44 protein-coding genes and 1 pseudogene (2 of these 45 running past the window's edge) are annotated in these 57,671 nt (G+C 64.8%); 16 read left to right on the plus strand and 29 right to left on the minus strand.

Going from position 1 to position 57,671, the window contains the following annotated elements:
* Both CHB96_RS17500 and CHB96_RS17505 read right to left on the minus strand, forming a co-directional pair.
* On the minus strand, positions 1 to 414 hold the 5' portion of the coding sequence (locus tag CHB96_RS17500; RefSeq protein WP_089248755.1) for an SDR family oxidoreductase. The gene continues 258 nt to the left of window position 1, outside the view; 414 of the gene's 672 nt are visible here — the first part of the coding sequence; the start codon lies at positions 412 to 414; its stop codon lies off the left edge, out of view.
* A gap of 10 nt (positions 415 to 424) precedes the next feature.
* Complete coding sequence (locus CHB96_RS17505; protein WP_089248530.1) at positions 425 to 949, minus strand: DinB family protein; 525 nt, start codon at positions 947 to 949, stop codon at positions 425 to 427.
* Positions 950 to 1,067: 118 nt separating this feature from the next.
* On the opposite strand from CHB96_RS17505, the gene ggh reads away from it, so the two are divergent.
* Together ggh and CHB96_RS17515 are read left to right on the plus strand one after the other, a co-directional pair.
* A complete protein-coding gene (gene ggh / locus CHB96_RS17510; RefSeq protein ID WP_089248757.1) occupies positions 1,068 to 2,405 on the plus strand; it encodes a glucosylglycerate hydrolase in 1,338 nt (445 codons plus the stop codon).
* 161 nt (positions 2,406 to 2,566) lie between these two features.
* Positions 2,567 to 3,211 (plus strand): glycoside hydrolase family 25 protein, encoded by a 645-nt coding sequence (locus CHB96_RS17515; RefSeq protein ID WP_176444356.1) that lies wholly within the window; start codon positions 2,567 to 2,569, stop codon positions 3,209 to 3,211.
* Positions 3,212 to 3,270: 59 nt separating this feature from the next.
* Here CHB96_RS17515 and CHB96_RS17520 read toward each other — a convergent pair whose 3' ends face one another.
* The 4 genes from CHB96_RS17520 to CHB96_RS17535 all read right to left on the minus strand — a co-directional run bounded on the left by CHB96_RS17520 (position 3,271) and on the right by CHB96_RS17535 (position 22,478).
* Positions 3,271 to 4,230 (minus strand): alpha/beta hydrolase, encoded by a 960-nt coding sequence (locus CHB96_RS17520; protein ID WP_089248761.1) that lies wholly within the window; start codon positions 4,228 to 4,230, stop codon positions 3,271 to 3,273.
* Between the two features lie 20 nt (positions 4,231 to 4,250).
* Positions 4,251 to 18,674, minus strand: coding sequence for a non-ribosomal peptide synthetase (locus CHB96_RS17525; RefSeq protein WP_089248532.1), 14,424 nt, complete (start codon positions 18,672 to 18,674; stop codon positions 4,251 to 4,253).
* 294 nt (positions 18,675 to 18,968) lie between these two features.
* A complete protein-coding gene (locus CHB96_RS17530) occupies positions 18,969 to 21,014 on the minus strand; it encodes a PhoX family protein (RefSeq protein ID WP_089248534.1) in 2,046 nt (681 codons plus the stop codon).
* A 117-nt stretch (positions 21,015 to 21,131) separates the two neighbouring features.
* Positions 21,132 to 22,478: a helix-turn-helix transcriptional regulator gene (locus CHB96_RS17535; protein WP_176444348.1), complete on the minus strand. Its 1,347-nt coding sequence runs from the start codon at positions 22,476 to 22,478 to the stop codon at positions 21,132 to 21,134.
* A gap of 161 nt (positions 22,479 to 22,639) precedes the next feature.
* Here CHB96_RS17535 and CHB96_RS17540 point away from each other — a divergent pair, with 161 nt between their 5' ends.
* Positions 22,640 to 23,005 carry a hypothetical protein gene (locus CHB96_RS17540; protein WP_141136501.1) on the plus strand — a complete coding sequence of 122 codons (366 nt, stop codon included), beginning with the start codon at positions 22,640 to 22,642 and terminating at the stop codon, positions 23,003 to 23,005.
* Positions 23,006 to 23,809, plus strand: a complete 804-nt coding sequence (locus CHB96_RS17545; protein ID WP_089248540.1) for a siderophore-interacting protein — start codon at positions 23,006 to 23,008, stop codon at positions 23,807 to 23,809.
* A 63-nt stretch (positions 23,810 to 23,872) separates the two neighbouring features.
* On the opposite strand, the gene CHB96_RS17550 is transcribed toward CHB96_RS17545, so the two are convergent.
* From CHB96_RS17550 to CHB96_RS17575, 5 genes and pseudogenes are all read right to left on the minus strand, one after another.
* Positions 23,873 to 24,601 carry an amino acid ABC transporter ATP-binding protein gene (locus CHB96_RS17550; protein WP_089248542.1) on the minus strand — a complete coding sequence of 243 codons (729 nt, stop codon included), beginning with the start codon at positions 24,599 to 24,601 and terminating at the stop codon, positions 23,873 to 23,875.
* Between the two features lie 2 nt (positions 24,602 to 24,603).
* Positions 24,604 to 26,322 (minus strand): annotated as a pseudogene (locus tag CHB96_RS29990) (ABC transporter substrate-binding protein/permease).
* Positions 26,323 to 26,433: 111 nt separating this feature from the next.
* Complete coding sequence (locus tag CHB96_RS17565; RefSeq protein WP_089248548.1) at positions 26,434 to 27,198, minus strand: LLM class F420-dependent oxidoreductase; 765 nt, start codon at positions 27,196 to 27,198, stop codon at positions 26,434 to 26,436.
* Between the two features lie 73 nt (positions 27,199 to 27,271).
* Positions 27,272 to 27,787: a TIGR04338 family metallohydrolase gene (locus tag CHB96_RS17570; RefSeq protein WP_089248763.1), complete on the minus strand. Its 516-nt coding sequence runs from the start codon at positions 27,785 to 27,787 to the stop codon at positions 27,272 to 27,274.
* Between the two features lie 50 nt (positions 27,788 to 27,837).
* Positions 27,838 to 28,164 (minus strand): TfoX/Sxy family protein, encoded by a 327-nt coding sequence (locus tag CHB96_RS17575; RefSeq protein ID WP_089248550.1) that lies wholly within the window; start codon positions 28,162 to 28,164, stop codon positions 27,838 to 27,840.
* A gap of 81 nt (positions 28,165 to 28,245) precedes the next feature.
* Between CHB96_RS17575 and CHB96_RS17580 the strand changes: the two genes are divergently transcribed.
* Both CHB96_RS17580 and CHB96_RS17585 read left to right on the plus strand, forming a co-directional pair.
* Positions 28,246 to 28,743 carry a hypothetical protein gene (locus CHB96_RS17580; RefSeq protein ID WP_089248552.1) on the plus strand — a complete coding sequence of 166 codons (498 nt, stop codon included), beginning with the start codon at positions 28,246 to 28,248 and terminating at the stop codon, positions 28,741 to 28,743.
* Positions 28,744 to 28,748: 5 nt separating this feature from the next.
* Positions 28,749 to 29,267, plus strand: a complete 519-nt coding sequence (locus tag CHB96_RS17585) for a hypothetical protein (RefSeq protein WP_089248554.1) — start codon at positions 28,749 to 28,751, stop codon at positions 29,265 to 29,267.
* Between the two features lie 4 nt (positions 29,268 to 29,271).
* On the opposite strand, the gene CHB96_RS17590 is transcribed toward CHB96_RS17585, so the two are convergent.
* Genes CHB96_RS17590 through CHB96_RS17600 form a run of 3 tightly spaced genes read right to left on the minus strand, consistent with a single transcriptional unit; the run spans position 29,272 to position 32,293 of the window.
* Positions 29,272 to 30,264 carry a DUF8320 family protein gene (locus tag CHB96_RS17590; protein ID WP_089248765.1) on the minus strand — a complete coding sequence of 331 codons (993 nt, stop codon included), beginning with the start codon at positions 30,262 to 30,264 and terminating at the stop codon, positions 29,272 to 29,274.
* Positions 30,261 to 31,451, minus strand: a complete 1,191-nt coding sequence (locus CHB96_RS17595; RefSeq protein WP_245865822.1) for a sensor histidine kinase — start codon at positions 31,449 to 31,451, stop codon at positions 30,261 to 30,263. Before CHB96_RS17595 ends, CHB96_RS17590 begins: the two co-directional genes overlap by 4 nt.
* A gap of 23 nt (positions 31,452 to 31,474) precedes the next feature.
* On the minus strand, positions 31,475 to 32,293 hold the full coding sequence (locus CHB96_RS17600; protein WP_089248767.1) for a DUF2786 domain-containing protein: 819 nt from the start codon (positions 32,291 to 32,293) through the stop codon (positions 31,475 to 31,477).
* A 185-nt stretch (positions 32,294 to 32,478) separates the two neighbouring features.
* Here CHB96_RS17600 and CHB96_RS17605 point away from each other — a divergent pair, with 185 nt between their 5' ends.
* The 4 genes from CHB96_RS17605 to CHB96_RS29725 are packed head-to-tail and all read left to right on the plus strand — an operon-like array spanning position 32,479 to position 35,851.
* The gene (locus CHB96_RS17605; RefSeq protein WP_089248558.1) at positions 32,479 to 33,750 is read left to right on the plus strand and encodes an ABC transporter substrate-binding protein; all 1,272 of its coding nucleotides are present in this window, start codon (positions 32,479 to 32,481) and stop codon (positions 33,748 to 33,750) included.
* Between the two features lie 27 nt (positions 33,751 to 33,777).
* The gene (locus CHB96_RS17610; RefSeq protein ID WP_176444349.1) at positions 33,778 to 34,860 is read left to right on the plus strand and encodes a carbohydrate ABC transporter permease; all 1,083 of its coding nucleotides are present in this window, start codon (positions 33,778 to 33,780) and stop codon (positions 34,858 to 34,860) included.
* Positions 34,857 to 35,678: a carbohydrate ABC transporter permease gene (locus CHB96_RS17615; protein WP_089248562.1), complete on the plus strand. Its 822-nt coding sequence runs from the start codon at positions 34,857 to 34,859 to the stop codon at positions 35,676 to 35,678. The genes CHB96_RS17610 and CHB96_RS17615 overlap by 4 nt, the downstream gene beginning before the upstream one ends.
* Positions 35,675 to 35,851, plus strand: a complete 177-nt coding sequence (locus CHB96_RS29725; RefSeq protein ID WP_176444350.1) for a hypothetical protein — start codon at positions 35,675 to 35,677, stop codon at positions 35,849 to 35,851. Before CHB96_RS17615 ends, CHB96_RS29725 begins: the two co-directional genes overlap by 4 nt.
* Before the next feature lie 99 nt (positions 35,852 to 35,950).
* On the opposite strand, the gene CHB96_RS17620 is transcribed toward CHB96_RS29725, so the two are convergent.
* Both CHB96_RS17620 and CHB96_RS17625 read right to left on the minus strand, forming a co-directional pair.
* The gene (locus CHB96_RS17620; RefSeq protein ID WP_089248564.1) at positions 35,951 to 36,367 is read right to left on the minus strand and encodes a GNAT family N-acetyltransferase; all 417 of its coding nucleotides are present in this window, start codon (positions 36,365 to 36,367) and stop codon (positions 35,951 to 35,953) included.
* A 22-nt stretch (positions 36,368 to 36,389) separates the two neighbouring features.
* The gene (locus CHB96_RS17625; protein ID WP_089248566.1) at positions 36,390 to 37,061 is read right to left on the minus strand and encodes a TetR/AcrR family transcriptional regulator; all 672 of its coding nucleotides are present in this window, start codon (positions 37,059 to 37,061) and stop codon (positions 36,390 to 36,392) included.
* 135 nt (positions 37,062 to 37,196) lie between these two features.
* On the opposite strand from CHB96_RS17625, the gene CHB96_RS17630 reads away from it, so the two are divergent.
* Genes CHB96_RS17630 through CHB96_RS17640 form a run of 3 tightly spaced genes read left to right on the plus strand, consistent with a single transcriptional unit; the run spans position 37,197 to position 40,014 of the window.
* Complete coding sequence (locus CHB96_RS17630) at positions 37,197 to 38,093, plus strand: alpha/beta fold hydrolase (protein ID WP_089248568.1); 897 nt, start codon at positions 37,197 to 37,199, stop codon at positions 38,091 to 38,093.
* On the plus strand, positions 38,090 to 38,968 hold the full coding sequence (locus CHB96_RS17635; protein ID WP_089248570.1) for a metal-dependent hydrolase: 879 nt from the start codon (positions 38,090 to 38,092) through the stop codon (positions 38,966 to 38,968). The genes CHB96_RS17630 and CHB96_RS17635 overlap by 4 nt, the downstream gene beginning before the upstream one ends.
* Positions 38,965 to 40,014 carry a PDR/VanB family oxidoreductase gene (locus CHB96_RS17640; protein ID WP_089248572.1) on the plus strand — a complete coding sequence of 350 codons (1,050 nt, stop codon included), beginning with the start codon at positions 38,965 to 38,967 and terminating at the stop codon, positions 40,012 to 40,014. Before CHB96_RS17635 ends, CHB96_RS17640 begins: the two co-directional genes overlap by 4 nt.
* A gap of 68 nt (positions 40,015 to 40,082) precedes the next feature.
* Here CHB96_RS17640 and CHB96_RS17645 read toward each other — a convergent pair whose 3' ends face one another.
* The 4 genes from CHB96_RS17645 to CHB96_RS17660 all read right to left on the minus strand — a co-directional run bounded on the left by CHB96_RS17645 (position 40,083) and on the right by CHB96_RS17660 (position 43,521).
* Entirely contained in the window at positions 40,083 to 41,159 is a 1,077-nt protein-coding gene (locus CHB96_RS17645) for an inositol-3-phosphate synthase (RefSeq protein ID WP_089248574.1), read from the minus strand.
* Positions 41,152 to 41,733: a PadR family transcriptional regulator gene (locus tag CHB96_RS17650; protein ID WP_089248769.1), complete on the minus strand. Its 582-nt coding sequence runs from the start codon at positions 41,731 to 41,733 to the stop codon at positions 41,152 to 41,154. The genes CHB96_RS17645 and CHB96_RS17650 overlap by 8 nt, the downstream gene beginning before the upstream one ends.
* A gap of 124 nt (positions 41,734 to 41,857) precedes the next feature.
* A complete protein-coding gene (locus CHB96_RS17655; RefSeq protein ID WP_089248576.1) occupies positions 41,858 to 42,697 on the minus strand; it encodes a DUF1707 SHOCT-like domain-containing protein in 840 nt (279 codons plus the stop codon).
* A gap of 8 nt (positions 42,698 to 42,705) precedes the next feature.
* Positions 42,706 to 43,521 carry a DUF1707 SHOCT-like domain-containing protein gene (locus CHB96_RS17660; protein WP_245865825.1) on the minus strand — a complete coding sequence of 272 codons (816 nt, stop codon included), beginning with the start codon at positions 43,519 to 43,521 and terminating at the stop codon, positions 42,706 to 42,708.
* A gap of 57 nt (positions 43,522 to 43,578) precedes the next feature.
* Here CHB96_RS17660 and CHB96_RS17665 point away from each other — a divergent pair, with 57 nt between their 5' ends.
* The 3 genes from CHB96_RS17665 (at position 43,579) to CHB96_RS17675 (ending at position 48,328) form a co-directional block, all read left to right on the plus strand.
* Positions 43,579 to 44,040, plus strand: coding sequence for a DUF5318 domain-containing protein (locus CHB96_RS17665; protein WP_089248578.1), 462 nt, complete (start codon positions 43,579 to 43,581; stop codon positions 44,038 to 44,040).
* 195 nt (positions 44,041 to 44,235) lie between these two features.
* The gene (locus tag CHB96_RS17670) at positions 44,236 to 46,707 is read left to right on the plus strand and encodes a transglycosylase domain-containing protein (protein WP_245865826.1); all 2,472 of its coding nucleotides are present in this window, start codon (positions 44,236 to 44,238) and stop codon (positions 46,705 to 46,707) included.
* A 160-nt stretch (positions 46,708 to 46,867) separates the two neighbouring features.
* A complete protein-coding gene (locus tag CHB96_RS17675; protein WP_089248582.1) occupies positions 46,868 to 48,328 on the plus strand; it encodes a glycosyltransferase family 87 protein in 1,461 nt (486 codons plus the stop codon).
* A 50-nt stretch (positions 48,329 to 48,378) separates the two neighbouring features.
* On the opposite strand, the gene CHB96_RS17680 is transcribed toward CHB96_RS17675, so the two are convergent.
* The 9 genes from CHB96_RS17680 to CHB96_RS17720 all read right to left on the minus strand — a co-directional run.
* Entirely contained in the window at positions 48,379 to 49,584 is a 1,206-nt protein-coding gene (locus tag CHB96_RS17680; protein WP_089248584.1) for a TerD family protein, read from the minus strand.
* Between the two features lie 101 nt (positions 49,585 to 49,685).
* Entirely contained in the window at positions 49,686 to 49,907 is a 222-nt protein-coding gene (locus tag CHB96_RS17685) for a helix-turn-helix domain-containing protein (RefSeq protein ID WP_089248586.1), read from the minus strand.
* Positions 49,907 to 50,518 (minus strand): hypothetical protein, encoded by a 612-nt coding sequence (locus CHB96_RS17690; RefSeq protein WP_089248588.1) that lies wholly within the window; start codon positions 50,516 to 50,518, stop codon positions 49,907 to 49,909. Before CHB96_RS17690 ends, CHB96_RS17685 begins: the two co-directional genes overlap by 1 nt.
* A 107-nt stretch (positions 50,519 to 50,625) precedes the next feature.
* On the minus strand, positions 50,626 to 51,372 hold the full coding sequence (locus CHB96_RS17695; RefSeq protein ID WP_089248590.1) for an ESX secretion-associated protein EspG: 747 nt from the start codon (positions 51,370 to 51,372) through the stop codon (positions 50,626 to 50,628).
* The gene (locus CHB96_RS17700; RefSeq protein ID WP_141136502.1) at positions 51,369 to 52,841 is read right to left on the minus strand and encodes a PPE domain-containing protein; all 1,473 of its coding nucleotides are present in this window, start codon (positions 52,839 to 52,841) and stop codon (positions 51,369 to 51,371) included. The genes CHB96_RS17695 and CHB96_RS17700 overlap by 4 nt, the downstream gene beginning before the upstream one ends.
* A 77-nt stretch (positions 52,842 to 52,918) precedes the next feature.
* Positions 52,919 to 53,749: an HAD family hydrolase gene (locus CHB96_RS17705; RefSeq protein WP_089248594.1), complete on the minus strand. Its 831-nt coding sequence runs from the start codon at positions 53,747 to 53,749 to the stop codon at positions 52,919 to 52,921.
* Entirely contained in the window at positions 53,746 to 56,079 is a 2,334-nt protein-coding gene (locus tag CHB96_RS17710) for a phosphoribosyltransferase (RefSeq protein WP_089248596.1), read from the minus strand. The genes CHB96_RS17705 and CHB96_RS17710 overlap by 4 nt, the downstream gene beginning before the upstream one ends.
* Positions 56,076 to 57,233, minus strand: coding sequence for an HpcH/HpaI aldolase/citrate lyase family protein (locus CHB96_RS17715; RefSeq protein WP_089248598.1), 1,158 nt, complete (start codon positions 57,231 to 57,233; stop codon positions 56,076 to 56,078). The genes CHB96_RS17710 and CHB96_RS17715 overlap by 4 nt, the downstream gene beginning before the upstream one ends.
* A gap of 34 nt (positions 57,234 to 57,267) precedes the next feature.
* Positions 57,268 to 57,671 carry the final stretch of a hypothetical protein gene (locus CHB96_RS17720; protein WP_089248599.1) on the minus strand. The gene runs 700 nt beyond the window's last position, so 404 of the gene's 1,104 nt are visible here — the last part of the coding sequence; its start codon lies beyond the right edge, outside the window — the gene reads right to left on this strand; the stop codon is at positions 57,268 to 57,270.

Raw genomic sequence — 57,671 nt, forward strand, 5'->3', positions numbered from 1 at the left:
CCACCCGGGGTTGGCGCGCAGACCGGCACCCGAATTGACCAGGACGACGTGGCCGCCTGCCCGTCGTAAAGCAGGAAGGAGCGCCTGCGTCAGCGCGACGACGGCCAGAACATTGCTTTCGTATTGCCGGCGCCAGTCGTCGATCGACGATTCGGCGACGGACCCGAGCGATGCGACGCCTGCGTTGTGGACCAGCACGTCGAGCGAATCGATCTCGAGAGCGGCCCGGACGACGGCGTCGTGATCGGTCAGATCCACGGGCCACGGCGTCGCACCGGGCAGTTCCCGAGCGATCTCTGCCAGCGACTCTTCCGTCCGTCCGCCGAGGTACACACCGTGATCGGACGCGAGTTGCCTCGCCACCGCCGCGCCGAGGCCGCGACTCGCACCCGTCACCAAAGCTGTTGGAGTCACGGGCTCCAAACTAGTCGAACTTCATCCCCGCATCGACGGCCATCTGCATCGTCGTGTTTCCACCGTCCAGTGACTCGCGGATGATGTCGGCGTGCCCCGCGTGCTGCGCGATCTCCCGCAGGATGTGGAGCAACGTGAAACGCGCCGACTGCCAGGCGCGTTCGGGAGCCCACGGCGCGGTCGGGAGTGGTACCTGGACGTCGAGGTCCAGATCGGCGACGGCCGCGTCCGTGGCTTCGGCGACGCGGGAGTACTCGGCGATCAATCCCTCGACTGTCTGATCGGCGCCCATGACGTATTCGGTGCCCATGCGGGACATGTCGAACTCGGCCGTCTCGTCCATGTCCGCGATGATCTTCATCCAACTCTTCTCGTTGCTGACGACGTGATTCAGCAATCCCCCGAGGGTCAGTTCACTGACGGTCGTGCGCTGCCTGGCCTGCTCGTCCGTGATGCCGCGGACGGTGATGAGGAAGTTCTTGCGCTGATCGGCGAACATGCGGAGGATGTCGGCCTTCTCACCGGTGAGGGTCATTGCGATTCCTTTCGGGGCTGGTGAGAACAACTCTAGAAACCATTGCGGTCACGTTCGGTCCGCAAAAGATTTTCTCCTCGATAAGCGGAAATTTGTGATCCGTCGCAAACTGGAATGCATGGGCGACCGTGGATTCACCTCGACACAACTGGCCGCGCGGGCTGCCTATCTACTCCGTGGCAACGACCTCGGCACGATGACGAGTGCGGCGCCCCGCCTCTACCCCCACATGTGGAGTTGGGATGCGGCGTTCGTCTCCGTCGGGCTCGCACCGCTGAGCGTCGAGCGAGCCGTCGTCGAGCTCGATACGTTGCTGTCGGCGCAGTGGAAGAACGGCATGATTCCGCACATCGTCTTCGCAAACGGCGTCGACGGGTACTTCCCCGGCCCAGCCCGTTGGGAGACAGGACAGCTCGCCGCGCACGCGCCGACCGAGCCACAGACGTCGGGCATCACGCAGCCGCCGGTGCACGCGATCGCCGTCCAGCGGATTCTCGACCATTCCCGACGCCACGGCCGCACGACGCGGGCCGTCGCCGAGGAGTTTCTCGATCGTCGCTGGGAGAACCTCGTCCGATGGCATCGCTGGCTCGCCGAAGCGCGCGACATCGAGGACAACGGCCGCATCGCCCTGTTCCATGGGTGGGAATCGGGCATGGACAACTCGCCGCGCTGGGATGCGTCGTACAGGAATGTCGTTGCTGGAGTCATGCCGCCATATGTGCGCGAGGACCATGCCGTCATCACGGACGCGTCGCAGCGTCCGACCAACAACGAATACGACCGGTACATCTGGCTCGTCGAAGAAATGAAACATGCGGGGTACGACGACGCGGCCCTGGCGACGAAGATGAGCTTCGCGGTCGAGGATGTCTTCGTCAGCGCAGTGTTCGCGATGGCGTGCGACGTGTTGGCGACCATCGGCGAAGAGCATTCGAAACCCAATTCCGACGTCCGGGAACTCCGAGGCTGGGCCGAGAAGTTCCGCAAGGGCGTCATCGCGACGACGGACCAGCGCTCCGGCGCTGCCCGCGACTACGACCTGCGGGCCGGTCGCTGGATCTCCACGGACACCATCGCGATGTTCGCGCCCCTGCTGTGCGGCGGATTGGCGCGGGAGCAGGAACGGACGCTGCTGCGCACGTTCGAGGGCACGAGATTCTGCGGGCATCCCGACCTGCGCTATGCGGTACCGCCGTCGACGTCTCCGGTCTCGCGGGACTTTCGGCCGCGCGAATACTGGCGCGGGCCGGTGTGGCCCGTCATCACGTGGCTGTTCTCGTGGGCGTTCTCGCGGCGCGGGTGGGCCGAACGATCGCTGAACCTGCGCGAGGAAGGGCTGCGCCAAGCGAGTGACGGAAGTTTCGCGGAGTACTACGAGCCGTTCACCGGCGAACCACTCGGGAGTATGCAGCAGTCGTGGACGGCGGCGGCGGTTCTGGACTGGTTGGGCTGAGGCGGCTCGTGAGTGAAAATGTATAGCCCACTACACATTTTCACTCACAAGGTCTGTGTAACTTCACCATTGAACCGACGCTCCCGGCTACTTATCGTCAGCCCGTGCCCATCAAACGCAGTGTTGCGACCGTCCTTCTCGCCAGTGCTTTCGTGATCGCGATGCCCGCGGCGGCGTCGGCGAACCCCGAAGGGCCCGATGTGTCGTCGTGGCAGCACATCGACGGCACCAAGATCGACTGGTTCCAGGTGCGCGAGTCCGGTCATGACTTCGCGATGGTCAAGGCCACCGAGGGGCTGAACTACGTCAACCCGTACTTCGTGCAGGACTGCCTGGTGATGCGGGCCGCAGGCGTCGCGCGCGGGGCGTATCACTACGCGGACGTCCGTGAGTCCCCCGAACTGCAGGCTGCGTTCTATTCGACCGTCGTGCTCGGCATCAACGGCCCGGGTGACCTACCACCGGTGCTGGATCTCGAACACTCCCATGGTCTTTCGTCGCAGCAGCTGATCGACTGGACACATCGATACCTGAACACCGTGCAGGCGCTGACGGGTCGTCAGCCGATCATCTACACCTACCCCAACTTCTGGCGCACGGCGATGGCCGACACTCACGAGTTCAACCGTTACCCGCTCTGGATCGCCGACTACAACGACACCCTCGGCCCCCTTCCCGGCGGCTGGAGTCAGTGGATGTTCTGGCAGTACACCGACAACGGGCGCATCCCGGGGATCGTGGGGCCGACCGACATCAACCGGTACAGCGGGTCCGGCGGGGATATCAGGCAGCTCGCGCGCTGGTAGGCGGCTTCGCCCATGTGCATAGAAATACATAGCCCTCTATGTATTTCTATGCACATGCGCTATGCGCCCAATGCCCGTGCCAGCGTCGGCCACGACGCCCGGAGCGCATCCTGCCAGTACATCCAAGAATGTGTGCCGGGAGACCCGAGGTCGAAGTCGGCGGGTATCCCCAGGTCGTCGAGGCGCTGTTGAAGCCGCATCGCGCAACTGTTGGTGACGGCCTCGATCACTCCCCCGACCACGATCTGGTTCGGCAACGGAGGTGACCCCGCAGGCCTGACGACGCCGGGCACCTCGTACGGCCCTGGCAGCCCCGTCGCGTTCGAGACGAACAGCTCCAGCCCGCGCAGCTTCTCGGCATTGACGTATGGATCGTGTTCGATCCAGCGCGGATCCGTGTCGGGCCCCCACATGTTATCGGTGTTCCCGCCGCCACGCGCCTCGACGACCAGCCGAACGAAGTTGCGTGCCATGGGATCCGACGTCTGCGCACAACCGCTGTACGACGCCACCCCGCGGTACAAGCCAGGTGCCTGAATCGCGAGATCGAGCACGGATCCCGCCGACATCGACAGACCTCCGATCGCGTTGACGCCGTTGGTATTCAGCGCGTCGTCGAGGACGGGCGGTAGTTCCTGCGTGAGGAAGGTCTGCCACTTGTTGCGTCCGAGCTTGGGGTCGTCGTGCTCCCAGTCGGTGTAGTAGGACAGATATCCGCCGACGGGAATGACGACGTTGACGTTCTTGTCGCCGAAGAAGTCGGCCATGTCGGTCTGCCGCAACCAGTTCGCGCCGTCCTCACCGCCGCCCGCGCCGTTGAGCATGTACAGCGTCGGCCGCGGTTCGGACGTGTCCGCGGGCCTGAGGACCTGCAATTGGATGACGCGGTCCATCGACGGCGAGTAGACGAAGACGTCCCAGCGCCGCTCGTCGATCTTGTCGATGTGGTCGAGCGAGCCCGACGGTTCGGCGACCGCAGCAGCAGTCGGTAGCGAAAGCAGCACAGCCAGAACGACTATCGCAATGCGAGACAACCAGTTCACTGTCCACCGACCTTCCGGGCGAGCCGCCGTGCAACGACGGGACCGTACGACGCCACCGCAGCGTCGGACATCATCTGCCAATGCGAGTGCTGCACAGAAACATTCGACAACTCACCGCGAACGTACGGGTGCCAGGTGGCCACACCGAGCCGCTCCTCGGCGCCCGCGCCGACGAACAACACATCACCGTCGTACACCCCTGGCTGGTGCCGAGCCGCCAACGAGTGATTGTGCCGCGCAGCGGCGAGTAGCCGTTCGGCATCCGCGCTGTCCACGACACCACCGACAAGTGACGGCAGTACATCGAGCGAGATCACCTGATCGTCGATGTCGGGCAACGAGATTCCCACTGCGTCGAGTAGATCCGCGGCCGGCACATCGGTGTCCCAGTCGTTCGGCGACGTGGCATGACTGTCGAGCATGATCAACGACGCCACCTCCTTCCCCGCGGCCCGCAGGTGGACGGCCATCGCATGTGCGATCGTGCCACCGAGCGACCATCCGAGGAGGTGGACGGGGCCGTCAGGCGCAATCTTTTCGATCTCCTCGATGTAGCGCCGGGCCAATCCGTCGAGCGAATCGGGTAGCTCGGAGGGGCCGGGTGTCTGCAACCCGTAGATCGGGCCGTCCGTGTAGTTCTCGAAAATGGTGTAGCACCACGACAATCCGACGATCGGATGAATGCAGAACATCGGTGCCGACGTGCCCGTGGTTCTGATGGGAAACACGATGTCGAACGACGAACTCGCCGAACCACCCGAATCCAGCAGAGCCGCAACTGCACTCGCAGTGGGGTCGGTGAGTACCGACTGCAGCGACAGCGACGTGCCGGTCTCGATCCGTAGCGCGGAGACGACGCGCATCGCGGTCAGCGACGTACCGCCGAGGGCGAAGAAGTCGTCGGCGATTCCGACCTTGTCCATGTCGAGTACCTTCGCGAATGCGCGTGTCACGATGTCTTCCGTTGCAGTGGTGGGCGGTTCGTAGACCCGAGCGGTGTGGTCGGGTGCGGGCAAAGCGGACACGTCCAACTTGCCGGTCGGTGTTCTCGGAACGGCGTCGATGGATACCACCGCTGACGGAATCATGTATCCCGGCAGCGTCTTTCGCAGGTGGCTGCGAGCGTCACCGGGTGACCCCAGCACATATGACACCAGAACGGTCTCACCGGACGGGCCAGGCCGCCCGAGGGTGACGGCGAAATCCACGTCCGGATGGGTGGACAGGGCGGCGTCGATCTCGCCCAGTTCGATACGGAAGCCGCGAATCTTGACCTGCGTGTCACCACGGCCGATGTACCGTAGGCGCCCGTCCGGCGTGCACCGCACGATGTCGCCCGTCCGGTACATCCGCCCTGTGCCGAAGGGATTGGCGACGAACCGACTGGACGTCAGCCCTGCTCGCCCGTGATACCCACGCGCCAGCGCAGGACCGGCCACGTACAACTCCCCCGGGACGCCCGTCGGTACCGGTTTCAGATGGGCGTCGAGCACGAAGACATCGAAACCTGATACAGGCGAACCGATATCGACAGGTGAGTCGCCGTCAACCACGCCCAGCGTCGAAATATCCGTCGCTTCCGTCGGCCCGTATCCGTTGAGCATCACCCGACCGGGCGCCCAGCGTGCCACCAACTCCGGGCTGCACGCCTCACCGCCGACGCAGACGACACGCAGCGTCTCCACCCTGTCGGGGTCGAGCGTGGACAGCGCGGACGGCGTCATCAACGCATGCGTGACGCCCTCTGCTCGAATCAGCTCTTCGAGTTCGTCACCACCGAGTATCTGCGTCGGCGACACGACCAACGTCGCCGACGCAGACAACGCCGACACCATCTCTCCGACCGCCATGTCGAAGCTCGGCGACGCCGCGTGCAGGAAGCGCGAGCCCGACATCACTTGGTGCAGTGTCCGTCTCGATCCGGCCAGATTCGCGAGACCCCGATGGGAGACCACGACGCCCTTCGGTCGGCCCGTCGAGCCCGAGGTGTAGATCATGTAGGCGATGTTGTCGAGGTGCGCCGGGTGCTCGGGACGAACGACCTTGCCCGACGCGTGCGCCAGGTCCCCGGCGGTCTCGGGGCCATCGAGTTCGAGCCATGTGATTCCGTCCGGGAGTCCGGCACGGTACGACGCCAGAGTGATCCCCATGGCCGCATCCGAGTCGATGATCATGTGATCCAACCGATCTCGCGGATAGGTCGGGTCGACGGGAAGGTACGCGGCCCCGGTCTTCGTCACCGCCCAGACCGCGAGTACCGACTCCCACGACCGCGGCAGACCGAGCGCGACGACGGTTTCCGGCCCGATCCCGTACCCGAGGAGAACTCGCGCGAGCCTGTTCGACGCCTCGTCCGCCTCGCGGTAGGTGTAGCCGTGTCCGTTCCATCGGACGGCGACGCCGTCGGGGTTGCGGTGGACGGCTGCAGCGATCAGATTCGACAGTGTCTGTGGCTCGGAGGGTTCGGGTCCGCGAAGAGTTCCTTCCGATCCGGAGATCAGCTCGATGTCACCGACCGCACACCCCGGATTCTCCACCGCCGCATCGAGAATGGTCCGGAACATCGACGCGAACCGTTCGGCGGTACCGACGTCGAACAGGTCGGTGCTGTACCTGAGTGATCCGTGAATGCCGTCGGCGGTGTCGGTCAGCGTCAGCGCGAGATCGAATCGTGTGACCGAGGATTCGTACGGGAACTCCGACACGGTGAGCCCGGGGAGTTCCAGTGTCGACGGACGTTCCGGCTCGTACGCGAGCAGCGTCTGGAACAGTGGTGAATGCGACGTCGACCGCGTGGGCGCCACAGTCTGAACCACCTGCTCGAACGGAATGTCGCTGTGCGCCAACGCGTCGAGGTTCGTCTCGCGGACTCGACGAAGCAACTCCTCGAAGCTCTCACCGGCGCGATACTCGGTCCGAAATACGAGCGTCCCGACGAACATTCCGACGACGTCGTCGAGAGCGCCTGCGCCGCGGCCGGAAACCGTGGTGCCGACGGCGATGTCGGACGTTCCGGACACGCGCGCAAGCAGGATCGCGTACACGGCGTTCATCACCATGAACGCAGTTGCACCGTGACTGTGCGCGAGAGACCGTACGGCTGCAGCCTGGTCGGTCGAGAGGTCGAAACCGACCTGAGCTCCACGCTGTGACGCGACCGCGGGTCGAGGTCGGTCCGTCGGTAGCTCGAGCAGATCGGGTAGACCGTCGAGACTTCGCCGCCAGTAGCCGAGCTGCTGGGATGCAACAGAATTCGGATCCTCGGGAGATCCGAGCGCAGCGCGCTGCCACACCGAGAAATCCGCGTACTGCACCGGTAGTGGATCCCACAGCGGTGGTGTCCCGAGCACGCGAGCGGAATAGGCCGCGACGACGTCTCGCGCCAGCGGGCCCATCGACATACCGTCGGCGGCGATGTGGTGAACGACGAGGACGAGCACGTGCTGGTCGATGCCGGTGTGCAGCAGAGCGCCCCGAACAGGTACCGCTGTAGTGACGTCGAATCCGCGGGAGAGGATGCCGGATACGGCGACCAGGACACCGCGGTCATCCACAGCACGAGGCCGGAGGTCGAGATCGACGTCGGTCGCACCGAGAACCACCTGCTCCGGCTCGTCGACCACGGGGTACAGCGTGCGGAGCGATTCGTGGCGTTCGAGGACATCGTGCATGGCCAGGTTCAGCGCCTCGACATCCAGTCGGCCGGTGAGCCGTACCGCGAACGCGATGTTGTACGCAGGACTGTCCGGGGCCGCCTGATTGAGCAGAAGCAATCGAGTCTGCGCTGCGGACAACGGAATTCGATCAGGTCGTGGAGCGGCGACCAACGGCGGCAACGACGACCGTTCCGCGGTGTCGACATGGGTCGCGAGACCGGCGACCGTCGGTGCCTCGAACAGTGCGCGTACTGCCAGGGTGATCCCTGCTCGTTCGTTGATCCGACCGATGACTCGGGTCGCTACGAGTGAGGTGCCGCCGAGATCGAAGAAGTCGTCGTCGGCACCGATTCTGTCGCGTTCGAACACGGCCGAGAACACCTCCGCGACGAGGATCTCGCTGTCCGTCCTGGGCGCGACATAGGCTGCGGTCGCGAAGACCGGCTGCGGCAGTGCCTTTCGGTCGATCTTGCCGGCAGTGGTGACGGGCACCGTGTCGATGACGGTAACCGCGCGCGGCACCATGTGAGACGGAAGGACCCGCCGCGCATGCTCGATCACGACGTCGGTGTCGAAGGGGCGCGCGGTGGGCACGACGTAGCTCACGACACTGTCGGAGTACACCGTCGACACAGCCTGCGCGACGCCCGGATGTCGGACGAGCACCGCGTCGATCTCACCGAGTTCGATGCGGAAGCCGCGGACTTTGACCTGGGCATCGGCGCGACCGAGGTACTCGAGCCCGGATCCAGCGATACGGACACGGTCACCTGTGCGGTACATCCGGGCACCCGACGGCGCGGCGACGAACGACGCCGCGGTCAGCTGCGGATTGCCGTGATACCCGCGGGCGAGCGCGTCACCGGCGACGTACAACTCGCCGGCGACACCGAGGCCGACGGGGTGTAACCGTGCGTCGAGTACGTAGGCATCGAGACCCCGAGTCGGCCCACCGATGCGAACAGGGGCCGACGCGGTGAGTGGTCCGTCGAGTGTGGCGACGATCGTGGTCTCCGTCGGACCGTAGGCGTTGAACAGGGCCACCCGGTCGGCCCACGTGCGCACCAGTTCGGGGCCACAGGCATCTCCGCCGACGACGAGTACACGCAGGTGAGGCAGTGCGTCAGGGCCGAGTGTCATCGCCGCTGCAGGAGTGAGGAATGCGTGCGTGACGTCGGCCATGGCGGAGGCGAGTTCGGCGCCGCCGTAGATGTCGGGGTCGGCGATCACCATGGTGGATCCTGCGGCGAGTGCCATCAGCAGTTCGAGGATCGACGCGTCGAAACTCGACGACGCGAAATGCAGTGTGCGGCTGTCTCCGTCGAGGTGGAGCCGGTCGGCCAGCTCGTCCGTCAGAGCTGCAAGCCCAGAGTGCGTCACCGCGACGCCCTTGGGCACACCCGTCGATCCGGATGTGTAGATGGTGTAGGCGCGGTGCTCGGGGCGAAGAGGCGCGATCCGATCCGCGTCGGTGATCGCAGCGGAGGATCCCGTGTCGAGAGTGCGTGGACTGATCCATTCGATGCCACCGAGCCGAACCGAGTCCGAAATACCCAGTGACGCTCCGGAATCGGTCACCATGTGTTCGATTCGGCCCGACGGGTATCGCGGGTCGACGGGTACGAACGCAGCACCGGTCTTGGCGACGGCCCACACCATGACGATCGACATGGTGCTTCGAGGAACCGCGACGACGACGGACCTCTCGGGTCCGGCGCCGCGTGAGATCAACTCACGTGCAGCGCGATTGGACCAGTCATCCAGCTCGGCGTAAGTCCAGGATTCTGCACCCTGAACCAGCGCAACATCCCCCGCGATCACCGCCTCGGTCATGATGTCCGGCAACGTTCTCTTCGCAAAGGCGGGTTCACCGTGCACCACGGACGGCCTCACCGAGCCGATGTCGCCCACGACGGTCGACGGATCAGCGAGCACCGTCGTCAGAATGTGCACGAACTGCTCGGCGAACCGCTCGACCGTGCTGCGATCGAACAGATCCGTTGCATACGTGAAGGTTCCGTCGAACGACGTGGAACCGATACCGACCTGAAGGTCGAACTTGGCGATCGGTGCGGCGATATCCATCGGTGCCACGGTCAGTCCCGGCAATTCCACTGCGGGGGTAGGCTCGTCGAGCGACAACATCACCTGGAACAACGGATGGTGGGCGGTCGACCGTGCGGGTGTCAGTATCTCGACGAGACGGTCGAACGGCACATCCGCGTGCGCGTAGGCGGCGAGGTTCCGATCACGGACTGCCACAAGCACATCGGAGAACGTCGCGGCCGGGTCGACGACGGTACGCAGTGTCAGCGTCCCGACGAACATCCCGACGAGATCGTCCAGTGACTGTTCTCCGCGACCGGCGACCGGAGTACCCACTGTGATGTCGCGTTCGCCGGACAGCTGCGACAGAAGCACGGCCAGCGCGGTGTGCAGGACCATGAACGGCGTGGTCTCGGTGCGCGTGGCGAATTCCGTGATCGATCGACGCAGACTCTCGGGCACGGAGAACGGCACCGTGTCACCCCGGTGTGAGAACACCGCCGGGGCCGACCTGTCCACAGGGAGTGCCAGCCTCTGCGGCACACCGTCGAGCTCCTCGGACCAGAAGGCGATCTGACGCGAAGCCAGAGACTCCGGGTCGTCCTCGGACCCCAGCCTGTCGCGCATCCACAGCGCGTAGTCCGCGTACTCCACCGGCAGCGAGCCCCACGACGGTAGGCCACCGTGAGCGCGAGAGCTGTACGCCAACAGAAGGTCTCGGGCCAGTGGCCGCATCGACCACCCGTCGGCGGCGATGTGATGCGTGACGACGAGCAGCACGTGCTCGGTCGCGGACAGTCGGAACACCGACGCACGGACCGGTGGCGTCTCGGTGACGTCGAACCCGCGGCCCGCCGACGCCAGCAGAGCAGTACTCAGACGATCCTCGAAGGTGTCGACGACCGGAACCTCGAGTGCGAATCCCTCGACCGTCACCTGGTGAGGGCCCGTAGGCCCATCCGGATAGAACGTGCGCAGGGGATGGTGGCGGTCGACGACGTCACCCACTGCCGCGATCAGTGCATCCACGTTCACGTCGCCGCTGAGCCGGACGGCGCCCGCGATGTTGTACGCGGCCGACGACGGGTCGAACCGGTTGAGCAGCCACATCCGGTGCTGGTTCGGCGCCAGGGGAACGGTCGACGGCCTGGGGCCTGCCGTCAATGAGGGCAGCCTGGACGGACCCCCGATCCGCGCGCCGAGGCCGCGCACCGTCGGATGATCGAACAGGTCTCGCACCCCGAGGTGGCCGCCGAGCTCGGCATTGATGCGCGCGATCACCTGTGTTGCGGTCAGCGAGTTGCCGCCTAGTTCGAACCAGCTCGTCGTCGCGCCGATGTCCTGCACATCGAGTACGTCCGAGAAGATCTGCGCAACAGCCTTTTCCGTCGGTCCGGAGATCGGGTCGGACGGGGTGGTCAGTGGTGCAGGCAGTGCCGATCGATCGAGCTTGCCGTTGCGGCCGAGCGGGAGGTGAGCAAGTTCGACGAACACCGTCGGCACCATGTAGGTGGGCAGTTCGGACTCGGCATGGGAGCGGATGGTGTCGACGTCGGCGGTCCCGCAGACGTAGGCGACGAGCCGTTCGTTCGACCCCTCACCGCGGACGGTGACGACCGTCGACGCCACCCCTGGGGCCCGCAGGATCGATGCTTCGATCTCACCGAGTTCGAGGCGTTGGCCACGAAGCTTCACCTGGAAGTCGTTGCGGCCCAGATACTCCAGCTCACCGTCGAGCGTCCAGCGGACCAGATCGCCGGTGCGATACAACCGCCTGCCGTCGGTGAACGGATCGGCAATGAAGCGTTCCGACGTCAATCCTGCGCGGCGGACGTACCCGCGAGCCAGCTGAACCCCCGCGAGATACAGCTCCCCGACGGCTCCGATCGGAACCACGTGCAGCGCCGCGTCGAGCACTCTGACCTGGGTGTTCCACACAGGGCTGCCGATCGGGACCGAACCGCCGTCGTGTGCGTCCGTCCGGTGATACGTGACGTCGACGGCTGCTTCGGTCGGGCCGTACAGGTTGTGCAGTTCCGTCGTCAGATGCTCGTGCGTCCGCCGGACCGTCGACCTCGGCAGGGCCTCCCCACTCGCGAAGATCTGCCTCAGCGACGTGCACTCGGCCAGGTCGCCGTACGCCAGGAACAGGTCGAGCATCGACGGAACGAAATGTGTTGTCGTGACTCCCTGTTCGCGGATGAGACCGGACAGGTACTTCGGGTCGCGGTGGCCACCTGGTTCTGCGACGACGGTTCGCGCACCCACCATGTGCGGCCAGAACAGCTCCCACACCGACACGTCGAACGTCGTCGGGGTCTTGTGCAGAACGACGTCGTCGGCATCGAGCGGGTAGGTGTCCTGCATCCACACCAGTCGGTTGACGATGGACCGGTGCGCGACAGCGACACCCTTCGGCCTGCCGGTCGAGCCCGACGTGAAGATGACGTACGCGGTGTTGTCGCCGCGCACGCCCGCACGGCGTTCGTGATCGTGAATCGGCCCGGTGTCGAACATCGACAGGTCGAGAGTTCGGGGATCGATCACCGCCACCGAGCTCTCGACGTGGGATCCGAGAATCAGTGCCGGAGAGGCTGTGTCGATCATGTGGGCGAGGCGGGCGGCGGGCAGCGCCGGATCGAGGGGCAGGTATGCCCCACCCGCATGGACGATGGCGTGAATCGCGACGAGTTGATCGATCGAGCGAGGCAACGACACCGCGACGACGGTTTCCGGCCCGATGTCCCGCGAGATCAAGTACCGCGCCATGCACCGCACCCGCGCGGCGAAGTTTCCGTACGTGAGCGACCGGCCGTCGGCTACGACGCAGGTGTAGCCCGCGTGTGCGGCAATCGGTCCATCGAGCAGATCGAGAAGGGTCGACGGTTCCACATCCCGGCGGGTGTCGATCCATCGGGCAGTGACGGCGCGTCGTTCCTCGGGCCCCAGAACGTCGATGTCGACGACGCGTCCGTCGGGCCGTTCGATCATCGTGGCCATGACGCGCTCGAGCCGTTCGGCGATCGTCGTGACGTTGCCGTGGGAGAAGGCGTCGGGAGAGAAGCGCAAGGTCATCGTCGGCGCCGGTTCCAGCACGGTCACGAGCGTCAACGGGTAATGCGTCGAATCCTCGACGTCGATGCCGAGCACCCGCATGCCGCCGATGTCCGTCGTGTCGCCGAGCGCGTTGTGGTCGACTGGGTAGGACTCGAATACGGTCAGAGTGTCGAACGTGGCTCCAGGCCCCGCGGCAGCCTGAATCTCGGCGAGTCCCACATGGTGCACATCGAGCAGGTCGGCCTGCTCGTGCTGGATACGAACGAGCAGCGATGCAACGGTGTCCGTGACGTCGAATCGCACACGCACCGGGAGGGTGTTGATGAACAGCCCGAGAGCCTCAGTCGCGCCAGGCACTTCGGCGGGCCGACCGGACACGGTTGCACCGAACACGACGTCGCGACGAGACAGCAACGCGGACAGCACGATCGACCACGCCACCTGGACGACGGTGTTCACCGTGACACCCAGCGTGCGTGCGAGGCCGTCGAGCGCCGGGCCGTCCAGCGGGACCGAAACGTCCTGTGGGAGCGCTACACTGCCGGCGAATCTGTCGGCAACAAGCGTCGGCTCGTCGACGCCCGACAAGACACCCGCCCATCGTCTCAGCGCGGTGGCACCGTCGCGTCGGGACAGCCAGGTCAGGTAGTCGCGATACGGCGCAGCGGGCACCGGGATCGGCGCGTCGGCCGCGTACAGCACCAGCAGGTCCTTGACGAAGATCGGCATCGACCATCCGTCGAACAGGATGTGGTGGTTGGTGACGACGAGATGTGTTCGTTCCTCGGCGCGGACGAGTGCGAAGCGCAGCAGTGGGCCGTCGGCCATGTCGAACGGGCGGGTGCGTTCACGCGCGATGGTGGCGTGGACGTCATCGGTGTCCACTTCCGTCCACGGAATGTCTCTGTGGCCGTGCACGATCTGCACCGGCAGACCGCGGTGATCGGAGTCGAACGACACGCGTAACGCGTCGTGACGCGCCAGCAGGCGGCCGGCCGCGCGGTGCAGCCTCTCGCTGTCGATCGTGCCTCCGAGCTCGAACACGATCTGCGCGGTATAGGGGTCGACTCCCCCGCGCGTCAGGTCCGCGTGGAACAGCAGGCCCCGTTGCAGCGGTGCCAGGGGCCATGCGTCGTCGATCACTCGGAATCGGCTCTGCCACTGATCGATTCGCTGCTGGTCCACAGAGACCAACGACATGTCCGACGGCGTGAGGCCGCCGGCACCGGGCTTCGAGGCGTCCTCCGCCAGTTCGATCATCGCGCGATGCCACAGGTCGGTGAGCAGATCGGCGTCGTCGACGACGCCTCCCACGTACCCGACCCGCGCCTGCAGTATCCCGTCCACGACGGCGACATCGATCTCGACGGCGAGCTCTGTGATCAGGTCCCGGCCGCTGCCGGCATCGATCGACACCGTGAGGTCCGGAATCCAGCCCTGGCCGGCGATGGCGTCGGGCAGGGATGTGATGCGTCCGAGGTAGTTGACCGAGATCTGCGGTCGCGGCAGATCGTCGAATACGCCTGATGCCGAGAGCATTCCGTATGCAGCGCCGCGGCTGGGTATTGCGCGGATCTGCTCCTTGATCACCTTGGCGACCGAGTTCGCGTCCGCATCCGGTACGTCGAGCCGGACCGGGTACGTCGTCGTGAACCACCCGACGGTTCGAGTCAGGTCGGCGCCAGGGACCGAATCCTCTTCGCGTCCATGACTTTCGAGCTGTACGAGGAACGACGACGACCGGCGCCACCGGGACAGTGCCATCGCCAGAGTCGTCAGCAGTACGTCCTCTGCACCCATTCGATAGGTATTCGCTACCGGTCCGAGGAGCGTCTCGGTGAGATCGGCGTCGACAGTCAGGTCGATGTGCGAGACAGCGTCGTCGGCCACGAGTGGCCGGGTTCCGACCAGAGCGTCGCATCCCGTGAGAACAGCACGCCACGAGTCGGTTTCGCCGCTCACGTCGCGTTCGTACAGGGCGTGCGCCCACCGCCGCATGGACGTCTCGGTCGGCGGAAGGGTCACCGAGCCTGCCCGCTGCGCCCAGGCCGTAGCGAGATCCGGAACGAGAATGCGCCAGGAGACACCGTCGACGACCAAGTGATGAGCAACGACGACGACGCGATCCAACTCGGTCGCGTGCACCACCTGCAGCATGATTCCGTCACGCGGACGCAATCGTTCGGCGGTCTGTCGTACGATCTCACCGAGATTGGTTGCAGCAGTGCTCGATACCAGTGCAGCGGCATCGACGGCACCGGGCGGTGCAACGACGAGCTGATCGCCGACGAGCCGCGCACGCAGCATGTCATGATGATCGACGACGGCAGCGACGTTGCGTACCAGTCCATCTCGGTCCAGGTCGGATGGCGCCGTCAGTACCAGAGCCTGGTAGAACCGGTCGATGTGCGACGGCTCGACCGCCCGTGCCACCACGCTTCGTGCGATCGGCAGAAGCGGCATCGACCCGATGCCGCCGCCCGGAAGCTCCTCGAGCGTCACCTTCTCGGCCACAGGCGTGGAGACACGTGCGAGGCCGACGACGGTGCGCTGCTCGAACACGTCGCGGGGAGTGAACGCGATTCCCGACGCCTTTGCCCGCGAGACCAATTGAATCGCGACGATACTGTCACCGCCTAGGGCGAAGAACGAGTCGTCGATGCCGACGGTGCCCAGGCCGAGGACCTCTGCCATCGCGTCGGCGATGATTTGTTGCACTGGGTCGGTCGGAGCACGGAACGGTGCGGTGTCTCCGAGGTCGGTGGGGACGGGCAATGCGGACCGGTCGATCTTGCCCGACGGAGTGAGCGGAACGGACGCCAGTTCGACGATGTGGACCGGAACCATCTGCGAGGGGAGGAAATCCGATGCCAGGGCGAGCAGTGACGAGGCGTCGAACTCGTGGTCTGGCTTGATCTTGACGTACGACACCAGCTGCGACTTTCCACCGCGTTCGATCACGATGGAAGCGACGAAGTCCGTGGACTGATGCCACGAAAGTACGGCGTCGACCTCGCCGAGTTCGATACGCAGGCCGTGTAATTGGACCTGAAAGTCGCTGCGTCCGACGAACTCCAGCTGCGCCCGATCGGGATCGGATCCGCTCCAGCGGACGATGTCGCCGGTTCGGTACAGACGAGTACCGTTGCCGTTCGGGTCCGCGATGAACCGATGCGCGGTGACGGACGTGCGGCGATGGTAGCCGCGCGCCAATCCTGGCCCGCCGACGTACAATTCGCCAACCGTGCCCAGTGGCACAGGGCGAAGCCACCGATCGAGTACGAGCGCCGAAGATCCCTGGAGCGGCGTGCCGATGGTGATGGCTCGCGGATCGGTCAACGGTGGTGTCATCGTGATGACGATCGTCGACTCGGTGGGCCCGTAGCTGTTCCGGAGTTCGGCATGTCCGCGGAGTCGTTCGACGAGGTCCGGCGGGCACGAGTCTCCGCCGACAACAACGTGTTTCAGTGACGGCACGCGGTCGACGTCGACCGTCGACAGCAACGCGGGCGCAGTGACGATGTGCGTGACCTGGTGCTCGTTCAACAGATCTGTCAGTTCGCGTCCGCCGTACACGTCGGCCGGCGCGATCACCATCGTGGCGCCCGCGCTGAACGCAGCGATCATCTCGAAGATCGAGGCATCGAAACTGGACGACGAGAACCTCAGAACCCGTGAATCCGGGCTCAGTGTCAGTTCAGGTCGTTCGGACGCTGCGAATGTTGTCAATGCTGCATGGGTGACCGTGACGCCTTTGGGCGTGCCCGTCGACCCAGATGTGTAGATCACGTAGGCGGAGTGAGCCGGTCGAAGGACGCTGCGTCGATCACTGGAATCGACTGCAGCACTGGACCGGTCACTGATCTCCGACTCGAAGGACGGATCGTCCAACGCAAGCCAGTGAAGACTGTCGGACAGGGAATCCATGACAGCGCGGGTACTGAGGCCAACGAGTGCACCGGAGTCGGTGAGCATGTGTCCGATACGCTCCGCCGGGTACGACGGGTCGACGGGCACGAACGCCGCCCCGGTCGCAGCGACCGCCCAGAATGCAATCACCGACTCGATGCTGCGCGGAATCGACACGGCGACAACGGTCTCGGGGCCGGCGCCGCGCGCGATGAGCGCTCGTGCGATGGTGTTGCTCCGCGCTGCCAGATCTCGGTAGGAGACGCGTCCGGAACCTTCTATCAGTGCCGTCCCGTCGGGATCGGCGGCGAGGCCGCGGGCGAGGATGTCCGGAAGCAGGGCCTCCGTCGCGGCCGCAGGGCCACGTGCGGGCACCAACGCGCGGGTTTCCGCGTCGTCGAGAATGTCGAGATCCGCGGCGACGGCCGTCGGCTCCGCGTCGAGAAACCGGCCGAGGAGACCGACGAAACGCCGATACAAAGCGTCGAACATTTCTTGGCTGTAGATGGTGGGATTGGCTTCGAAGTCGATGCGTGAGCGGCCCGTCGGGCCTGCAGGGTAGATGTTGACCGAGAGGTCCTCCACCGGTCCCGTCGACAGGATGTTGAATGTGCCTGTGAGAGATCCGAATCGGACTTCCGATTCGTAGGCCATGATGTTGATCGCCGGTCCGAAGAATCCGCGATGTTCCTGCGACGAGCCGGTGGACCGTCGGATGTCCTCCGCGCGGTAGCGCTGGTGCCGCAGCGCGCCCGTCAGTTCCAGCTGCACCGACTGGACCAGATCGGCGACCGTCGTCGCCCCGTCGATGCGCACGCGTATGGGCAGGACATTCGAGACCATCCCGCCCGACCGTCGGAGCAGTGCCGTGGTTCGGCCCGCGACGGGGAGGCTCAACACGACGTCGTCCGACGCGGTCATCCGCGACAGGAATGCGGCCACCGCGGCGACGGCAATGGGTGCGAATGCGGAATCGAGTCGGTCGATCGCACGTCCGAGAGCCGCCTCCAACTTCTCGGACAGCGGTTCTCCGCAGATTCGGGAGCGAGCTGCCGGCGGGGCGATGACGCCGGTGATGTTCGGTGGCGACGGCAGATCCTGCGTCTTGTCGTGCCAATAGGCAGCGTCCTTGTCGAAGCGCGACGACGCCCGGTAGTCGTCCTCGGCGCTGTAGACGTCGCGCAGGCTTCCGGCCTTGGAAGGCACCGGTTCCTCGCCGGATGTGACGGCGGAGTAGATCTCGGCCGTGCGGTTCATCAGCTGAACGGCACCGTATCCGTCGAGCGCGAGATGGTGGACGTGCGAGTACCAGAACGTGCGATCGGGGGCGATCCGCAACGTCGCGGCATGCACGAGGGGACCCTGCGTCAGATCGATCGGACGGGAGTAGGCGTCGCGCATCCAGGCGCGGGCGGCCTGCTCGGGGTCGGGCTCGGCGCTGAAGTCGAGTTGTTCGGCCGTGTCGTCTGCGCCGTCGAGGAATTGGTGCGGTTCACCATCGATCTCGACGAGCCTCAGTGACCCGGCACCGAGTTCCCGGACGGCCCGGCGCGCCGAGTACTGCATCAGCCGCTCGTCGACGTCGCCGCGTATGTCGATGAAGTTCGCGATGGTGATCGGCACGTCCGGCATCAGATGCTGGGCGAACCACAGCCCGCGCTGTGCCGCTGTGAGCGGAAAGGGTCGGGAGGTTCGGTCGGTGCTGCGATCGACGGTGAACTCACGCAGTTCCAGCGATTCCACAGATTCCACGAGTCGCTCTTTCGAGTTCGGGAGCCCTGCACCGGCGCGGGATGGCGGGGGATGGCAAAACCGCGCTGCCCCGGAACGCCGTCTGCACTTGTGACTGGAAATTCCCTGGTCACCGGTTTGTCTGCAACCGAGGTTTACACAATCGTTACCAGCGGTCAACCGCCTTGCAGGGCCTCGCGAGAGCCTGAAGAGAAGTCACAGAAGTCGCCAGACGATTGAATGAAAAATAACAACGACGAAGGCGCGCACAGCCGTGTCGTACCGGCTAGTGCGCGCCTTCTTGTCGAGAGTGGGTCAGGACTTCCAGACCGCCACCATGGCCGGTCGCGGCTGCGAACTTCCGCCGTCGGGCCAGTGCGAGATCGGGTTGTCCGCGGAAGCCTCGTCGAACTCACCCGGATGCTGTACTGCCACGACGACGCGCTCGTCCTGGATGATCGGTCCGCACGTCTCGGCGCCGGCGGGGACCGTCAGGAACTGCCTGGTCTCGCCGCGACGCTCACCCTCGAGGACGACGGCGAACAGACCGTCGTTGGACTCGAGAGCATTGCCGTCCGTCGAGATCCACAGGTTGCCCTTGCTGTCGAACGCGAGGTTGTCCGGGCAGGAGATCGGGCTGACCTGGCTCTTGTCGAAGCCGCCGAAGTAGGTGTCGGCCTCGTTCGGGTCGCCGGCGACGATGAGCAGGTTCCACACGAACGACGTGCCTGCATGCTCGTCCTCGATCTCGAGGACCTGCCCGTTCTTGTTCTTGTTGCGCGGGTTGGCCTCGTCGGCTGCCGCTTTGCCCTCGGTGCCACGGTTGGTGTTGTTGGTGAGCGCCACGTAGACCTTGCCGGTGACCGGGTTGGGCTCGAAGTCCTCGGGACGGTCCATCTTCGTCGCGCCGACCTTGTCACCAGCCTGACGCGTGAAGACGGCGACCTCCTCGGCCGACATGCCGTCGACGAGCGACTCGCCGCGTCCGTCCTCGTTCGTGCGCAGCAGCGGAATCCATTCGCCCTTGCCTGCGAACTTGCCCGCCTCCGGCAGGGTTCCGCTGCCGTCGATCGCGTCGGGCGCATCCCCGGTGAGGACGGCGACGTACAGCGTGCCCGCGTCGAGAAGCGTGAGGTTGTGACGCATCGCGGCCTGGCCGTTGCCGGGCATCATCTTTCGGCTGGAGACGAACTTGTACATGTAGTCGAAGCGCTCGTCGTCACCGCTGTAGGCGACGACGGTGCCGTCGTCGGTGACGTAGATCGTGGCGGCTTCGTGCTTGAAACGTCCCAGCGCCGAGTGCTTGATCGGCGTGGAGTTCGGATCCCACGGGTCGATCTCGACGACGTAGCCGAATCGGTTGACCTCGTTGGGCTCCTGCGCGATGTCGAAGCGCTTGTCGAAGCGTTCCCACTTGCGGTCGCTGGCAGCGCCTTCGATTCCGTAGCGCGCAAGACGTTCTGCCTGGGCGGGTTCGGTGACCGATTCCGCGTTGCCGAAGTACTGGTTGATGTTCTCCTCGCCGGACAGCACCGTGCCCCACGGCGTCAAGCCACCGGAACAGTTGTTGAACGTGCCGAATGCCCTCGTACCGGTCGGGTCGACACTCGTCTTCAGGAAATCGCTGCCCGCTGCGGGGCCGGTGATGACGAACTCGGTCGTGCCGGTGATACGACGGTTGTACTGGCTGAACGCGGGAGTCAGTCTGCCGGAGCCGGATTCACCGTTCACCTGCAGGATCGACAATCCGTGCGCCGCGAGTGCGATGTCGAACTGCTCGCGCGTCGGGTTCTCCTCGTCGTACCCCTTGAACAGGAACGGCTCGGTCGTGTACTCGTGACTGACCGCAAGCAGGTAGGCGTTCGGCGTGCCCTCGATCGGCAGCATGCCGGCGAAGTCGTTGTTGAAGCCGAACTGCATTGCCTGCGCTGCAGCGGTCTGGTTGTCGAAGTCGAACTCCGGTGCACCCTCGACCACCGGGTCACCCCAGCGGATGAACACCTGCTGCTCGTAGCCCTCGGGCACGACGACCGCGTCCTCGGTGTTCGGTGCGACCGCGGTGAAGTCGACGCCGTCGACCTCGGGCGCCGTGGTACTGCCGTCGGCTGCCGTGGTGGTGGCGGGATCGTCGGTGCTGCACGCTGCGAGGACGCTCCCTGCGCCGACGGCGACGACGGCCATCGCTCCGCCGCGCAGCACACCTCGCCTGCTCATGGCAGTCTTGACGATGTCGCCGAAGTACTGCCCCTTCGACGTGTTCGGGACCTCGTGGAAGCACGCGTCGCCGCACTTGTACTTGCAGGTCAGATTCGAGCGTGCGGAGCTTCCGTCGTGCACCGCGAACAGGGGTAGTGGCTTCATGACTCGGCAGAGTGTCAGTCAAAAGCAAAGGTAAAGGAACGCCTCGGTGAAGTCACGAACAACGAGCATGCCCTAAGTTGGCGGCTTCGCCGCATGTGCACGAAATTACATAGCCTGCTATGTATTTCTACGCACATGAGCGAAGCTCCCCGGCCGAATTCCGTGCGCATTCAGGAACGCCCGGCTGAACGCGGGTACATGTGCGTACCCCACCCTGCGTGCGACGACGCTCGGCGCGACACCGAGGTGAAGCAGGTTGCGTGCGTGCGTCATTCGCGACAGCGCTCGCCACTGCGGGTACGCCCCACCGGTCTCGGTACGAAAGTCCCGACGCAACCCGGCCTCGTCGACACCGAGTGCTGCGGCCCATTGGGCCAGCGTCCGACTGTCCGCGGGGTTCCTCGCGACCGTCGCGGCCAGCCGCGAAGCCACGGAGCTCTGGGCGACGACCGACTCCGTCGATGCGGCTATCCAGTCGAACAGGCTCGAGCTGTCGAATATGCGGGGTCGCAGCGTCGTGTAGGTCGACACGAATCGGTGCAGCAGATACGGCTCGTCGGCGCGGGTGAAGCGGACGCGTCCGCCTGTGGTCGGCAGGTCGTGGGGCGACCGAAAACCCAACGGCAACAACAACGATCCCTCGTCGACATCGATCGAGTTGCGGATGCCGGCGGGAAGGATGATCGCCTCACCCTCGCTGAGTCCTTGTAGATGGTCACCGATCCGAACGGTGCCACGTCCCCGATACATCCACACCGCCACGTGTGCACCGTTGACACGGGCCCACGTGGAGCCGGCGGGAATGTCAGGCGCAGAGAGTAATTCGGATTCAGGAATCGACGCGGCACGGTATCGCCTCGGGCTGACGCCCATCGCCGCGGTGAAGGCTCTCGTGAAACCACTCGTCGTATCGAAGCCCACCCGATTCGCCACCCAGCCGATCCTCCGGCCGTCGGCGAGATAGTCGATCGATGCGGTGATTCGTGCGCGGATTCGCCACTGCGTGAACGTCAGTCCCGTTTCAGCGACGAATCGACGTTGCATGGTCCGGACGCTCAATCCCGCCGAATTCGCGTGTTGGGCAGGACTCGTCTCCGCCCCCGGATCCCGCAGAATCGCTTGTGCGACATCGAACATCTCGACCGAACTCGGTAGCGGCGGCCGCGTGGACGCGGCGTTGCCCGACTGATGAACCACCTTCGGACCCGGTGAGTTGCCACGCAGATAGCCGAGATTCCAGGCGAATTCGTGCACCAGGCCGTCGTCCCACTCCGGTGGAACGACGGCCTGGGTGACGACGGTCTGCTCGTCGGCCGGATCCACGCGGGGCAGCAGAATCGGGAATGCGACGGTGCCGGCGGAAGTCTCGATGGCGACGCGTCGGCCGGCGGGGATGCGCAACGACGAACCGGCATGGACGTCGTACGTCGTGTCGTCGACGGTGACGCGGGATGACCCCGTCATGGTCCAGAACAGCATCGAGCTCGACGTGATGCGCGTCTCGCTTCGGCACGGCGGTACTGGTAACACGTTGACGCTCCTGGACAACTTTTCGGACTTAGTGCTGGCTAACTTTAGGGCATGCACAGATCCATTCGAGCAGCAGCGCTGTCGCCCTCGTCTACATGGGCGGCGACGGCGGCTGGGCATTCACCTCCGACAGCCCGCAGGGCAAGCTGATGACGTCGCTCGGCTTCACGTACAACGATCCGCCTGCGGACCTGCAGTCCTCACGTCAGGGGGCGTCGGGAGTTGCGGTGGTCGGCCCGGAGAACATGTCCGCGGGATTCGCGGATTCGCGGACACTCTTCGCGGTGTCCATGGGACCGGCGGACCAGCATCGTGCGCTCGCCGCAGATCCGTTGCTGGCCAATCAGATTGCGGTCTCGCAGAATCGCGTGTACTCGCTCGGCACAGCAGCATTCAGGCTCGATTACTACAGCGCCAAGCAGACAGTCGATCTGTTGGTGTCGCTGTTCCAGAAAGGATAGATGATGTCGGTTCTACGAGAGAACGCTCACGACCGCGAACTCGACGACACGGTTGCGCAGATCGACGCGCTCGAACGCCCCGTACCCAGTGTCCTGCGGTTCACCGCACGCCTGACGCAGGGTACGGAGAACCCGAATTGGTTGCGGCCCAACACTGCTCTGCGTATTCAACTCGGACCCGAGCACGACGACGTGTCACGTGTCTACACGGTTCGGTCGTTCGATGCGGCGTCGAGCTCCATGGTCGTCGACGTCGTGCTGCACGGCGGGGAGAGTCCGATGATGCGGTGGGTGCACGGTCTGCAGATCGGTGACACGTTCGCGTTGACGGGTCCGCGGCCTCACTTTCTCGTCCCCGAAAGTGACGCAAAGGCAGCGATTTTCGCCGACGACACCGCCATTCCTGCGCTGTTCGCGATGCTGCAGCAGTGGCCTTCTGGACGCGAGGCGATCGGCTGGGTCGCGACCGACGATGCCGAGGCTTTTGCCGAACTGCCTGACGTCGATGGCGTCGAGCTGCACCTGATCGGTAAGAACGACAGTCTCGCCGAACAGGCACTGCGCATGGAATCGCCTGCAGAGCATGTGGTCTGGGGTGCCGGAGAACGCGACGAGATGCGCGCGATCCGACGGTTCTTCCGCACGACCCATGGGCTCGGCAAGGACGACGTCGCGGTCTTCGGCTACTGGAAAAAGGGCGTCAGCACGACGGTCATCGACGACTCGAGGCGCAGGAGCTACCAGCGCATCCTGGAGGCGGGTGGCACTTTGGCGGATATCGATGATCTGGAGATTGGCGACTGACCGCTCATGTGCATAGAAATACATAGCGGGCTATGTATTTCTATGCACATGCGCCGAAGGCGCCTACAACACCTGCGACAGAAACTGCTTCAACCGATCGGTGTGCGGATCGTCGAAAAGCTGTTCCGGCGTACCGGTTTCGACGGCCATGCCGTGGTCCATGAAGAGCACTTTGTTGGACACCGAACGGGCGAAGCCCATTTCGTGCGTCACGACGACCATCGTCATACCGCCGGACGCGAGGTCCGACATCAGCGCCAGGACACCCTTGACCAACTCGGGGTCCAGCGCCGATGTTGCCTCGTCGAAGAACATGACCTGCGGCTTCATCGCCAGAGCGCGAGCGATCGCAACGCGCTGCTGCTGGCCGCCGGACAGGTTGCCTGGACGCGAATCGGCCTTGTTGCTCAGACCGACGAGTTCGAGCTGCTCGAGTGCCGCGGCACGAGCCTCGTCCTTCGACATGCCCTTGAGCTTGCGCAGCCCGAGCGTGATGTTGTCGGACACGGTCTTGTGCGGGAACAGGTTGAAGTGCTGGAACACCATGCCGATGCGCTGGCGCAGCTCGTCGGGATTGTCCGCCAGGACCGACTTGCCGCCGAGCAGAATGTCGCCCTGATCGGGTTCGTGCAATCGGTTCAGCGCACGCAGCAGAGTGGACTTGCCGGACCCCGACGGCCCGATCACCGTCGTGGTTCTGCCCGCGTCGACGTGAACATTGACCCCACGCAGCACCTTGTTGGTGCCGAATGCCAGATGAATATCCGTGCCGGTCAAGGAAACTGAAGACATGTCTACCTCTCCACCACGAGCGATACCTCGACCGGATCGAGGGTTCCCGAGGTGTCGGCCTTGCCGGATCGCAGGCGCTTGTCGATGTAGTTGACCAAGTGTGTCAACGGGATCGTCAGGATCAGATAGAACACGCCTGCGGCGAGCAGCGGCGACAGGTTGCCGGTCTGTGCAGCGGTGTCCTGCCCGACCCGGAACAACTCGCGTTGCGACGCCAACAGCCCGAGGAAGTAGATCAGCGAGCTGTCCTTGATCAGCGAGATGAACTGGTTGACGATCGCCGGGAGGACGCGTCGAATACCCTGCGGTACGACGACCAGAGCCATCGATCGTCGATAGCTGAACCCGAGCGCCCGCGACGCTTCGAGCTGACCGGAATCGACGCTCTGGATACCGGAGCGGAAGATCTCACCGAAGTACGCGGCCGCCATCAGCGACAGCGCAGCGATGCCCAACGGGAACGGACTTCGGCTGCCGGTGAACTGTGTGAGCGTCGGGCCGAAGCCGAGCCCGATGAGCAGAATGACGACGGCCGCCGGGAGGCCACGGAAAATGTCCGTGTACACCCGCGCGGGCCACCTCAGCCAGCGGGAGCGGGACATACCCGCAACCGCCAGGCCGAGGCCGATCACCGTACCGATCACCCCGGAGGACGCAGCCAAGATCAGGGTGTTCGGCAATCCGACGGTGATCAGCTTGGGAACGGTGTCCCAGATGAGTTCCCAATCGAAGAACGTGTCGTACAGATTCGACAGTGTGCTCATAACGGCAGAGTGCTCAGATCAGCTGGTGGGAGGCGTGGAGGCCTTGCTGCCCGGCTTCCAGTCGGACGGAACCTCGCGGTCCGGGTACCACTGCTTCTCGAGCGTGGACCAGGTGCCGTCGGCGACGACTGCGTCGAGTCCGGAGTTCAGCGCGTCGATCAACGGCTGGTTGTCCTTCGCGACAGCGAACGCCGTGAAGTTGGTCGTGTTGATTGTCTTCTCGAGGATGGCGACGCCGTCCTCGGCCTTGACCTGGCCCGATGCCTGCTGCGACGGTGCGACCCACGCGTCGATCTGGCCGGACTTCACGTTGGCGTACGCGGTGTTGTAGTCCGGGAATCGAACCGGCTCGATGCCGAGGGTGTTGGTGACGTAGTCGTCCTGGACGGTGCCCTGCACGACGCCGATGCGCTGCTGGTCGTCGAGCTCGGCGATCGTCTTGATCGAGTAGTCGTTCTTCGCGACGAGTGCCATCTCACCGAAGTCGTAACCGTTGGTGAAGCCGACGGTGTTCCGGCGAGCATCGGTCGTCGAGATCGACGAGGAGCCTGCGTCGTACACCTTGTTGTTCACCGCAGCGAGCAGCGAGGAGAACTCGGTGGCCGAGAACTCGACCGTCAGGTTCAGCTTTGCGGCGACGGCCCGAAGAAGCTCGTTGTCGAAGCCGGTGAAGTTGCCTGCCTCGTCGATGAAGATGTTCGGCGGGGCGTCGGACAGAGTTCCGACGTACAGCGTGCCGGGCTTGATCAGACCGAGGTTCGCGGTGTCGATCTGGTCGAGCGGCGTGACGTCGTCCGTCGTGTACTTGTCCAGCGATGCCTGGTCGGAGCCTGCGAGAGCGTTCTCACCGGTGCCGCCGGAGCTGTTGTCGCTGGAACACGCGACGGCCCCGAGCGTGAGTGCGAGTGTCGCAGCGATGGCTGCGATGGCACGGCCTCGTAAACGTCGGTTGGTCACGGCGGAACTCCTAGGTATGTGGATCGAAGACCCTTGAGGCTAGCGCGAGCACGCCGAAGCCCTGAAATCGGATTGCGGTTGTGTTAACCGGAACGAACGGCCGGGCATTCCCTAGCGCTGCGCGTTCCTCCACGAGATCGCGTCCTTCAACTCCGTCAGGTCGTACTCGGGGCCGCCCGTTCCGACGGTGAACAGCGTCGCACCGGCGTCGACGAAGTCCTGTGCCTTGTCCGCACCGGGCCACGAGACGGACCGCGCGATCGACGTGACATCGCGCCCGACGGTCTCGCCGTGCGCGGCCAGGATGCCCGACTTACGTTTCAGCTCGTCGAGATCGGCGAAGCTGTGCCAGATGTGCGCGTACTCGGCGACCAGCTTGAGCGTCTTCTTCTCGCCGCCACCGCCGATCAGGATGGGAATCTGACGCGTCGGCGCCGGGTTTCCGACCTCGAGACGGTGCTTGATGCGAGCGAGGTTGTCCTTCAACAGGTTCAAGCGTGAACCCGCGGTGCCGAACTCGTAGCCGAAGTTGTCGTAGTCCTTCTGGTTCCAGCCACCGCCGATGCCGAGGATCAACCGTCCGCCGCTGATGTGGTCGACAGTCCGGGCCATATCTGCGAGCAGGTCGGGGTTGCGGTAGCCGCCACCGGTGACGAGTGCGCCGATCTCGACGTTCGACGTCTGCTCCGCCCACGCGCCGAGCATCGTCCAGCACTCGAAGTGCGCGCCGTCGAGGTCGCCGTACAGGGGGTAGAAGTGGTCCCAGTTGAACACGATGTCGACGCCCGCATCCTCGGAGCGCAGGACCGCGTCACGAATGAGCTGGTAGTCAGGGGCGTGCTGGGGCTGAAGCTGAACACCGATCTTCACAGTCATTTCACCATGATGCGCCTTCGGCGCCTGTGCGTGCATAGTTGGGACAGGCACCAACTATGCACGCACGGGCGCGTCAGCGCATCGATACGCCCGCCTGCAGCATCGTCGCCCGCAGGACGAACCCCGCCTCGTGCCCGACGACCTCCTCGACGAGCGTGACGAACCTGTCGACGAATTCGCCTCCATGCGGGGGCAATTCGGTATCCAGAGGCTCGAAATGATGTGCGAGCTCGTGCAGCACGACGAGCTCGCGCAGTGCCCACGCCTCGTTTCGACGGTGCAGTGGGACCGCGATGGTCTGTGTGTCCCGCTCGTAGTGCGACGCACCCGTTCCCGAACGTTCACGCACATGTACGACGCGTCCCGCGTGCGGCCAGTGCTCCCACACCCAATTCAATTGCAGCACTGCGTCGACATACGCCTGAACGGACTCGATCGACGCGAATTTCCGCTCGATCGGCAGCGTGATGGTCGAGCCGTGGATCTGCACGGTGCGCAGGTTGCGTTCGTCCGCGCGGTCGAACATCAGGCGCACCGTCGACTCGGCCTCGTACACCTTGGACCGTTGCGAGTCCCTCGTCTTCACCAGCGCGAGCTTAGCGCCGCACCTCAGGGACCGATGCGCAAACCCGGATGAGCCTAAATCCGCTTGGCGTTGTGCTCCAGCGCAACTCCGACCCAGAAGTCGAGGCCGGCGCCCTCGAAACCATTGGACGACACAATGATCCACCCGTTTCCCATGTCGCGATCGCCCATCACCGCACGTCGCGCGCCCGGCCGTGCAACCAGCTCGTCCGTGCGCGATGGATCCGTTTTGACGAGGAGACCGCCGTCGGAATGGGCGCCGACGGCGATCTTGCCACGCACCATGAACTGCAGGCCGCCGAACATCTTCTTCTCGACGACCGAAGGCTCACCCGTCAGCGCGTCACGGATCCGATCTGCCAGCTCCACGTCGTAGGTCATGGACGAGATTGTGCGCCTGATCGGTTCCGCGGGTACCCCGAAACTTGCAAAACCTTTGCACTCGATTGATCTACTGCCGCCATGATGATGAAGAAGAGCGCGGTCGCCGCGCTGTGTGCCGCCGCTGCGATGACCACGGGCGTGCTTTTTGCGCCCGCAGCCTCCGCCTCACCCTTGAGTGATCTTCTCGGTTCGCTGAATCTCGGCTCGTCGGCCCCGTCCGAAGGACCGCCGGTGGGGCAGTCGGCCAATGCCAACGTCAGGTTCGAATTCGGCATCCAAGGTACCGCGGACTTCACCGGCATCGATTCGTCGTGCATCATCGACCCCCCTGCACCTCGCAACGTCTTCGCCGCCGGCACGTCCGTCACTTTGCCGTTCGACCGTGCCGGCGCACCCGACTGTGCCGGACGATTCGGCTCGGTCTCCTACTCTGTTGCGCTGCGAGGTGGTGGCTCCACGTCTTACGGCAACTTCGACGCGTCGATAAGCCCCGCCGGAGAAGTGTCCGTTCGCTGTACGGGGACGAGTGGACTCACATGCCGAGCCTTCGACAGCACCGTGACCTTCGGGCGCTGACAGCAATGACGAACCGGGTCCGAGTCGCCCTCGTTGCCCTGTGCGCCGTAGCGACCATGGCAATCGGCGCAGCACCGGCGGCCGCAGCCTCGCCGCTCACCGATTTCCTCGACTCGCTCGATCTCGGTTCGTCGGATCCGACGACGTCGCCAGGAGATATGAGGGCGCCACTGCGCGTCGAGTATCTCGGTCCGCTGACCTCGAACGATCGAGTGTTCTTCGAGGGCACGTCGGTTCGGTGTCTGGATGTCGTCGACGTCCCGGACAGGCTGTTCGACCGCACAACGGTCGCCGAGGTGAGCGCCCGATACGACTACTGGGACAGCCGGTGCGAATCCAACCGAGGGACGATGCGGCTCGCGCTGGTCATCGTCGGTCCGGTGTATCGCACCGCGCAGGTCGATGTGGTTCTCGACATCGACCCGAGAGGAAATCGCCTCTGGCTCGACTGCGTCGACTCGACCCGTGCCGGGTTCGCACCACTGCGTTGTTCGACGACCGGAAACACGGTCATCTTCTCCTGACGGGCTACGGTGTCGGCGCCGGGAATTCGTAGCGCTCGGTGTCATCCCCGGTCTGGACGACGATGGCCGCGAGTGTCGGCCTACCCGACGGCAGTATGCGCACCGTGATGGAACCTTCTGCGGTGCAATCCAATTGCGTGACGACCGCGCGACGGATCTCGTCGGCGACGTCGGGGCCGTGCAGGTCGAGGCCCCCGTCGTCGAGCAGTTGGACGGTGACCCCCCGTTCCCGCGCCGCGCGAGCAGACGCGACGATGCCCGGCACATCGAGCGCTCTGGCGCGAATGCTGTCTCGCAACGTGGCTTCGACGAGGACTGCCTCGCGTCTGGAGGCGTCGTCGAGTGTTCGGTCGGCTATGCGACCGAGCACCGGTCTGACCAGGTCGTCGAGCCTCAGGAGCTGACGTTCGCGTTCCTGCTCGGCCGCGTCGACCGCTGCCTTCTCCGCGACCTGCCGTGCCCGTTCCTCGCGCAGTGCATAGATGGATGCGGCCGCGGGCCTGACGACATACGCGAAGAACGACGCCATCACCATCACACCCGCGCCGGTGACGAAAGTGCTTGCTGCAGTGGTGAAGTGGGGTGCCGCGTACCAGTACACGCCGAACGCCACGATCTCACCGGCCCAGCCGAAGAGAATCCGCCCGCGCACGCACACGAAGGCACACAGCGCAGCGCCTCCGCCGACGGCGGTGGTCACGGCCTGGGTCTGCGTCGCAGACTCGTCGACGACGCTGGTCAACAGCGTGAAATGAATCGACGGTATCGCCACGATCGTCAGCGTCGCCCACAGTGGCAACGGATCTCCGGGGACCGCGACGACGAGGAACGCGCCCACCGCGAACAGCGCGACGACGACGCAATCGACGGCGGTGTTTCCGCTCGACGGACCGAACACGGCCACCGCAGCCGACGCGACGAACAGGCCTGCCACCGCATACGCACCCCGCGACTGCATCCCGATGATCCTCGACGCATCGTTTCGCAGCGACCTCACGATGGTTCGGTCCATTCGAGTTCGACGGTCGTGCCCTGACCCCGGTCGCTCCGAACGTCCGAGCTGCCGCCGTCGAGCTTCGCCATTCGGCCGACGATGCTGACGTCGATGCCGAGCCGACCCTTGCCGACCGCCGCGGTGTCGAATCCGCAACCGGTGTCGGTCACGATCACCCGTGCAACTCCACGCCGCAGAGCGACGACGACGTGACGCGTGGCATCCACACCCGCGTGCATGATGCTGTTCCGTAGCGCCTCGGCGGTCGCGCCGCTGACTGCCGAAAAGACGTCGTCGGGATACACGGCCAGGTCGTCGTCGACGGACACCGACATCGAAGCACTGTGGGATGCCTCGGACACAACGACTTTCAGCTGTTCGACGAATTCTTCGGCGGATACGGCACCGTCACGCCCCGGGTGTTCGACGGCGCGGTCGAGTTCCAACAGTGCCGATCTCGCCTCCGCGGCGATTCGGCCGTCGGCGTCGGGACGGGTCGTCCCCAGCAGCGTCGCGAGCACTCGGTCGTGGATCAGGGCGTCGAATCGTGCTTTCTCGTGTTCGCGCGCCTGCGCTGCGGCGGCGTCGGCGGCAGTGCGTTCGAGGGACTCCCTGGTCGCGTCGAGAATCGCGGCTGTCCGCAGCGCCACGATGACCGCCGTCGTGAGCACCGCACTCAATCCGAAAGCCCACGTCGCGGCAAAGACGACATCGGGGACCGACACGTTCGAACCGAACAGACCCAGTTGATCGATGGCGGCGATCGTCGTCGATGCCACGAACTGGACGACGAACGCCACCGCCGGACGCCACACGAGCGCGGCACACAAGCCGGCGATGCCCGACATGGCAGATAGCCAGGTGCTTCTTGCGGCGCCGTGAAGTACGTCGCCGTTCCAGGCGAGCGGCCACAGAACAGCGGCCAGCGGGAGTCCGATCGCAGCGAGTCCAGCCGCGAGAGGTATGCGCTGCGGAGCCACGTAGGTGGCGAGCAACAATGCCAACCCCGGTACGAACGTGAGCACCAAGGCAAGCGGTGTCCACCACCACGCGAGAATCCGCGCGCCTTCGCCGACCCCGACCACTGACACGACGAGGTATGCGACGAATCCGACGCCGAGGAACCGCGCGACCAGAAGGCGGATGCGTTGGCCGTCGGCGACACCTCTTGTTCTGTCCGCCCACCTCACGATTGCTCCACAGTACCCGTGCGTCAGCGTCCGAGCTGCCTTGTCGCATGACCGATCTCGGTCTCACCGCCGAGCCGAGCCGCGCGTCCCGCACGATCACCGGCCGACCGAGCACCGTGAGAGTAACCGGCACCTGCGCTCTGTCGTTTCCACGTGCCCCGCGCAGTGGACGTGGACGAATAGTAGTCCTGCAGCTCGACTTCCTTGTTGCGCAGCGCGATCGCAGTGCCGGCATTCGCCTGTTCCTCGGCGATGGCTGCAGCCTCGGCCTCCTTCTTCACCGACTCGAGCCGTTTGCCGATACGTTCGGCGAACGCGGTCTGAAAATTGAGCCGCCCAGTGACCGGTGCGACGATGACCGTCTCCTGACGCTTGTAGCGTCGGCGCCCGATCTTTTCGACGACGGTACGAACCGCCGTCTCGTTCTTGTAGGCACCGGACTTGATGTACGCATCCGACGCGCGAACCATCTGAATCAGCAGACTCGAATACAGCGCCTCGCACGTATCGATGTCCGAGTCGTACCCGAACGCGAACACCTGCGTCGACGTCCGCGCCACGTCGCACTTCACGTCGTTGGCGAACGCGATGGACACGAACAGGTGCACGAACGTCTTGAGTCCGCGCTTGCCGGGCTCACCGATATCGACGACGCGTTGCGACGGCGTCGCCTGTTTCTCGCGAGACGCGCTGTGCGAGCGCGCGACAGCAAGATCGATGGACGACGACGTGGCCAGCCGCTGGGCGGCTTCCATGAACGCCTCGGCCTCGTGCGGATTGTCGGTCGACTCCGCCTGGCGTAGAAGCCCGCCGATGCGGGTCAGCATCTTCTCGGAACTCACGCGCGTGACGGTACCCCGCGACACCGACAGCGATGTTGACCGATTCAGCTTTGCCGTAATCACCCCTTTCGGGTGAGTTGTGTGCCAAAGTGCCTATCGACATGTGCGTGGGGGGCGGCACATTCGGTACTGCCGTGTGACGCTGCCCGCGCGTACCACGATGTACGAAGCAAGTGGAGAGACTAATGGCGTCTTTGATCTCGAAGGCCGCGGTGCTGGCGACAGCTGCAACGCTGCTGACGATCACCGCATGTTCCAGTGACAGCGGCTCGACCGATTCCGCGTCGGAAAACACCGACGGCCGTGGCCCCATCACCTACGTCGAGGGCAAGGACACGACGGAGACCGGTGTCGTCCGTCAGATCATCGACGAGTGGAACGCCGCCAACCCGGACGAGCAGGTCACCTTCAAAGAGCAGTCGAACGATGCCGACCAGGCACACGACGATCTGGTCCAGCACCTGCAGGCGCAGCAGAGCGACTACGACGTCATGGCACTCGACGTCATCTGGACCGCCGAGTTCGCCGCCAAGGGTTGGCTCGTGCCGCTCGAAGGCGAGTTCGCGCTGGACAACGCGGGCATCCTCCCGGCGACGGTCGAGAGTGCCACCTACAACGGCACGCAGTACGCGGCACCGAAGAACACCAATGGTGGCCTGCTGTTCTACCGCAGCGACCTCGTGCCTGCCGCCCCCACCACGTGGGACGAGCTCAACGCGAGCTGCACCGTCGCCGTCGAAAACAACATCGATTGCTATGCAGGACAATTCGCGTCGTACGAAGGCCTGACGGTCAACACGTCGGAGATCATCAACGCACACGGCGGATCGTTCGTCGGCGACGACGGCAAGACCCCGACGGTCAACAGCCCCGAGGCCAAGGCCGGTCTGCAGGCACTGGTGACGGCATTCGAATCCGGCGTTATTCCGGCGCAGGACACCACGTTCAAGGAGCCCGAGAGCCAGCAGGCATTCGAGGACGGCAAGGCCCTGTACCTGCGCAACTGGCCGTACGTCTACGGCACCGCAGCCAAGGAAGGCTCCGCGGTCGCAGGCAAGTACGCAGTGGCACCGCTGCCGGGCGTCACCGGCGTCGGTACGTCCACGCTCGGTGGATACAACGCGGCCATCAGTGCGTACTCGGAGAACAAGGCCACTGCCGCCGACTTCCTGCGTTTCCTGCAGGGCGAGCAGGCGCAGCGCATCATCGCCGAGGGTGCACTGCCTCCCGTGTTCGGCTCGCTGTACGACGACCCGGCCCTCATCGCCGAGATGCCGTATCTCCCGGCGCTGAAGGAGTCGATCGCGAACGCAGTTCCGCGTCCGGTCACCCCGTTCTACCCGGCAGTGTCGAAGGCCGTGCAGGACAACGCTTTCGCTGCCATCAAGGGTGAGAAGACCGTGGACCAGGCCATCGAGGACATGCAGGCCGGTATCGAGTCGGCAAGCTCCAACTAAGTCCGCTCTCGTTACTCAGGAGAATTCATGGCTGTTCCTACTGGTGAAACCAGTGGGGCTGCACCGACGACCGCGGCCGGGGGAGATTCCCCCGGCCGCGGCGGGAGCGCAGCCGGCGGAGTGACCCCATCGGGTCGGCATGCACGCACCGAGAAGAAGCTGTCGTTCGGACTCACGTCCGGCCGAGCGTGGTTGCTGATTGCGCCGACGCTGGTGATCCTGGCGGTCGTCATCGCCTACCCCGTGATTCGGGCCGTCGTCATGTCCTTCCAGAAGGACCAAGGACTCGATCCCGCGACGGGTATGTTCGTCCAAGGTGGCAGCGCGGGATTCTCCAACTACACGCACTGGATCCTGCAGCAGTGCACGTCGGCGTCGGGCACTCTCGTGCCCTGTCCTCCAGGCACTCTCGGATCGCAATTCTGGGAAGCCGTCGGAAACACGGCGTTCTTCACCGTCGTGACGGTGTCCATCGAGGTGGTCATCGGTTTCGCGATGGCCGTCATCATGGGCAAGACCTTCGCAGGCCGAGCGTTGCTGCGTGCGGCGATCTTGATTCCGTGGGCGATCCCGACCGCTGTGACCGCGAAGCTGTGGTACTTCATCTTCGCGTACGACGGTATCGCCAACAAGATTCTCGGCACGAACATCCTGTGGACCGGTGACGCTTGGCCTGCGCGATTCGCGGTCATCATCGCCGACGTCTGGAAGACCACGCCGTTCATGGCCCTGTTGATTCTCGCTGGGCTGCAGATGATTCCGTCCGACGTCTACGAGGCGGCACGTGTCGACGGTGCGTCGGCATGGCAGCGGTTCACCAAGATCACACTGCCGCTCGTCAAGCCTGCCTTGATGGTCGCGATTCTGTTCCGGACGATGGATGCGCTTCGTATGTACGACCTTCCGGCCATCCTCACCGAAGGCAACCCGGCGACACGGACCATCTCGATTCTCGTCGTCGACCAGATCCGTCAGGGATTCAACAGCGCCGCGGCGCTGTCGACCATCTCGTTCATCATGATCTTCATCGTCGCGTTCGTCCTGGTGAAGTTCCTGGGCGCCAATGCCGTTGCGACGCAGGAGAATCAGCGCAAAGGTGACATCCGATGAAGTCAGCACGCATCTACGTCGGTGTCGTGATCATTCTCGTCTGGGGTCTCGCACCGTTCTATTGGATGGTCGTCACCGCGTTGCGCGATCCGCGGTACACCTTCGACACAACCCCGTGGCCGACGCACGTCACGCTGGAGAATTTCTCCAACGCACTGTCGACGAGCAACGGCAACAACTTTCTGCGGGCCGTCGGCAACAGTCTGATCATCGGTGCGGCAACGACACTCGTCGGTCTCGTCATCGGCATCTTCTCGGCATATGCGCTCTCCCGCATCGACTTCCGATTCAAGTACGTCGTCGTCGGCATCGTCCTCGGTGCATCGATGTTCCCGGTCGTCGCTCTCGTGACGCCGCTGTTCCAGTTCTTCACGAACATCGGGTGGATCGGCAGCTACCAGGCGATGATCATCCCGAACATTTCGTTCGTGCTGCCGCTGACCATCTACACGTTGACGGCGTTCTTCGCCGAGCTCCCGTGGGAACTCGAGGAAGCCGCGCGCATCGACGGTGCGGGACGCTTCCAGGCGTTCCGGTTGATCATGCTGCCGCTCGCTGCGCCTGCATTGTTCACCACCGCGATCCTCGCATTCATCGCTGCGGTCAACGAATACCTTCTTGCGAGCCAACTTTCGAGCGACAAGACCGAACCCGTCACCGTCGCGATCGCACGGTTCTCGGGTAACGACCCACATGTGGTGCCCTATGCGGCGATCATGGCCGCGGGCACCATCGTCGCCATCCCGCTCGTCGTCATGGTGCTGATCTTCCAGCGCCGCATCATCTCCGGGCTGACGGCGGGCGGCGTGAAGTCGTGACCGCACAGGATCACCTCCAACTCGTCGCGGGCATCCTCGGGTTCTTCGCACTCATGGCGCTCGTCGCTGCCGTCGCGGGCATCGTGCGTGGGGAGCCGAGCATGACGGCGTCGGCGGTGTTGCTCGGTCTGCTCGTCGCCCTCTGGCTCGTGGTGCGCAAGATCAGGGCCTGACGTCCGCCTGGCCCGCGCAGGTTCCAGCCAGCGCGCAGGTTGCAGGCTGCGCGCCCGCTGCAACGTGCGCGCTCGAAGCTTCCGCACAGTGCCGGGAAGCTAGAGCTCCCACACCAGGATGGTCGTGCCTGGTTCCGCGGAGGCGCCCGTTCCCCGGTAGGTACGCAACGCCCGCTCGTTGTCGTGTTCGGTGCCGGTCCACGCGCCGTAACACCCGAGCTCACGAGCCAGTTCGACGAGAGCCTGTGCCAGCGCGCGCCCGATCCCACGGCCGCGAGCAGGTTCGTCGACGCCCAACTCGTACAGGAACATCTCGGTCCCCTTGTCGGGGTGAGTCATCTCGACACCCGACACGAAGCCGACGGCAGTGTCACCGTCGAACGCAAAGATCAGATGGTGGCCGGCCGCGGTCAGGAAGCGGTCGGTCCAAGCCTGCGTCGGCGGCGCGTCGAACAGATGGGGTGCGGCCAGCACGACGGCGGTGTCGCCTCGGCCCAACCGTCGGTAGTGCGTCATGGATGTTCTCCTTCCCTCCCCACTACTCCCCCTTCAGCCTGGCGAGCGTGACGAAGATGGGCTCATCGGCGTCGAGGTCGATCTTCTTGCGCCGCAGGAACGCGTCGAGCACGCCCCAGACCAGGTCGGTGACATTCTCGACGAAATGAGCGGGGTCGACGTCGGAATCCTCGAGCCACAGGTCCGTCGCTGCCAGTAGGACGCCGACCGCTGCTCTGCACGCGTAGTCGATGCCCTCGGTGTCGGCGTCGACCGATTTGAGTATCGACGTCGCAACTCCCGTGAAGCGCGACGCGATGTCCCGGCCGATATCGAGCGGCGGCGCCACTCCCGAACCCTCGGGTACCGACCGCGATTGCGCGAGGAAGCGAAACACGTTCGGATGCTGCGCGACGACGTGTGCATATCCGCTGATCGCGTGTTTCAGGGCCGAGGAGGGCGCGTCGAGCAGGAAGTTGAAATCGGAGACCGCGAGTTCGTAGACCTCGTCGGCCATGCGCTGCGCGACGGCGCTGTAGAGGTCCGCCTTGTCCGCGAACTGGCGGTAGAGCCGGGGCTTGGTGGTGCCGGCCTCGCGGGCGATGTCGTTCATGCTCGGGTTCGGGCCCTGGTTGTCGAGGACGCGGAACGCTGCATCCACGAACTCTTCGCGGATGTGTGTCCTGCGGGCTTCCGGATCTCGCGACGTCGGCATCGCTTCATCGTAGGCGTTACCGCAGGTAGAGGTGAGCAAGCCTTGACAGTGACGTCGGAAGTGGTGGATCGTCATGTTAGCCGTACCGCCGGTAACGTTTATCGTACTGGCGGTAACAACGATCTGGAGTAGGGCATGACCATCGAGAGAGAACGGCACGTCGGATCGGTGTACGTCGACGGCGCCGAGCTTGCCGTGTACGAGAACGGCAACCGCGACGGGCCGACGCTCGTGCTGGTCCACGGGTGGCCGGACACCCACCACCTGTGGGATGGCGTCGTACCGCGTCTTGTCGACCGCTTTCGCGTGATCTCGTACGACACCCGCGGCCACGGGCAGTCGACCGGAACGGGGACCGTCGCGGAGATGCGTCTCGAGCAACTGGCCGACGACTTCATGGCAGTCGTCGACGCCGTTGCAGGATCGACGCCCGTGCACGTACTCGCCCACGACTGGGGCTCGGTCCAGGTGTGGGAAGCGATCTGCGAGCCCGGCGCCGAGGCGCGCATCGCATCGTTCACGTCGATCTCCGGTCCCAGCCTGGATCATCTCGGCACATGGATGAGACGAGCATCGACGACGCCGAAAGGCCTGTGGCAGATGGCCACTCAGCTTACGTCCGGTGTCTACACGCTGTTCTTCATGTCGGGTGTGCTGCCGCGCGTCGCCTTTCGAGTCTTCGGACGACGGTGGACGTGGTCCCTTGCCCTTCGTGTCTTCGAGCGTGTCCCATCCAAGAACATCCACCTTGCAGACACGCTGCAGCAGGACATGATTCGGGGTCTGCGCATCTACCGGGCGAACATTCCACGCAAGATCCTGCGCCCCGACGAGCGCTACACCCACGTGCCGGTCCAGCTGCTGGTGCCGAAACGTGACCCCGCGATACGGCGCGCCTCGTTCGACGGCATCGAGCGATGGGTCTCCCGGGTCAGCAGAACGGATGTGCGCTCAGGCCATTGGCTTCCGCTGAAGAATCCGGACTTCGTCGCGACCGCCACCGCGTCGTTCATCGAAAGGATCTCGTCGTGAATTCACATGACCCAGGTGAAGTCTCGCTGCAAGCACGCAACGTGACCTTCGACTGGTCGTCCACGCCACTGCACTGGATGCCCACCGAACCGATCGCATCGCATACCGTCAGCGCTCTGAATCTGCTTCTGCCCGAGGGTGAACGGTGGTTCTGCGCCACGTACACCGAGGCGTTGCCGTTGATCGCCGACGCGAAACTACGCGAGGACGTTCTCGGATTCATCGGTCAGGAAGCCATGCACGCGGAGACGCACAACGTCGTGCTGTACGACTATCTCGACGCGCACGGGGTCGATCCAAGGCCGTTCGCCGCGCACGCCGAGTACATCATGCGGAAGGTGCTCGGACCGCGGCCCGCGTTGTCTCCCAAGGCACAGAAGCAACAACTGGTCGAGCGGATCGCGATGATCGGTGCCATCGAGCACCTGACGGCATTCCTGGGCGACTACGCGCTGAATTCGCATTGGGACGAATTGGGCGGCGACGCAACGATGATCGATCTGTACCGGTGGCACGGCGCAGAAGAAGTGGAGCACCGCAACGTAGCTCACGACGTGGCGATGTACTTCGGCGTCGGATACGTCCGGCGAAACGTCGCAATGGTCATCGCATTTCTGGGGTTCCTGGTGCTTCTGCTCCGTGGCACGCGGTACATCGTCACGCAAGATCCGAATCTGAAGAACCGCGGATATGTGGCGCTCTGGCTCGGATGGATGTCCGCCACGCGTCGAGGCGCTCTGCCGTCTCTCGGTAGAATGACGAAAGGTGTTGCGCGATATCTGAAACCGTCGTACAGCCCCGAGAACGAGGGAAGCACGGCGCAGGCGATCGCCTATCTCGCGAAATCTCCCGCCGCGCGGGCGGCTCACCGATGAGCTTCACACTACCGGTGCCCGACGCCATGCCCGGCGACCTGTACGGCCGTCGCGAGCGAGATCCGCTGCTTCGTGTGCTGGAGCGACTGATGAACGCGCACATGCATTCTCTGCATCTGTGGCATCGCAAGGACGTGGTGGGAGAGCGGAACGACCGGCGGATCTCCGTGACCGTCGTCGGTCGGACGGTGGAGGCATACGACGAGAACGTCGTCGGTCTCACTTTGGCTGGGGCCGGCGAGTTGCCGTCGTGGCGGCCGGGTGCGCACATCGATGTGGAACTACCGTCGGGGCGACTGCGGCAGTATTCGCTGTGCGGAGATCCAGCTGACAGCACGAAGTACCGAATTGCGGTGCGTCGCATACCCGACGGCGACGGTGGCTCGATCGAGATGCACCAGTTGCGCGTCGGGAGCAGGATCACGATTCGAGGCCCGCGCAACGCTTTCGCATTTGCTGTGCCGGGGCATGGGTCGTCGGCCGACCATCTCCATTTCGTGGCAGGTGGCATCGGAATCACACCGATCCTGCCGATGATGCGGCTTGCCCACCGACTCGATCTGGACTGGTCGATGGTCTACACGGGCCGAAGTCGAGAGTCGTTGCCGTTCTTGGGCGAACTCGTCGAGTTCGGTGATCGTGTCACCGTCGTGACCGACGATGTCGACGGCCATCCCTCTGCTGCAACACTTCTGCGTGGATCGAACGAGAATTCGGCGATCTACGCCTGCGGCCCGATGCCGATGATCGGGGCGTTGAGTCGCGGAGTGGACCCCGGTGCGGAGTTCCACTTCGAGCGATTCTCCGCACCGCCGATCGTGAACGGCGTGCAGTTCGACGTCGAGCTGAGTCTCACCGGTCAGCGCATCACGGTCCCTGCTGACAAGTCGATCCTGGACGCGGTCAAGCCCTTTCGCCCCAACGTCGCGTATTCCTGCCGTCAGGGATTCTGCGGAACGTGCCGTGTGCCTGCGGCAGGCAGGCCCGACGGCATGCTCATCTGCACCGAGCGTTCCGACGGCGAAAAAGTCGTGCTCGATCTCTAGGCGCTACGCGCATGTGCACGAAAATACATAGTGGGCTATGGATTTTCGTGCACATGCCGCGAAGCGGCCTAAGCGTCGATGATGAACGCTTCGAGCTGCGTACGAGCGACGTCGTCGGGCAACTGCTTCGGCGGGCTCTTCATCAGGTAGGCCGAGGCCGGGATGACCGGTCCACCGATGCCGCGGTCGAGGGCGATCTTCGCTGCACGCACGGCGTCGATGATGACGCCTGCGGAGTTGGGCGAATCCCACACTTCGAGCTTGTATTCGAGGTTCAGCGGCACGTCACCGAAGGCGCGGCCTTCGAGGCGGACGTAGGCCCACTTGCGGTCGTCGAGCCAGCCGACGTGGTCGGACGGTCCGATGTGGACGTCCTTGGTGTTGAACTCGCGCTGCAGGTTCGACGTGACGGCCTGAGTCTTGGAGATCTTCTTCGACTCGAGGCGCGTGCGCTCGAGCATGTTGAGGAAGTCCATGTTGCCACCGACGTTGAGCTGCATGGTGCGGTCGAGCTGAACTCCGCGGTCCTCGAACAGCTTTGCCATGACGCGGTGCGTGATGGTGGCACCGACCTGGCTCTTGATGTCGTCGCCGACGATGGGAACGCCTGCGTCGGTGAACTTCTTGGCCCAGACGGGGTCGCTGGCGATGAAGACGGGCAGTGCGTTGACGAACGCGACGCCTGCGTCGATTGCTGCCTGCGCGTAGAACTTGTCGGCCTCTTCGGATCCGACGGGCAGGTACGAGACGAGGACGTCGACCTTGGCGTCACGCAGTGCCTGTGCGACGTCGACTGCATCGCCGTCGGCTTCGGTGATGGTCTCGCGGTAGTACTTTCCGAGTCCGTCGAGAGTCGGTCCGCGCAGAACCTGTACGTCCTTGGGTGCGACGTCGGCGATCTTGATGGTGTTGTTCTCGCTCGAGAAGATCGCGTCCGAGAGGTCGAAGCCGACCTTCTTGGCGTCCACGTCGAAAGCGGCGACGAACTCGACGTCGCGGACGTGGTACTTGCCGAACTTGACGTGCATGAGGCCGGGAACGGTGACGTTCTCGTCGGCGTCCTTGTAGTACTCGACACCCTGAACAAGGGAGGAGGCGCAGTTGCCCACACCCACAATGGCTACGCGAATGCTGTTCTCACCCATGGTCGGGTTCTCCTTCGTTCTTCGAAACGCTTGTCGGATTTTCGGTTACGGACGGTCCTGCCTGCTCCGCTGCGATCACCTCGTTGAGCCAGCGCACTTCTCGTTCGCTGGACTCGAGGCCGAGTTGGTGGAGCTGACGGGTGTAGCGATCGAGCGTGCCGCTGGCACGATCGACTGCCTCTCGGAGCCCCTCGCGGCGCTCTTCGACCTGGCGGCGCCTGCCTTCGAGGATGCGCATCCGTGCTTCCGCCGGTGTGCGACTGAAGAAGGCGAGGTGCACGCCGAATCCGTCGTCGGTGTAGTTCTGCGGTCCGGTGTCTGCCACCAGCTCGGCGAAGCGCTGCTTTCCGAGTGGGGTCAGCTCGTAGACCCGACGAGCACGACGCTTGACGAGCGTGTCGGGTCCTGCGTCCTCGGCGATGAGTCCGTCCGCTTGGAGACGACGCAGGGCGGGATACAGAGACCCGTACGAGAACGCCCTGAAGGCTCCGAGGAGACCCGTCAGACGCTTACGAAGCTCGTATCCGTGCATCGGAGCTTCGAGGAGCAAGCCGAGAATTGCGAGCTCGAGCATGCTCATCTCCTCCCCGATGTCGGAACCGCACAACCTGATGCGATATCCGAGCATATACACAAAATGTATCGCGCCGATATATGTACATACATAGCGACAAGTTACCTTGTTAAGACATAAAGACCTAGTTGGTCGCCGGTGACACGTACGTCGAATTTCCCGCGAAATCGGTTTCGACGCGTCCGCCGCGGAGATCGGGAACGTCCACGGAGACCGAAATGCGTTGTCTTCCTTCGTCATTGTCGATCGTCACCCAATCGGGTGTGCCCTGCGGGGCTCCGACAGTCTCCGGGGCGCCTGCGATGACGCCCGCCACGACGGCAGAATCCAGGAGATTCCAGTCGAACGGCACCTGGCCCTCGTCGCGCAGATCCGTGTCTCGATACGGATCGAAACCGCCGTTGACCATGATCCGTTCGACGCGTCCCTCGGCGTTCAGGCGGTACACGTCCGCACGGTTGTCGTCGTCGACCTGGATGCTCAGTTCCACCACCTCGGAGCTGCCGAAGCGTTCGATGTATCGGGCTCGGAAGTCGTCGAGTCCTTCCGCCGTGTCGAACACGAACGGCTGCGCCACGATCGGCGTCACGGATTCCGGAAGTGGAATCGAGACCGACGGCGCAGCCGGAGCGGCGACGGCCTCGGTCGCGTCGTCCCCGTTCGTCCACGCGAACACCACGGCCGCGGCAACGACGACCGCGGCAGCCGAGCCGAGCGCGAGTGTGATCGGGGTCCTCGATTTCGACTGTCGCGGAGTAGGTTCCGGAAGGTCGACATCGAGCTGAAGATCGCCGACGAGCGAATGCAGTTCACCGAGCGTGACTGCCGACCGAGCCGCGTCGGTGCGCGCACGGTGTTCGTCGACGGTCAGCTGGCCCTCGGCATACGCCTGATCGAGCGCCGTCGAGGTCAGTGCGCGGTCGAGGTCGCGGGCGCGCAGGGATACGTGATCGTTCGAAGCCACCGAATGTCCTATTCGCCGAACCGAAATGGAGTGACGTACAAGAAATTGCCCGACGGGTCGACGCTCATGGTCCCGCTCTCCTCGTCGGTGTTGTCGGCGCTGATCAGTACTTCGGGACCGTCCGAGTTGCCGCGGATCAGAATGGTGAGATCGTCGACGCGCGACAGATTCAAGCTCTGTGCCGCTCCGGCGACGACACCCGCGATCTTCTGGAGATCGACCGTGGTCAGATCGACCTGAGGCTCGTCTGCCTCGCGTGACCTCGACCACGCGTCGTCGAAATCTTCGAGAACGCCGTCTCTGTAGTCGTACGTGACCTGCTTCTGCGGAACCCCCGGAGCCGGCGCCCGAACGATTCCGTACTCGGGAAAAAGCGACAGACTGTCGACGACGGTCGTGCCGGCCTTCTCCTGCACTGCTCGTGCGATGTCCGCCACGACGGCGGGGTTCTGGTAACCCATGTCGCCGTACGACGCCGAATCGCCGCCCGTGGCGCACGATCGAATTCCGAACCCGATGGCCACGAGGGCCCCGAGAAGCGGGACGACGACGGCCAGGAACCCGATGCGCGACGCGCGGGCCGTCCGGACCGGGTGGGTGGGCTCGATCGGGCCCGAGACGAGCGTCAGCTTCGACGCGTTCTGCAGGTCCTCGATCAAGGCATGCAGGTCGCCGAGCGTCCCGGCCTCCATGGCCAGGTCGACGCGTGCCCGATGCTCGTCGTCCGACAGCTGGCCGTCGGTGTGTGCCTCGTCGAGTGTGGCAGCTGCGTCGGCACGATCGACATCTCTCGCTCGCGTGGACGGAGACAGTCGTGTCGGCACAGGTGGAGCATAGTTTCAGGGCCGGAGAACGGACAGCACCGACGGCGGCCGGCCCGTATGTCCGTGGCCGCACGTACTCTGGTCAGCGTGCGACTTCAGCGACAGGTGGTGGACTACGCCCTTCAGCGACGGTCGCTGCTCGCCGAGGTCTATTCGGGCAGGACCGGCGTCAGCGCCGTGTGCGATGCCGACCCCTATCTTCTGCGTGCAGCCAAGTTCCACGGCCGTGGAAGCGACGTGGTCTGCCCGATCTGCCGGAAGGAACAGCTCACGCATGTGTCGTGGGTCTTCGGGGAGAAACTGGGTCCGTTGTCGGGCTCTGCCCGCACGTCGGACGAATTGGTCCGGCTCGCTGCGACGCAGGAAGAGTTCTCGGTGCATGTCGTCGAGGTGTGTCGATCCTGCAGCTGGAACCATCTGGTCCAGTCGTACGTGATGGGTGCAGTCCCTGCTCCCAAGCGGCCGAGGCGGTCGCGCTCGGGATCCCGCCAACCGAACCGTCGAACAGCGAGTGAGTGACACAATCGCTTCGCTGCGCAAACCGGTCGGCATACGGATGTGCCTGCCGCAACCACTGGAGACCTGTACGTGAGTAACCCCTACGACAACCAGCCGGGTGGCCACTCCGGAGATCGCGACCCCAGGCGACCTTCGGATCCCGGTCGACGTCCAGTGGGCCCTCCCCCCTCAGGTCCCCCTCCCGGCGGTCGGCCGATGCCGCCGCAGCGCCCGTCCGGTCAGCGTCCCGCAGGGCCACCGCCCATGCGACGCGACGCGCAGGGCAGGCCGCTCCCACCACCGTCACCGCCGCCGCGTCGTGACGCGCAGGGCAGGCCCTTGCCGCCGCCCGGGCGTTCACCTCAGGGCCCTCCACCCGGACGGCCGCCCGTCTCAGGCCGCGGTCCCGTCGACGGCCCACGCACGTCCCGGGTTGCCGGCGGCTTCCCGCCTGCTGGGCCGCCCGGGCCGCCCGACGACATACCCCCACGTTCTTCGGGCAGTGAACCGCCCGAGCCGCCCGAGAGAGGTTCCGCCGCGAAAACGAAGAAGAAGTCCCGCTGGCGTACCGTTCGTCGAACGCTGTACGTCCTCGTCGCACTGGGTCTGATCGTCCCGATCCTTGCGTTCATGGTTGCGTACACGGTCGAGGACGTCCCACGTCCCGGTGACATCAAGACCAATCAGGTCGCGACCATCCTCGCGTCCGACGGCACCACCGAGCTCGGACGTGTCGTCCCGCCCGAGGGCAACCGCACGGACGTGACGATCGACCAGATCCCGCTGCACGTGCGCAACTCCGTGTTGTCGGCCGAGGACAGGGACTTCTATTCGAACCCCGGATTCTCGATCACCGGGTTCGGCCGTGCACTGCGCGACAACGTTCTGGGGCGCGACAGCGCGGGTGGTGGCTCGACCATCACTCAGCAGTACGTCAAGAATGCGCTCGTCGGGTCCGAGCGGACGCTGACGCGAAAGATGCGCGAGCTCGTCATCTCGTCGAAGATGGCCCGTCAGTGGTCCAAGGACGACATCCTCGCCGCGTATCTGAACACCATCTACTTCGGGCGCGGTGCATACGGCATCGCAGCCGCGTCGACGGCCTACTTCGGCAAGCCGGTCGATCAGCTGTCCATCGAAGAGGGTGCCGTGCTCGCGGCCACCATCCAGCAGCCGTCCGGGCTCGATCCCGAGTTCAACCCGGAAGGCGCGCAGTCACGCTGGAACTACGTGCTCGACGGCATGGTGTCCCAGGGCAACCTGGATCAGGCTCAGCGCGCGGCGATGCAGTACCCCCAGTGGGTGCCGAGCGCGCAGGCCGACAACAGCGACACCGACAGCGGGCCGAACGGCTTGATCAAGGCGCAGGTGTTGCGCGAGCTGTCGGCAGCCGGCGTGAGCGAGCAGGATCTCAACACCGAGGGCCTGCAGATCACCACCACCATCGACCCCGTCGCGCAGGCGTCGGCCATCGATGCCGTCAACTCGAACCTCGAGGGTGAGCCGTCCGATCTGCGCACGGCCTCGGTGTCCGTCGACCCGAGAACCGGTGCGGTCAAGGCCTACTACGGCGGTGCGGACGGGCGCGGTTTCGATTTCGCACAGTCCGGTCTTCAGACGGGTTCGTCGTTCAAGGTGTTCGGACTCGCTGCCGCACTCGATCAAGGCATTCCGCTGTCGCAGATGTACGACAGTTCGCCGCTGACGGTCAACGGCATCTCGATCGGCAACGTCGAAGGTGAGTCCTGCGGAACCTGCACCATCGCCGAGGCATTGAAGCGCTCGCTCAACACGAGCTTCTACCGCATGCAGCTTGCGATGGACAACGGACCGCAGTCGATCGCGGACATGGCACACAAGCTCGGTGTCGCCGCAGAGATTCCCGGCGTCGGCCCGACGCTCACCGAGGGTGACAACGTCGGCCCCAACAACGGAATCGTGCTCGGCCAGTACCAGTCTCGCGTCATCGACATGGCTTCGGCGTATGCGACGCTCGCAGCGTCGGGTGTCTATTACACCCCGCACTTCGTGCAGCGCGTCGTCACCGCAGACGGAACGGTTCTCCTGGACCGGGGCACCGAACCGGGCGAGCAGGTCGTGTCGTCGGCGGTCGCCGACAACGTGACGGCTGCGATGCGGCCGATCGCCGGATACTCCAACGGCCACAACCTGGCCGGTGGACGTCAGTCGGCAGCGAAGACCGGTACCGCTCAGCTCGGCGACACGGGTGAGAACAAGGACGCCTGGATGGTCGGCTACACGCCGTCGCTGTCGACGGCCGTCTGGGTCGGCACCGAACAGGGATTGCCGTTGCAGAACAGCTACGGCGGGTCGATCTACGGCTCGGGCATACCGTCGGACATCTGGAAGGACACGATGGACGGCGCACTGGACGGCACGTCAAACGAGACGTTCCCGACGCCGGAGCCGATCGCCGGTCAGGCCGGTGTGCCTCAGTACACCGCGCCCGCTGCGCCGTCGACAACCGCGACGACGACGGCTCCACCACCGGTGACTCTCCCGATCCCGACCGAGATCTCGCCTCCCGTGGTCATCACGCCGCGTCAGGTCGAAATTCTCCCCGGCGTGACTATCCCACTTCCGGGTCTCGCACCTGCGCCGACGCCGGAGACCCCGGCGACGCCGGAGGCCACGCCGGAAGAGATCGAGCCCGAACCGGCCCGGTAGCCTTCACGGCGTGAGCGACGACAGATCCTCTCGGCCCGGCGCCGACAGGAGTGCAGCCTGCGGAACGACTCATCAAGACCGAATCCTTGCGAGTCCAGCCCCGCTGGCTCCCGATCGCTCCTCCGACGGAACTCGGGATCAGCCCGCGCTGACGGACCCGATGACCGCAGAGTTCGCTGCGGTCATCGGCGGTCCCGCGGGCAAGCATGCGCTGATCGGACGGCAGCGCTTCATGACGCCGTTGCGCGTCGTTCTGCTTCTGGCCGTGGTGTTTCTCTGCTTCGGTTGGTTCGCGAAGGCGGGCTGTATTCAGCAGGCGCCCAACGGTCCCGACGGCGAGCTCGGCCTCGACTGGAGCGGGAGCCGTCAGTACGTCGCGATGTGCTACTCCGACACTGTGCCGTTGTACGGGGCCGAACGACTCGACGAGGGCGCCTTCCCATACAAGAAGTCCTGGGAGGAAACGGCCGCCGACGGCACCACTCAGATCAGGTACATGGAGTATCCGGTGCTGTCCGGGCTGTATCAGTACGGCTCGATGGTCGTTGCGAAAGCGTGGCATTCGATGCCGTGGCTGCCGCAAGCACTGCAGGTCGTCGTCTACTTCAACGTGGTCGTCGTCGGTCTCGTGCTGGCGTGGTTGGTGACGGTATGGGCGACGGCTCTCGCTGCGGGGCGTCGTATCTGGGATGCCGCACTCGTCGCAGGGTCGCCGCTCGTGATCGTCCATGGGTTCACCAATTTCGACGCTCTCGCAACGGCATTCGCGGCGTGCAGCCTCCTCGCGTGGAGTCGAAAGCGTCCGGTGCTTGCCGGTGTTCTTCTGGGGTTGGGCGGTGCGACCAAACTCTATCCATTGTTCCTACTCGGGCCACTCCTCGTATTGTGTTGGCGCGCAGGCAAGATGCGGGAGTGGAGCGTCACCGCATGTTCGGCGCTCGCCGCATGGCTGGCAGTCAATCTTCCTGTTGCACTGCTGTATCCGAGCGGTTGGTACGAGTTCTTCCGTCTCAACTCCGCGCGCGGCGCTGACCCCGATTCCATCTACAACGTCATCTCGTCGTTCACCGGCTGGACGGGATTCGACGGTACCCTCTACCCGGGCGACAAACCCATCGTCCTGAATGCGGTCACACTGCTGCTGTTCGTCGCGGTGTGCATCGGCGTCGCGTATATCGGCGTCAATGCGCCGAGGCGGCCGCGGCTGGCGCAGTTGGCGTTCCTCGTCGTCGCTGGTTTCCTGTTGACGAACAAGGTGTGGAGTCCGCAGTACTCGCTGTGGCTCGTCCCGTTGGCTGTGCTCGCACTACCCCATCGTCGAGTCCTGTTGGCATGGATGACGATCGACGCGTTGGTGTGGTTCCCGCGGATGTACTACTACCTCGGCGTCGGCAACAAGGGAATCCCGGAACAGTGGTTCACGGCGACGGTCCTGATACGTGACGCGGCCGTGGTGGTGTTGTGCGCGTTGGTGATACGCCAGATCTATCTCCCCGCGGAGGACATCGTGAGACGGGGCGGAGTCGACGACCCGCTCGGTGGGGTGCTCGAAGGAACGCCCGACGTCCACCGCGCGACGCGGGCAGCGGGCCGTCGCAACGACCCGGTGCCCACGTCCTGACAACTGCGTACGCATGTGCGTAGCCGCGTGGGCGTCCCTTTCGCGCCGAGCTACAGATACTTGCCGAGCTGAGGCACTGCCTCACCGGCATGCTTGGCGTTGATGCCGTCGCCGATCGCCTGCAACTTCCAATTGCCGCCCTCACGAAACACTTTCGCCATGACGAGGCCGGTGAACGGCATGCCGCCCTGCAGCGTGAAGCGAGCGAGCTCGGTGTTGTTGGTGTCGTCGACAAGTCGCGTGAATGCATTCTGGATCTGCTCGAACGTCTGTCCGCGATACGACGTCACGGTGAACACGATCGTGTCGACATGCGCGGGCACGCGGGTCAGGTCGACGTTCACGACCTCGTCGTCGCCCTCGCCTTCACCGGTCAGGTTGTCGCCCTGGTGCAGGATCGAGCCGTCCTTGGCCTTCAGCTGCCCGTAGTAGACGATGTCCGCGACGTTGCGATTCGAGAACATGATCGCCGACGCATCGAGGTCGATGTTTCCGCTGCCCCCTCGGCCGCCGCCGCCGAAGAAACCGGTCTTCTTCGGGGCCTGCACCGGATCCCACCCGAGACCCATGCGAATGATCGTCAGTGCGACGCCACCGTCCTTGCGCAACGTGACCTTCTGCCCCTTGGTGAGGCTGACCGGGCGAGCCTTGGTGAGACTGACTTCCGGCGGTCCCGACGGCGCAGCGGGGGGAGGCGTAGGAGGTGGTGTCGACGCGGGCGGGGGCGTGGGTGCCTGCGGCGCCGCTGGTTGTGCTGTCGGCGCGTCGTCGACGCTGACTCCGTGGTCCGTCACCAGCGCTGCGAATCCACCCGCATAGCCCTGCCCGACGGCTCGGACCTTCCACGCTCCCGCACGCCGGTACACCTCGAGCGCGATGACGATGGACTCGCTGCTCAGCCCGTCGACGCTGTAGTGGAACAGTGGCTGCCCCTGCGCGTCGGTCACAAAGGCGGTGGGCGGCGCGGAACGACCGAAGCTGCTCGACGCGTCTTCCAGCGTGATGACCGCACGAATCTGCTCGATGTCGGCGGGGATCTGCGCCAGGGATATCGCCAGCTGCGCGGGCTGCCCGGCTGCACCGGGAACCAGGCGGACGCCGGGCCCTTGGGGCTGGTTGAAGAACACGAAGTCGGCGTCGGAACGGACTTTGCCGTTCGCGCCGACCAGCAGGGCCGACAGGTCCGCGGGGGCGGTGAGCTGCACCGACACGACCACGTCGTTGGCGGAGATCGGTCCGTTCTGTCCCTTCACCAAGGGCTGACCGGCGGGAGCAGACAATGTGGGTCCTTCGTTTCGGGTGTGAAAGCTGATGGCCCTCACCAATGTACTGGGTCGATTTGTCGTAATTGGCTTGCTCAACTTCGGATGGTGAACAGATCACCCGGGCTGCACCCCAACGACCGGCAGACTGCCGTCAGTGTCGAGAACCTGATGGCCTTGGCTCGATCGTTCTTCAGCACCGATAGATTCACCACACTGACCCCGGCAAGCCGAGACAGTTCGGCCAGAGTCATTCCACGGGAGTCCAGGATCTCGCCGAGGTGGCAGGTGATCAGGTGATCGGGCACTTCGTCCATCAGACGAGACCCTCCGTGTCCTCGACGAGTCGGGCGCCCTGTTGCATTGCCGCGAAGACCATTTGGATGAAGAGGGCGATCGCGCACGCGATCCAGAGGCCCGATGCAGAACTTGGAGAGTCGAAGTTGTCGAGATCCAGCGCGCCGATGACCGAGTTCGTGCCGAGACGATCGAAGATGCCGGGAAGGATCGGGTAGGCGACCACCGCCGCGCCGACCAAGACCAGATTGGTGTTCGCACGCTTCGTGAACGGACTGTTCGTCAGCACGTCGACGCTGAAGCGGTAGAGGAAGATCAGTCCGAACAGCAGCACGAGCACGATCGCGACAGTCCTTGCGTACCCGCAGAAGACGATGAACCCGTGCAGATGGCCCAGGTCCGACTTGGCGACGGTCAGTTCGACGACGTTCCCCGGCGTGAACTCCGCGCCGAACATCGGAACTGTCGGTTGCTTCGACGTCGCTTCGACCGTCGCGTGGACAGTGCTCGACCGTTGGAACTGGACGACGTCCCAGACAGCCCAGACGACGACGGCCACAGCGACGAGCCATGCCATCGACTTGCTTTCGCGCACCGATCCGAAACCGCGCCCGATGAGTCCGTACTTCACGGCACCTCCGCATCGACAAGCTCGCTCGGCAGAGAGCCTGCATATCGAAAATCGTTAATAACGAATATCGATACCCTATCGAAAATCGATGTGGTGTCAACGGCGCATCAGAGCAGACTCATCGAGCGGACTTCCCGTCGAATCTCCGTGTCCAGATCGGACGGACCGGCAGGCAGGATGCTCACCGTCGAACCATGGCGGACGACGTACCGCCCGTCGCCGTCGATGTCGATCCAGTGAAAACCGGAGGTCGACGCATCCGGGCGCCCGTCGACCGATGCGCCGGGGCAGATCAGGATCTCTCCGGCGCTCGACTGCGGTCCGCTGAGAAGGCGGTCCGCACGTTCGCGGCTCGACGTCCCCGCCGCGGCCCGAATCATGGTGCCGCCCGACGTCTGCGACTGAGCGACGTCGATGCGCGGAGTGGTGCCCGCGGCGCGTGACGGCAGAGCCCGCACGACGCGGTCGATCGCGCGATGCCCGTCGACGAGAGTGACCGCGATGTCGCCACCGGTCGCGTCGTCCACGCCGGGTTCCTGAACGAGAACGACACCGACGTCGTGCCGAACCGCTGCATGCGCGCGTACCTTGACCACCTGCCCGTCACGGCGGCGCCGGTGTCCCACGACCTCGATGCGATACGACGGTTCTGCGATGGCGCGCAACGATATTCGAAGGTCGTCGTCGACGGCCGAGCGTGCGAGAACATCGGCTTCGCGTCGCTGTCGGGCGTACTGATCCGCCGACACCGCATCCGGTCGGAACTGCAGTGGAAAGGGAAGTCGGTCTCGGCCCACGATGTGCATCAGGCTGCGGAACTCGAGACCGCGGAACCTCCACTGACGCTCGATCATTCGCCGAGTACCGGCGGTGCGACCAGAGGGAGGGTTCCGATCAGCTCGTCCCCGTTGACCGCGTCGACGAGATATCCGGGGGTCTTGTGGATGTCATCGCCGTCCGCGCCACCCCGCCCGGCGCCCGGCGCCATCGCGCCCATGCCCGGTGCTCCCGCGCGGCCGGGAGCTGCAGCGGATCCCGCGATGCCGCCGGCACCACCGGACCCGCCAGCAGAACCACCCGAGCCGCCCAGTCCCGAGCCACCCAGCCCTGAACCGCCCAGCCCTGAACCGCCCAGCCCTGAACCGCCCAGGGGCGAGCCGCCCCGCGGCGCACCCGCGATGACTCCACCCGACCCGCCGCCTGGACGACCGCCGATCCCGGAGCCGCCCGATCCCATACCGCCCGATCCCATACCGCCCGACGCCCTGCCGCCCAAGCCGCCCGAACCGCTCCGACTGTCGACCGGACCTGCGAGGACCGACCCGCCGCCGGGAGCGTTGGATGTACCAGTTGTGTTGCCGGACAACGGCGACGGCGACGAACCGGCTCCCGCCTCCCCTGGCGCCCAGGCAGCTGCCTGCGTCGCAGTCTCCTGCGCGGACGACGGTGGAAGCGCCGAACCGGGAACAGACGACCCTGCGCCTGCGGCGTACGCCTGCCCATTCGATAGCCCGCCCGCTGCTCCGGACGTACTATTCGAAGCGGGCCAGCTGCCGTACGGAACAGAAGGACCAGCGCTGCCGACGGCGGTACCACCCCCGTTCAGCGGATCGAGTGCCTGCGGGAGAACCGGGATCCGGTCGCTCGCATCTCGAATTGCAGGCTGGTACAGCGTCTTCATGATCGTGCGTGCTTGCTCTTCGGCCTCGTCGCGCTCGAACTGCGAGTTCTTCATCGAACCAGGAACCACGAAGTTGCTGACCGATGCAAAGACGTCGAGAATGCGGTCGGACTTCGAAATCGGTTGAGGCGGAGGCACACTGCTCTTGGTCTCGGCAAGACCGCCGTGTGCACTGGACACGGTGCTCGAGAAGGTGTGCGAGGCGATCATCAACGAGACAGCCGACGCGGCGTACTGCTGCACCCCGTTGCCCGCCGCCTCCGCAGCAGCCCCTTGCCAGTCCTGGCCGATCACGCCGCCGATGCGCGTCGCGAAGTCACCTGCGTCCCTCGACGCGTTGGCGCCGAGGGTGCGCCAGTTGTTCGCCATGGTCACCAAGGTGTCCGGGGCGAACTCGGACACCTTGCCGTAGATGTCGGCGTGCGTCATCGCGTCGAACACGTCCTCCGATGCGGCGCCGAGCCCGTCGTACTGGACCGCATATCCCGCCTGTTTCGATATGCCGTCGACGATGCCTTCGAGGCTCACAGCGAGCCCCAGTGGCAGGGGAAACCCGTCTCGGACAAGGGCGGGTAGAGCGGTCTCCAACTGCTTCATCGTCTCGGGCAGGTCCGCGAGTACGATCGCCGGTTCAGGGCTCACGACGCACACCTCTGCTGTGTGCTCTACCTTCTACCAGCGCGCTCATTCGTATCCCCCCAGCTACGACCAGACCCTGACTACTTGGACGCACCTCCGACGCCGACGGTTCCATCCAGCTGTGCGTTGGCGTGTAGCCACGCCAGGATCTGCTCACCGGCCCGGCCACCGGACGCGTCGGTCACCGACACACGTTCGTGCTGGAACCCGAGTGATTCGAGCTCGCCGTGACGTGGACGGATGGCTCGGTCGGCGGCGATCAGCATCTCGGCGTCGAGGGCGCCGTCGCCCGCGGCAAGCGTGACGGACGAAGCGTCGAGGAGGCCGTCGTCGATGCAGCGGGACAGCACCTCGGCGACAGCGCGGCTCTTGCAGACGACGTCGGGCATCGTGTAGATCTTGCGCCCCTGTTGCGAGACGTTCCATCCACGCTCGGCGCACCACGTCGACCAGTCGCCGAGAAAGTCCTTCGGCATCGTCGACGTATCGACGACGAGGTAGCAGAAGAGATCATCCGCGGTACGACGCTTCAGCACCCAGTCGCCGACGGCACGAAGCTGCAGCTCGTGCCGGATCCCGTCGAGGTCGATCTCCGAAAAGCTCTGTCGCCATTCATGATCCGGGACCCCGTCGACCAGTATGTTGCCGCCGTTGCTCGTGATGGCGTACCGCCACGGAGCGCCGGGCAGTGCGATACGTCGAAACTGTTCGATCGTCCGGGTCGTCGTCGGAACCACCACGGCACTCGAAGCCAACGTCTCGAGCGAATCGATGGCGACGTTCGTCATGTACGACAGTGGTGCGCCATCGTAGATCTCGACGCATCGGACCGAATCGTCGACGGGAAAGCCCAGTGCTGCAGCGGAATAGATCATGGTTCGGTCCAGGTCCACCGAGATCAACGCGCTCATGTGACGTCCTTGATCAGTCCCATGCACGAATACGCGAGATCGGGAACTTCGACGACGGGTACTCCGCGGGCCGCGGCAAGCATGCGAATGTGCTCGTGCTCGGGGGCTCCGATGTCGCGCACGAGAATTCGCCACGGAATCCGACGCAGCAGCACACGCGTCGTTTCACCGACGCCCGGTTTGACGAAGTTGACGTGCGAGATGCCGAACTCCTCGCGCACCTTCTCCACCGACGCCCAGCCGGTCCACGTCGGGGTACGGTCGGATGCAGTGACCGCCGCGACCGCCGCGGTGACGTCGTCGCGCACGGCGTCGAATTGCGCGGACACGGTGTCGAGCAGGTGATTCGACACGTCGTCTGGTGCGAGATCCGCATAGTACTTCGCACCGTGGAACTCGCCGTCACGGATCAGGTCCCGGTTGAGAACGGTACGTGAAACGAGGCCGGACACAGTCGAATTGAGGCACGCCGACGCGATCAGGAAGTCGTCGCGGGTTCCGTAGGTGCGCGCGCAGTGGCCAGGGTCGGCGAGGACGGCGAGGTCGCCGTTGAACCGGTGCCCGTCGAAGGCGTCGAGCGCGGCGGTCAGCTCGCGTGCGATGGCACCCTTGCCCGTCCAGCCGTCGACGAAGACGACCTTCTCCGAATCGTGGTGTTCGGCAAGGTAACGCAATGCGACCGCATCGATACCGCGGTCACGGACGATCGATACTGCGTAGTGCGGCAGCTCGAGACCGTGCATCCGGTGGGCCCAGCGGCGCATGAGGATGCCGACCGGCGTGCCCGCCCGTGCGAGCGATGCGAGGACGACGTCGTTGCCCCGCTCGGCGAGTACCAGTTCGGTGACCGTGCCGACTGCTGTGGCCAGTCGAGATGCACTGTCCTGCAGTACTTTCTCGAACAGTTCGCGGTATGCGAGATCGGGCTGATACTCGATCGGCAGAGATTCTGCATAGTGCGCGGTGCCGGCCTGAATGTTCTTCTCACGCTCGGCGATGCCCGCCTCGAGTTCGACATCCGACAGGTCCTTCAGCAGCCACGTAACCTCGCTCGGTGCGTACGAACCGAAGGCGGGTCCTGTCAACGGCACCGCACGCCGGGATGCGGTGAGCGCCAGCGGATCCGCTCCGGCGATGACGACGACCATCACATCGGATCCCGACGCGGCCAGCGTCTTCGCCGCGCCTCCGTCGCCGAACAGTCGGTCCGTGTCGGCCGGATCGTCGACGACCAATACCAGAACGGCGTTCTCCGGTCCCGACGCGTTGTAGACGTAACGGGCTTCCGGCTCGCCGTGCTCGGGTGCGATGAACTGGAATCCGCGCCGCAGTGGGTAGTCCGGCCGGTCGAGAACGTACGCCGGTGAGCGCGTGGTGGTCTGGAACAATGCGGGGTGTCCGCCGGCGCGCAAGATCGACGCCAACCGAAGCGGCAGGTACATCAATTCTTCGTGTCCGAGAACGACGATCGGCGCACCGTCGGGCAGCGCGGCGTTCACACGCGCCGCGACATCGGTGACAGCGTCTTCGAACGCCGGGGTATCGAAGGACAGGAACCCGTGGCGTCCGCCGTCGGGTACGGCTGCGGGCCACTCCACGTCGACGCGGGTGACGGTGCCCGCCTCGGCGGCGACGGGATTGAACGCGGGTTCGGGAAGCGCGACGACGTCGTCGACCAGGTTGTCGCTGAGCTGGACACTTCCCTGTGCCAAGCTCACGCTGTCGATGACTACTCCGAGTTCCGCAGCGACCGAGTCGGATTCGGCGTAGTGCTCGGAACTGCGCATGTCGACGAGCGACGCGACGACGTAGTGCTGGCGCGGGGTCACCGCGTGTACCGAGCGAATGGCTTCGAGTGCCGTCTTGCCGGTCGAGATCTCGTCGTCGACGAGCACCAGCGGCAGCGGAACGTCCATCACGGACGAGGACGTGGGGAGAAGTCGATGGTCGGTTGCGTGCGAGTGCCCTTCCTGGAACTCGCCGTACACCTCGATGCCCGGTACGTCGCGACGCGTGGAGTGCAGGTAGCAGTAGGCGTCGAGCCGAGCTGCGACGCCATGGCCGAGACCTGTTGCGGTCTCGGCGAATCCGAGTACGACGACGTCGGAGCCACCGACGGCGTCGAGGACGAGTGTGCCCAGACGATCGGCGGCGGCCGTCACGACCTCCGGATCCACCGGAATGTGCTTACCGAGAACCTCGGAGACGAGAAGGTGTGCACGCCTGGGGTTCCGGCGCAGTCCGGGCTGAACGAGTTGTTCGACCGTCCAGTCCGACGACGATCCCGTTCCGGTGACGACGACACCCGACGCCGGGTTGGGCGTCGTCATCGGCCCGCCAATGCCGTGAGTAGATCCACGAACGTGATCCCTTCGTTGGTGACGCCGAACGCGTCGGCGCGCAGCATCGTCTGCAGGGCCCAATTGCGATGTGGGCCGAGCTCGTTCATCTTGTTCTTGTATCCCGACGGCCGGACACCGCCCGAGTTGGATGCCAGGATGTCCAGCGCGTCGTGGTACTCCTCGTGCGTGACAGCCGACAGCGCGTGGACTGCGGGCACGTGCGACGGATGGATGACGGTCTTGCCCTGTATCCCGTTGGCGCGATCGAGCGCCACCTCGCGCAGTAGTCCGTCGAGGTCGCTGCTGACGAGTTGCTGACGGAACCGCACTGCTTCGTGCTCGGCGAACGGTGTCTGCCGGAGCATGGGGCGGAACATGCGCTCGTGATCGGCGAAGTACTCCCACACCGGACCGGTGATGACGAAACCCGTACTGCCCGAACGGCCCAAGTGATTGACGATCGCGCTGATCGCATCGGCGACGACGCGGACATCGTAGATCGTCAGGTCGCGGTCGCGTCGGATGCCGAAGGTGCCGCACATGTCGGTCGCGCCGATCCGAACGGCGAGGATCCGGTCGCGATGTTCGACGAGGAGCTCTCGGACGGCGATCAGTTCCGCATCACGCGTCTCTCGGAACAGCACTTCGCCGGACTCCAGGACGGGCATCGCGAAGAGCCGCTTGTCGTGGGCCCGAGATGCCGTGGCGATCTCGTCGAGAAACTCGGCACCTCGCGCGGCCGTGAACTTGGGGATCACGAAGCCGGCGAGCGCGTGTGCGCCGTGCGCGACCTCGTCGCTGATGCGTCGAATCTGATCGGGCGTGCGGGCGCGGACGAAGACGAGCGATCCGAGCTCGTCGCCGTGCCGAAGCTCGTCGAGTGTGGTCACGGTGTTCGCGATTGCTTCCTCGAGATTGTCGTCGGCGACGGCGTCCTCGAGGTCGATCACGAGCGAGCGCACACCTTCGGCGCTGCGTTTGACGAGCGTGGCCCGCAGGTCGGCTCGCGTGGCAGGCATGTACAACGTGGCACCGAGAGCGGTTGCGACACTGGATATGTCGCCCGCGGGATCGATGTCTTCCGGCGGCCGGAAGAACAGCTTGGCATGCACTGCCGCGTCGAGATGTCGAAAGTGTTGCACCGGAGTCCTTACGAGTTGATGAGCGAGCCAGGTGTCAGCGGGCCGAGGCCCGCATGCGGTCGATGACTCCGGCGATGAAGCCGGAAATGCTGTCCAGGTCCTGCAGGTACGACCAGTAGTCCGGGTGTGTACCGGTCAATGCTGTGCTCGCACGCTCGATTCGAGCCAGCTGAGCATCCAATACCGATCCCCACTCGGCAACCAGGCCACGGTTCACTGCCAATTGTTGGGCGTCTCGTAACTTGAAACGCACCGCTTGTTCTTTCTCCCGTGGGTTGGACTTCACCGCCCGCAGCAGATCGACGCGGTCGGTCACCGCGTCGACGAGCTCTTCCGCGTCGCTCAGATGCGCCCGTGCCTGGGTGATGTACTCCAGCGCCTGTTCGGGGTTGCCGGAGTCCGCTGCGGCGCGTGCTGCCGACATGTCCTCGGCGGCCT

The sequence above is a fragment of the Rhodococcoides kyotonense genome (assembly GCF_900188125.1).
GTDB lineage: Bacteria > Actinomycetota > Actinomycetes > Mycobacteriales > Mycobacteriaceae > Rhodococcoides > Rhodococcoides kyotonense.

Bases quoted from the DNA above. Each gene is read 5' to 3' on its own strand.
- CHB96_RS17505 (WP_089248530.1), bottom strand. From the start codon at position 949: ATGACCCTCACCGGTGAGAAGGCCGACATCCTCCGCATGTTCGCCGAT.
- ggh (WP_089248757.1), top strand. From the start codon at position 1,068: ATGGGCGACCGTGGATTCACCTCGACACAACTGGCCGCGCGGGCTGCC.
- CHB96_RS17515 (WP_176444356.1), top strand. From the start codon at position 2,567: ATGCCCGCGGCGGCGTCGGCGAACCCCGAAGGGCCCGATGTGTCGTCG.
- CHB96_RS17530 (WP_089248534.1), bottom strand. From the start codon at position 21,014: ATGAAGCCACTACCCCTGTTCGCGGTGCACGACGGAAGCTCCGCACGC.
- CHB96_RS17535 (WP_176444348.1), bottom strand. From the start codon at position 22,478: ATGACGGGGTCATCCCGCGTCACCGTCGACGACACGACGTACGACGTC.
- CHB96_RS17540 (WP_141136501.1), top strand. From the start codon at position 22,640: ATGGGCGGCGACGGCGGCTGGGCATTCACCTCCGACAGCCCGCAGGGC.
- CHB96_RS17545 (WP_089248540.1), top strand. From the start codon at position 23,006: ATGATGTCGGTTCTACGAGAGAACGCTCACGACCGCGAACTCGACGAC.
- CHB96_RS17550 (WP_089248542.1), bottom strand. From the start codon at position 24,601: ATGTCTTCAGTTTCCTTGACCGGCACGGATATTCATCTGGCATTCGGC.
- CHB96_RS17565 (WP_089248548.1), bottom strand. From the start codon at position 27,198: ATGACTGTGAAGATCGGTGTTCAGCTTCAGCCCCAGCACGCCCCTGAC.
- CHB96_RS17575 (WP_089248550.1), bottom strand. From the start codon at position 28,164: ATGACCTACGACGTGGAGCTGGCAGATCGGATCCGTGACGCGCTGACG.
- CHB96_RS17580 (WP_089248552.1), top strand. From the start codon at position 28,246: ATGATGATGAAGAAGAGCGCGGTCGCCGCGCTGTGTGCCGCCGCTGCG.
- CHB96_RS17585 (WP_089248554.1), top strand. From the start codon at position 28,749: ATGACGAACCGGGTCCGAGTCGCCCTCGTTGCCCTGTGCGCCGTAGCG.
- CHB96_RS17605 (WP_089248558.1), top strand. From the start codon at position 32,479: ATGGCGTCTTTGATCTCGAAGGCCGCGGTGCTGGCGACAGCTGCAACG.
- CHB96_RS17610 (WP_176444349.1), top strand. From the start codon at position 33,778: ATGGCTGTTCCTACTGGTGAAACCAGTGGGGCTGCACCGACGACCGCG.
- CHB96_RS17615 (WP_089248562.1), top strand. From the start codon at position 34,857: ATGAAGTCAGCACGCATCTACGTCGGTGTCGTGATCATTCTCGTCTGG.
- CHB96_RS17620 (WP_089248564.1), bottom strand. From the start codon at position 36,367: ATGACGCACTACCGACGGTTGGGCCGAGGCGACACCGCCGTCGTGCTG.
- CHB96_RS17625 (WP_089248566.1), bottom strand. From the start codon at position 37,061: ATGCCGACGTCGCGAGATCCGGAAGCCCGCAGGACACACATCCGCGAA.
- CHB96_RS17630 (WP_089248568.1), top strand. From the start codon at position 37,197: ATGACCATCGAGAGAGAACGGCACGTCGGATCGGTGTACGTCGACGGC.
- CHB96_RS17640 (WP_089248572.1), top strand. From the start codon at position 38,965: ATGAGCTTCACACTACCGGTGCCCGACGCCATGCCCGGCGACCTGTAC.
- CHB96_RS17645 (WP_089248574.1), bottom strand. From the start codon at position 41,159: ATGGGTGAGAACAGCATTCGCGTAGCCATTGTGGGTGTGGGCAACTGC.
- CHB96_RS17650 (WP_089248769.1), bottom strand. From the start codon at position 41,733: ATGCTCGAGCTCGCAATTCTCGGCTTGCTCCTCGAAGCTCCGATGCAC.
- CHB96_RS17665 (WP_089248578.1), top strand. From the start codon at position 43,579: ATGTCCGTGGCCGCACGTACTCTGGTCAGCGTGCGACTTCAGCGACAG.
- CHB96_RS17670 (WP_245865826.1), top strand. From the start codon at position 44,236: ATGCCGCCGCAGCGCCCGTCCGGTCAGCGTCCCGCAGGGCCACCGCCC.
- CHB96_RS17675 (WP_089248582.1), top strand. From the start codon at position 46,868: ATGACCGCAGAGTTCGCTGCGGTCATCGGCGGTCCCGCGGGCAAGCAT.
- CHB96_RS17685 (WP_089248586.1), bottom strand. From the start codon at position 49,907: ATGGACGAAGTGCCCGATCACCTGATCACCTGCCACCTCGGCGAGATC.
- CHB96_RS17695 (WP_089248590.1), bottom strand. From the start codon at position 51,372: ATGATCGAGCGTCAGTGGAGGTTCCGCGGTCTCGAGTTCCGCAGCCTG.
- CHB96_RS17705 (WP_089248594.1), bottom strand. From the start codon at position 53,749: ATGAGCGCGTTGATCTCGGTGGACCTGGACCGAACCATGATCTATTCC.
- CHB96_RS17710 (WP_089248596.1), bottom strand. From the start codon at position 56,079: ATGACGACGCCCAACCCGGCGTCGGGTGTCGTCGTCACCGGAACGGGA.